At 64.2% G+C, this 45,552-nt stretch carries 40 protein-coding genes and 1 pseudogene; 14 read left to right on the top strand and 27 right to left on the bottom strand.

What is annotated here, in order from left to right:
- Positions 1-220 precede the first annotated feature (220 nt).
- Positions 221-1,219, bottom strand: a complete 999-nt coding sequence (locus CLV47_RS17745) for a tyrosine-type recombinase/integrase (RefSeq protein WP_106350453.1) — start codon at positions 1,217-1,219, stop codon at positions 221-223.
- A 139-nt stretch (positions 1,220-1,358) separates the two neighbouring features.
- Between CLV47_RS17745 and CLV47_RS17740 the strand changes: the two genes are divergently transcribed.
- From CLV47_RS17740 to CLV47_RS17725, 4 genes are all read left to right on the top strand, one after another.
- Positions 1,359-1,658, top strand: coding sequence for a hypothetical protein (locus CLV47_RS17740; RefSeq protein ID WP_202862673.1), 300 nt, complete (start codon positions 1,359-1,361; stop codon positions 1,656-1,658).
- On the top strand, positions 1,658-1,960 hold the full coding sequence (locus CLV47_RS17735; RefSeq protein ID WP_106350452.1) for a hypothetical protein: 303 nt from the start codon (positions 1,658-1,660) through the stop codon (positions 1,958-1,960). The genes CLV47_RS17740 and CLV47_RS17735 overlap by 1 nt, the downstream gene beginning before the upstream one ends.
- Before the next feature lie 560 nt (positions 1,961-2,520).
- Complete coding sequence (locus CLV47_RS17730) at positions 2,521-2,796, top strand: hypothetical protein (RefSeq protein ID WP_106350461.1); 276 nt, start codon at positions 2,521-2,523, stop codon at positions 2,794-2,796.
- A complete protein-coding gene (locus tag CLV47_RS17725) occupies positions 2,793-3,107 on the top strand; it encodes a hypothetical protein (RefSeq protein ID WP_106350451.1) in 315 nt (104 codons plus the stop codon). Before CLV47_RS17730 ends, CLV47_RS17725 begins: the two co-directional genes overlap by 4 nt.
- A gap of 339 nt (positions 3,108-3,446) precedes the next feature.
- On the opposite strand, the gene CLV47_RS17720 is transcribed toward CLV47_RS17725, so the two are convergent.
- The 6 genes and pseudogenes from CLV47_RS17720 to CLV47_RS17700 form a co-directional block, all read right to left on the bottom strand.
- A complete protein-coding gene (locus CLV47_RS17720; protein ID WP_106350450.1) occupies positions 3,447-4,256 on the bottom strand; it encodes a hotdog family protein in 810 nt (269 codons plus the stop codon).
- A 60-nt stretch (positions 4,257-4,316) separates the two neighbouring features.
- Complete coding sequence (locus CLV47_RS17715; RefSeq protein ID WP_170111144.1) at positions 4,317-5,603, bottom strand: CaiB/BaiF CoA transferase family protein; 1,287 nt, start codon at positions 5,601-5,603, stop codon at positions 4,317-4,319.
- Between the two features lie 17 nt (positions 5,604-5,620).
- A complete protein-coding gene (locus tag CLV47_RS17710) occupies positions 5,621-6,775 on the bottom strand; it encodes a CaiB/BaiF CoA transferase family protein (RefSeq protein ID WP_170111143.1) in 1,155 nt (384 codons plus the stop codon).
- Between the two features lie 7 nt (positions 6,776-6,782).
- A complete protein-coding gene (locus CLV47_RS17705; protein WP_238145492.1) occupies positions 6,783-7,418 on the bottom strand; it encodes an IclR family transcriptional regulator domain-containing protein in 636 nt (211 codons plus the stop codon).
- 63 nt (positions 7,419-7,481) lie between these two features.
- A pseudogene (locus CLV47_RS22800) lies at positions 7,482-7,613 on the bottom strand (helix-turn-helix domain-containing protein); the annotation flags it as partial.
- A 135-nt stretch (positions 7,614-7,748) separates the two neighbouring features.
- On the bottom strand, positions 7,749-8,465 hold the full coding sequence (locus CLV47_RS17700; RefSeq protein ID WP_146135430.1) for a nitroreductase family protein: 717 nt from the start codon (positions 8,463-8,465) through the stop codon (positions 7,749-7,751).
- A 322-nt stretch (positions 8,466-8,787) separates the two neighbouring features.
- Here CLV47_RS17700 and CLV47_RS17695 point away from each other — a divergent pair, with 322 nt between their 5' ends.
- From CLV47_RS17695 to CLV47_RS22625, 5 genes are all read left to right on the top strand, one after another.
- The gene (locus CLV47_RS17695) at positions 8,788-9,864 is read left to right on the top strand and encodes an ABC transporter ATP-binding protein (RefSeq protein ID WP_202862672.1); all 1,077 of its coding nucleotides are present in this window, start codon (positions 8,788-8,790) and stop codon (positions 9,862-9,864) included.
- Positions 9,861-10,889 (top strand): ABC transporter ATP-binding protein, encoded by a 1,029-nt coding sequence (locus CLV47_RS17690; RefSeq protein ID WP_106350445.1) that lies wholly within the window; start codon positions 9,861-9,863, stop codon positions 10,887-10,889. Before CLV47_RS17695 ends, CLV47_RS17690 begins: the two co-directional genes overlap by 4 nt.
- 88 nt (positions 10,890-10,977) lie before the next feature.
- Positions 10,978-12,555 carry an ABC transporter substrate-binding protein gene (locus CLV47_RS17685; protein WP_170111141.1) on the top strand — a complete coding sequence of 526 codons (1,578 nt, stop codon included), beginning with the start codon at positions 10,978-10,980 and terminating at the stop codon, positions 12,553-12,555.
- A 51-nt stretch (positions 12,556-12,606) separates the two neighbouring features.
- A complete protein-coding gene (locus tag CLV47_RS17680; protein ID WP_106350443.1) occupies positions 12,607-13,566 on the top strand; it encodes an ABC transporter permease in 960 nt (319 codons plus the stop codon).
- Positions 13,556-14,521, top strand: coding sequence for an ABC transporter permease (locus tag CLV47_RS22625; RefSeq protein ID WP_106350442.1), 966 nt, complete (start codon positions 13,556-13,558; stop codon positions 14,519-14,521). The genes CLV47_RS17680 and CLV47_RS22625 overlap by 11 nt, the downstream gene beginning before the upstream one ends.
- Positions 14,522-15,484: 963 nt before the next feature.
- Here the strand turns inward: CLV47_RS22625 and CLV47_RS17670 are convergent.
- The gene (locus CLV47_RS17670; protein WP_146135429.1) at positions 15,485-16,000 is read right to left on the bottom strand and encodes a hypothetical protein; all 516 of its coding nucleotides are present in this window, start codon (positions 15,998-16,000) and stop codon (positions 15,485-15,487) included.
- A gap of 34 nt (positions 16,001-16,034) precedes the next feature.
- Positions 16,035-16,406: a hypothetical protein gene (locus CLV47_RS17665; RefSeq protein WP_106350440.1), complete on the bottom strand. Its 372-nt coding sequence runs from the start codon at positions 16,404-16,406 to the stop codon at positions 16,035-16,037.
- A gap of 202 nt (positions 16,407-16,608) precedes the next feature.
- Between CLV47_RS17665 and mobF the strand changes: the two genes are divergently transcribed.
- Positions 16,609-20,790 carry a MobF family relaxase gene (gene mobF / locus CLV47_RS17660; RefSeq protein ID WP_106350439.1) on the top strand — a complete coding sequence of 1,394 codons (4,182 nt, stop codon included), beginning with the start codon at positions 16,609-16,611 and terminating at the stop codon, positions 20,788-20,790.
- A gap of 119 nt (positions 20,791-20,909) precedes the next feature.
- Here the strand turns inward: mobF and CLV47_RS17655 are convergent, their stop codons facing one another.
- The 4 genes from CLV47_RS17655 to CLV47_RS17640 form a co-directional block, all read right to left on the bottom strand.
- Positions 20,910-21,449, bottom strand: coding sequence for an ATP-binding cassette domain-containing protein (locus tag CLV47_RS17655; protein WP_106350438.1), 540 nt, complete (start codon positions 21,447-21,449; stop codon positions 20,910-20,912).
- 483 nt (positions 21,450-21,932) lie between these two features.
- Positions 21,933-23,078 carry an NDMA-dependent alcohol dehydrogenase gene (locus CLV47_RS17650; RefSeq protein ID WP_106350437.1) on the bottom strand — a complete coding sequence of 382 codons (1,146 nt, stop codon included), beginning with the start codon at positions 23,076-23,078 and terminating at the stop codon, positions 21,933-21,935.
- 41 nt (positions 23,079-23,119) lie between these two features.
- Complete coding sequence (locus CLV47_RS17645) at positions 23,120-24,613, bottom strand: aldehyde dehydrogenase (RefSeq protein WP_106350436.1); 1,494 nt, start codon at positions 24,611-24,613, stop codon at positions 23,120-23,122.
- A gap of 127 nt (positions 24,614-24,740) precedes the next feature.
- Positions 24,741-25,523 (bottom strand): enoyl-CoA hydratase/isomerase family protein, encoded by a 783-nt coding sequence (locus CLV47_RS17640; RefSeq protein WP_202862671.1) that lies wholly within the window; start codon positions 25,521-25,523, stop codon positions 24,741-24,743.
- A 152-nt stretch (positions 25,524-25,675) separates the two neighbouring features.
- Between CLV47_RS17640 and CLV47_RS17635 the strand changes: the two genes are divergently transcribed.
- The 4 genes from CLV47_RS17635 to CLV47_RS17620 are packed head-to-tail and all read left to right on the top strand — an operon-like array spanning position 25,676 to position 30,595.
- Positions 25,676-26,806: a sugar ABC transporter substrate-binding protein gene (locus CLV47_RS17635; RefSeq protein WP_106350435.1), complete on the top strand. Its 1,131-nt coding sequence runs from the start codon at positions 25,676-25,678 to the stop codon at positions 26,804-26,806.
- Positions 26,806-28,314 carry a sugar ABC transporter ATP-binding protein gene (locus tag CLV47_RS17630; protein WP_106350434.1) on the top strand — a complete coding sequence of 503 codons (1,509 nt, stop codon included), beginning with the start codon at positions 26,806-26,808 and terminating at the stop codon, positions 28,312-28,314. Before CLV47_RS17635 ends, CLV47_RS17630 begins: the two co-directional genes overlap by 1 nt.
- Positions 28,311-29,405 carry an ABC transporter permease gene (locus tag CLV47_RS17625; protein ID WP_106350433.1) on the top strand — a complete coding sequence of 365 codons (1,095 nt, stop codon included), beginning with the start codon at positions 28,311-28,313 and terminating at the stop codon, positions 29,403-29,405. Before CLV47_RS17630 ends, CLV47_RS17625 begins: the two co-directional genes overlap by 4 nt.
- A complete protein-coding gene (locus CLV47_RS17620; RefSeq protein ID WP_106350432.1) occupies positions 29,402-30,595 on the top strand; it encodes a CaiB/BaiF CoA transferase family protein in 1,194 nt (397 codons plus the stop codon). The genes CLV47_RS17625 and CLV47_RS17620 overlap by 4 nt, the downstream gene beginning before the upstream one ends.
- A gap of 478 nt (positions 30,596-31,073) precedes the next feature.
- Here CLV47_RS17620 and CLV47_RS22620 read toward each other — a convergent pair whose 3' ends face one another.
- The 14 genes from CLV47_RS22620 to CLV47_RS17555 all read right to left on the bottom strand — a co-directional run bounded on the left by CLV47_RS22620 (position 31,074) and on the right by CLV47_RS17555 (position 44,396).
- The gene (locus tag CLV47_RS22620; protein ID WP_272946811.1) at positions 31,074-31,202 is read right to left on the bottom strand and encodes a hypothetical protein; all 129 of its coding nucleotides are present in this window, start codon (positions 31,200-31,202) and stop codon (positions 31,074-31,076) included.
- 26 nt (positions 31,203-31,228) lie between these two features.
- Positions 31,229-32,758 (bottom strand): AMP-binding protein, encoded by a 1,530-nt coding sequence (locus tag CLV47_RS17615; protein ID WP_202862670.1) that lies wholly within the window; start codon positions 32,756-32,758, stop codon positions 31,229-31,231.
- A 79-nt stretch (positions 32,759-32,837) separates the two neighbouring features.
- Positions 32,838-33,368 carry an MBL fold metallo-hydrolase gene (locus tag CLV47_RS17610; RefSeq protein WP_106350431.1) on the bottom strand — a complete coding sequence of 177 codons (531 nt, stop codon included), beginning with the start codon at positions 33,366-33,368 and terminating at the stop codon, positions 32,838-32,840.
- Between the two features lie 4 nt (positions 33,369-33,372).
- Positions 33,373-34,131, bottom strand: coding sequence for an SDR family NAD(P)-dependent oxidoreductase (locus CLV47_RS17605; protein ID WP_106350430.1), 759 nt, complete (start codon positions 34,129-34,131; stop codon positions 33,373-33,375).
- A gap of 30 nt (positions 34,132-34,161) precedes the next feature.
- Complete coding sequence (locus tag CLV47_RS17600; RefSeq protein WP_106350429.1) at positions 34,162-35,340, bottom strand: thiolase family protein; 1,179 nt, start codon at positions 35,338-35,340, stop codon at positions 34,162-34,164.
- Between the two features lie 10 nt (positions 35,341-35,350).
- Positions 35,351-36,148 (bottom strand): enoyl-CoA hydratase/isomerase family protein, encoded by a 798-nt coding sequence (locus tag CLV47_RS17595; RefSeq protein WP_170111139.1) that lies wholly within the window; start codon positions 36,146-36,148, stop codon positions 35,351-35,353.
- The gene (locus tag CLV47_RS17590) at positions 36,145-37,014 is read right to left on the bottom strand and encodes an enoyl-CoA hydratase (RefSeq protein ID WP_106350427.1); all 870 of its coding nucleotides are present in this window, start codon (positions 37,012-37,014) and stop codon (positions 36,145-36,147) included. Before CLV47_RS17590 ends, CLV47_RS17595 begins: the two co-directional genes overlap by 4 nt.
- A complete protein-coding gene (locus tag CLV47_RS17585; protein ID WP_106350426.1) occupies positions 37,011-37,907 on the bottom strand; it encodes an enoyl-CoA hydratase in 897 nt (298 codons plus the stop codon). Before CLV47_RS17585 ends, CLV47_RS17590 begins: the two co-directional genes overlap by 4 nt.
- Entirely contained in the window at positions 37,904-38,752 is an 849-nt protein-coding gene (locus CLV47_RS17580; RefSeq protein WP_106350425.1) for an SDR family oxidoreductase, read from the bottom strand. Before CLV47_RS17580 ends, CLV47_RS17585 begins: the two co-directional genes overlap by 4 nt.
- 119 nt (positions 38,753-38,871) lie before the next feature.
- Positions 38,872-40,377, bottom strand: a complete 1,506-nt coding sequence (locus CLV47_RS17575; RefSeq protein WP_170111138.1) for an ABC transporter substrate-binding protein — start codon at positions 40,375-40,377, stop codon at positions 38,872-38,874.
- A 167-nt stretch (positions 40,378-40,544) separates the two neighbouring features.
- The gene (locus tag CLV47_RS17570; RefSeq protein ID WP_106350423.1) at positions 40,545-41,555 is read right to left on the bottom strand and encodes an oligopeptide/dipeptide ABC transporter ATP-binding protein; all 1,011 of its coding nucleotides are present in this window, start codon (positions 41,553-41,555) and stop codon (positions 40,545-40,547) included.
- Positions 41,552-42,574 carry an ABC transporter ATP-binding protein gene (locus CLV47_RS17565; RefSeq protein WP_106350422.1) on the bottom strand — a complete coding sequence of 341 codons (1,023 nt, stop codon included), beginning with the start codon at positions 42,572-42,574 and terminating at the stop codon, positions 41,552-41,554. Before CLV47_RS17565 ends, CLV47_RS17570 begins: the two co-directional genes overlap by 4 nt.
- Positions 42,571-43,395, bottom strand: coding sequence for an ABC transporter permease (locus CLV47_RS17560; protein ID WP_170111137.1), 825 nt, complete (start codon positions 43,393-43,395; stop codon positions 42,571-42,573). Before CLV47_RS17560 ends, CLV47_RS17565 begins: the two co-directional genes overlap by 4 nt.
- 50 nt (positions 43,396-43,445) lie before the next feature.
- The gene (locus CLV47_RS17555) at positions 43,446-44,396 is read right to left on the bottom strand and encodes an ABC transporter permease (RefSeq protein WP_202862669.1); all 951 of its coding nucleotides are present in this window, start codon (positions 44,394-44,396) and stop codon (positions 43,446-43,448) included.
- Positions 44,397-45,552: the final 1,156 nt, after the last annotated feature.

Genomic DNA, 45,552 nt, shown 5'->3' with positions numbered 1-45,552 from the left:
ACCGCTAGCAGTGCTACTCGGCAACGGTGGAGGCATACGTACTCGGGCCTCAGGTACGTCCCGCGGCTCAGTGATCACGAGTGTTGGGCAGTATTCGAGGAACTCGTCTCACGCAGCGCCGCGGTCACACTATCGACACCGACGACGCGGACCTGATTGCGGTGGCAGCAGACTTCGGGCTGCGCGTGTTCTAACTTCATGCCCGCGAGGCGCGGGGCGGTTATTCCACTGCTAAATCTCGGACGACTTGGTGGAGGGGGAGCGCGTTGGCGGCGGCGCGGACGTGCCGACCGGCGGCCTTGGTGTAGATCTGCGTAGAGCTCAGTGAGGCGTGTCCGAGTAGGTCCTGGACGACGGTGGCGCTTTCGCCGATACCGATCAGCTGCATCGCGACCGTGTGACGAAAAGCGTGCGCGGCCGCACCGCCGGGTAGCGGAACGCCGGCGCGAGTGAACCACCTACGGACGTGGTGGTCGAGGGCGGCGGTGGTCAGCGGATCCAGCCGACCGTTAAGGAAGAGCGGGTCCTTCTTGCGGGCTCGTTTGCCGGTCCGGGTCTCGCGGGTGACGAGATAGGCGTGCAGGATGGTCACCAGGTCGTCGCTGAGTGGGCAGTCGCGGGTGACGCTACCTTTGCCGAGAACCCGGATATAGGGCTCCTCGCCGTCGAGGACGAGATCACCGACCGTGAGGGCACAGATTTCACCGGCGCGGGCCGCGGTGCCGGCGAGGACCGCCGCCAGGGCAAACTCGCGTTCGGGCCAGGGATCGCGGGCGTTCGGGTCAGACTCGGCCGCGGCGGCAATGACTTTCGCGAACTCGCTGGGCTTGTCGATGTAGCGGGGCAGCCGTCGACCGACCTTGGGGCGCTCGAGTCCGGCTGCAGTGAGGGGATCAGCCGCAAGGATGCCTTGCTGGATGAGGTAACCGAACAGACCGGATAGCGTGCCGTGCATGCGGGCGCGGGTCTTGTCCGCCGCGCCCGCACGCTGCAGCGACGACAAGGCCCGAGTTACCGTGTGCGAGCTTAGGTCCTGGATATGGACGAGGTGCGCGGCGTCGCGGTCGCGTGGGTCGGCGCCAGCCAGGTGTGCAGCGAAGGTGGCGATATCGGCGCGGTACGCACGCAGGGTGTGGGGGCTCAGGCCGCGGCCAGCGGTCTTTACTTTCAGCCACTCATCGACCGCCTGGGCCAGGGTCATCGCGGGTTGGTCGGTCACGATCCCAAGCGTAGCGAATCGGAGGATAGTGTGCGCTATCCAAAATAGGTAGCGAGACGGATCGTGCGCGTGGAGGTGAGTAGTAAGGGGGCGTGGCGGGTAGACCAGCTATCTGCGCGATACTGTCAACCGTAGTGCGGTGTACTACACTAAGGGGGTGTTCATGGACGTCGACTGGTCGTATCGGGGTGGCTACGTCGCTCTAAAACACGGGGTGCGGCCCCAGGAAGCGAATGAGGCATTACGTGATCCCGAGCGGCTCGTCATTGCGCCGGACCCGGCGAGTAGGTCCGGTCGTAGCGTCCGGGTCATCGGATGGTCACACACCCACGGGGGCGTGCTGACGGTGATCGTAGTAAAGGACGAGGGTGTGGAGTACGGGGTCAATGCCTGGCTGTCGAGCCCGACCGATCAGCGCCGTTATTTTGAGGAGGAATGATGAGCGATACGAAGGCTCTGCTTGATGCTGAAGGTGCGGCCAGCGAGGCCGGAAAAGATGCTCCGCTGCGGCCCGGAACCAGCCTGACGCGTGGGCACGGCCGGACGAAGACGTTGCAGGTGCGGCTCAATGATGATGAGTACGCGGCCCTGAGCGCACTTGCCGAGACGCGCAACGTCCCGGTCTCCACGCTGGTACGTAGCCTGATTTTGCCGGTGATTACCCCAGGGCGCGACACGCCGGCGGCACGGATTGAGCGTCTGCGCCGCGAGCTGGATTTGTTGTCACAGCAGATCGCGTAACTCCGACTGTAACTGGCGTGAGAGAGCGCCTAATAGTTATTTGGATAGTACATGCTATCCAAATATGAGCAGTTTGCAGCGCAGGAGAGTGTCCGGACAACCTCGAGATGCGTCGAGACCGAGTTAACCGACGGCCAGCATCTTGGTGTTCGGCGGCAGCGTCTGGTCGAATCGACCGACGATATAACTGTCGGGACGCCGATTATCGGCGAATCAATCGGACCAGTTACTTTGCTGACATATAGGTGAAATGGCCGGCCTGCGTAGTGTTCTGATCAGTCGTCGACCAGCCGGTAAAGACTATCGTGGGGGTCGGCGAGGGCTGCGGCGAACCACCCGCGCGCTATCAATAGCTCGGCTGTCGGTCTAACTATCAACGCTTCCGCCACCGCAAGACTGCAGGAGCGTCAATGCGGCACGGGCGGTCAATCCGTCACCGTGACGAATGCAGAAGGCGACACAACTGCCGCCCTCCTGATGACCGCGCGGCACCCAACGAAAACGGTAGCTCTTGCCGCCTTCGGGTTGCAGAGTGCGGGGTTGTGTACTACATTACCGGTGTGGCGATTACGTGGGCCGGCAGCGCCGACAAACATGGAATCCCACACGAAGACGCTCTGCATGCGATCGGCAACGCGCATTATGTAGAAGAAGAGTTCGATGAGCCACGCGTGCCAGGCCATCTACGACCGACGCTGTTCATCGGCCCTCCACGCCAGCTCGGCGGGCCCTTGCTGGAAGTGATGGTCGAACTAGTCCCGCCGCGGGACCTACACATCTTCCACGTGATGCAAGCCCGTCAGAAGCACCTGAACAGAATGAAGGACCCCTCATGACAACGAAAGACTACGACGCCGCAGCCGAGTGGGCCGAGACCGAAATGACTCTACCGAAGAACTCGGCCACCGCACGGCGCGGCGATCAGGCGGCGGCCTACGGGAAAACGGTGCTCGAACGTGCGCTCGGTGGGCGACCCTCAATCGACCCGGACGCCGCACCTGGGCAACATTCCAAGGTCCGCCAGGTCAGACTTTCCCAGGCTGTCAACGACCAGCTTGAGGCGATCGCCCACCATCAGCACCGTCGCACAAGCGACGTCATGCGCGACGCCCTAGCTGAATACCTCAGCACCCACAGCGGGCGCTAGGTCATTCACGAAGACGACGCCGCCACGGCCGACCACTCCCCTGGCGCTACGCAGAATTGCGAAGTATTTATTATCGGCGAATCAGGCCTGGGGCAAAAGCACATCTGACGGAGTAACCGGTTCACGAGCAACTGTGGATGCGTCTGCCCGTCCGGCGAAGATTCCAGTAGTTGGGCTCGCGGTCGCCAACATGAACTAACACTCCACGTGAAGGTGCCGCAACATAACAGCTAGCAGATCCCGTTCGCGTCACGCGAAAACTCAAAGCGACTGGACGTCGGGATGCCTGGATTCATAACTCTGACCGATCTGGAGCGTCTCGGAGGGGTGAGCAGGCAATTACTTCTTCGGTGGCCGCAACCGATAGATCGCCGTGTGCTCGGCATGCATCACGAGGTCCTCAGCCGTGTCGTACCAGGCCAGCTCAAGGATCCAGTAACGATGTCCGTTGCGGCCATAAAGCCGCTCTATACGGCCACGAAGCGACAGCGGTTCGCCCACAGGCGCCGGCTTATGGCTGTTGAGCAGAGTGGAGACGTGCACCGATGGGCCCTTACGGGCAAAATTAGGATGCATCATGGCCGTATAGCTGCTCGCCAGATAGCCAGGGTGGACCACTCCGAGTTGCTGAGCCAAGCCACCAGGTAACAGAATCTTCGCTCGGTATTCCTCGAGAAGCGACTCGTCGGTTGCGAGCTCGGCCGATCCGAGCCACGGGTTGTCGAGTATGTCCGGTTCGCTGATGTGCACCGGTTCTGGCGGCGCTTCTACAAGAGGAAACGTCTTGGGAGCCTTGGCATGTGAGACAGCGGCCGCGTATCCACTCGCACGAACCTCGCCGGCGACACTACTGGTCAGCGTGCTTTCGCCGGCTCCCGTTCCGGCAATCTCCACGACGACTTTGTCGCCGGTATAGATTGGAGATGGAAACCGGAGAAAGGCACTACCCCCGGTGAACCATTGTTCCCCGAACGCGGCCATGACAGTCGTCAACGCATGCGAGTATGTAGCGCTACCAGGCACCAGCGCGCCCTTGAAGCCATATTCCTTCGCCATTCCATCGCTGTGGATGGCGTTGGCGGACAACTCTGCCGTATTCACAGCCTCATACTCGTGCTTGTTCACAGATGTCGTGTCTGTTGTAGTCATCCTCTGGGCTCCTTCGGGTCTGGTCGGATGGGCGTAGTGGAACGGGTGTGGTCGATGCGTTTAAGCCTCAGGTGTCGACGCGACAACTCGCGCGTCGACCAGGTCGTCATAGCACGAGTCAGAGACTCCCAGCAGATCTTTGATGACTTCTTCGTTGTGCTGCCCGAATACGGGGGCAGGTCGGTCCGCCTTCAACAGCGAATCCCCTATCCGAAAGGGCAGACCTTGGTATAGGTGCTTGCCGGCGTCTGGGTGCTCGAACTCCTGGAAGAACCCCGCATCCTGTAGGTCCTCCCTGTTCGCTACGTCTTCGCCTGAGCAGACCGGTGCCGCTGGTATCCCGGTCTCCTGGAGAATTGCCGCGACTTGGTGCTTATCCAGGCGCCGGGTCCACGCAGAGATGATCTCGGTGACCTCGGCTCTTTTGCGCCGTCGGGTTATTGCGTTGTGGAATTTGCCAGCGGCGTCAGAATTCCCCATGGCCTGGCAAAGGCGATCCCACTGCAGATCGCTCTCGATCGAGATGGTGACCCACTGATCATCGCCCGCGCACTGATAAGCCCCGTGTGGTTCAGCGTGCTGACTAGCGTTTGGCGTGTCTGGGGTATGTGATTGTCCGGCAATCCCGGCGAGCAGTAGTTCGCCGATCCAGTGCATAGCAGCTTCGCATTGCGGGAGTTCGGCGCGTTCGATCGCGTGATCGCGTCGTTGTGCCATGAGCGTTGTCACGACCGTCGCCGCGCCATTGAAGGCGCCGATGGGATCCAGATATGCGGGTCCTGTGACGTAGGGGCGCCCGTCGCCGTATCCGACGAAGTAGGCCATACCTGAAGCGCCTTCCATCGTTGGCCCCAGTGCAACCTGAGCGGACATCGGTCCTTCGCTGCCGAACCCGGGCATTTCGATGACTACGATGTTGGGGTTTTCTAGCCTGAGTACGTCGGTGCCCAGTCCCATTCGCGCCAATGCGCCCGGTGTGAAGTTGACCAGTACGGCGTCGGACACTCGGATGAGCTTCTTTAGTAGGGCAACCCCGCCGGGCTGTTTCAGATCAATCCCGACCGCGCGTTTGCCTTGGTTCTGGGTGTTGAACATGCAACTGCGGTTATAGGGCCGTGCACCGTACTCACCGTCAGGATATCGCCGGTGATCGCCGCCATTTAGCGGTCCTCGCCACGAATCGATGCGTTGCGGGGCCTCGACGTGGACGACGTCCGCCCCTAGATACGAGAGCACGCGACCTGCCATCGGTCCGGCCCAGGCCGTCGTGATGTCGACGATGCGTAGGCCTGTGAGTGGCTTTCGGGGGCTCGGAGCGTGTCCGGCGGATACGAATTGCTTGGGCATGGATCGATTGGATGCAGTCATGCGACACCGATATTTCGTAGAAGTTCTAGCTCGTCAATCGAGATGCCGACACCCTCAAGGATCTCCTTGGTGGAATCGCCAAGCCTCGGTGGCCGGCTGATGTTCCGCGAGGCATGGGGGGTGAACCGATACAGCGGTCCGAGCATTGGTCTGCTGATTCCGTTGTCGTCGAGTTCTTGCCAATAATGGCGATGTCTCAGGTGAGGATCGGTCCAGAGGTCATCCGGTGATGCGACTTTCGCGGCGACGACGCGCACCCGCAAGGCATCGGCGACGATCTCGTCGCGGGGAACATTTTCGACTCCCGCTTGAAAGATCGCCTCGATGCTGCGCCATGCTTGGTGTCGATCAACGTCGTTGCTGAACCGTGGATCGTCAGCGACTTCGGGCGCACGGAACACGCGGCAAGTTTCTAGCCAGCGTCTCGGGGTAGGAAAAGCAACGATCCATCCGTCCTTGCAACGCAAGGTCATCCGCGGGGTGTGGGGGTCCCCTCGTGGGTCCACTCCTCCGCTATACCAATGCTGAGTAACTCTGTTGTAGTTCATGGAGGGCGCGGTCTCTGCGACGCTTATCCGGGCAGAACTTGCGGTCGGTTCTGTCGCGAGCAGCTGTGCAACGATGCTGATGTATGCGACGGTCCCAGCGGCATAGTAGGCGCGATGACCGACACCGAATAGTGGTTCTCGTTCGGCAGCGCCATTCTCGAACATCGTTCCCGACATTGCTTGGTGGATTAGCTCCGAGCCTCTCCAGGATTGATACGACGCGTCCGCAGCAAATTCCTCGACGCGGCATAGAAACCGCGAATCGTTCCCGGGCAACAGTGATTCGACGTCGGCGGATTCCGCAGAGGTGACAACTACCTGCGCGGAACTTGCAACGTCCTTGAGTAAGTCCGCGCCGGTGGGAGTTGTCCAGTCCAGCGTGAGAGATCTCTTCGAACTGTTGATATGCCAGAAGAGAATTGAATCATCGGGCCTGGAACCATCGCGCCAGAAGGGGCCCATACGCCTGACCGGCGTGCCTGATGGCGGCTCGACGAGGACAACGTCGGCGCCAGCATCAGCCAGGAGCCTGCCGCAGTACTGCCCGGCGATCGAGTTGGAGATGTCCAATACCGCTAACCCATCTAATGGAGCAGAACCCATTCGAGACTCACTTTCCGGTGGAGAAGATCGCCGCATTTCGATTGTCTGCGTTGGCCACGCCAGGTCCCTCCAGCGGCACGAACGCGTCCTTAACAACTGCTTGTATGTCTCGGGCCGAGGAATGACCGTTGATCGCCCGCGTTAGCCGTGTCGAGACTGATTTCGTCTGCTCCACGCAGATGCCCGCGATTCGCTCGATCGCCTTCTTGCCGCCTCGTTCAGCTGGGGCCGTTAGCGCGAGCGAGCCAATCAGCGCACCGTCCACATAGACGGGCGTCGCGATGCCCCATGTCTCCGGCAGTACATCGGAGAAGGCGTAACCGTTCTTCCGGGTGAGGACGATGTCGTCGCGTAGCGCTTTGAGAGTTCCTTTGGTCATCGCCACGTCGGCGGCTTGGAAGCCGTGGAGCAGCTCTTCTGTATTGGAAAACGCCATAAAGACCTTGCCGGATGCGCCTACCTGAACAGAGCGACGTGCGTACAGCGGGAACGACCGGCACAGGTCGTGGTATGACTTGGCCGTCTCGACGCAGTAGCGTTCGAACCCATGCTGCACGAAAAATCCCACAGACTCGCCGGTCTCGTCACGTAGGTCTCGTACCTGCTGGGCGATGGTGTCTCGAAGCAGGGTCCGCGAGTCCACTTCAAACGCCAACCGGTATATCGCGGGACCTGGGACGAACTTCCCGTCCTCTCGACGTGAGATATACCCGTGACGCGTCATGGTCGCTAGCAATCGATACGCGGTAGGCACGGGTATTCCAACAGCTTCGGCCAACTCTGTTTGGCCGACTCCGTCGGTGGTTACGTAATCGAGTAGCGATAATGCGCGGCTCACCGATCGAACGGCCCCGCTGGCGCCATCTTGATTGCTCACTCGCTCACCGATTTCATACAACGAAAGGCGTTTTTCACTTCTGAATGCTAGGCAACCACGAACGATTAGTCAAGCAACTAATGAGGTTGCAAGACTTCATGAGTGAGCCGATTCAGCAGTTGCATTGGTCAAGTCGCCGTCCGGCTCTACTGCCCAGTCCGCGACGTTGCCCCAGATCCCATCGAATACCACGTTCTTTAGCGGACGTCGTCGCTGCGGCCCGAAGTGTCCAACCGGTCGCCCCATCGGGATAGTCGCCGCAATGATCGCGCTGTCCGGAACGTTCAGCAGGGCTCGGAGTTGTTGCTCCACGCGCCTATGCCATGTGGTGAGCACGCCACCGTAACCGTATGCTCGTGCCGCCAAAAGGAGGTTCTCGATTGCCGGGTAAATTGCCGGGGCGCCCCCCATATACGACTTAGGTGTCACATTGTCCACGCACGCGAGGATTAGCAGTGGCGATTCCTCCAAGCGGTCGACGAAGGTTTGCATCGTGCGTGCCACCCTCGCCTTCGGCGACTCGTCCGTGGGTGAGAGTTTGTCGTACCCGTAGTGAATGCGCATTTCCGCCCAACCTTCGCGATAGGTTTCACCTAGTAGGGCGCGCACTGCGGTGGCCTCTCGTCCTAGCACGAGAAAACGCCAGTTCTGCGCGTTTCCAGGGTTGGGCGCACGGGTGGCGTAGAAGAGAATCTTGGCCAGAATTTCCCGCGGGATGTCCTCGTCTGTGCGATATCGCCGTACGGACCTCATCGTCGCCAGCCCGTCGAGAAGTGAGATGTCCGGTATGGAAAGTGGCGCGTCAATGGTCATTGTGTAGTCCTCCGTACTGAGCGATCTTTCGATGATGGTTTCGAGATGGCGCCGCGCGGACAGCGGCGCGGACTTCCACAGAATGAAGTCGGAATTCCTGCGAATGCGGTGACAGTACCCCTGCAACCGTGCATAGGCAAAATTCCAATTAGCGTACAAATCGAATGGTCGAGCTGCTTCTTACGGCGTTTGTGCGTGACTATCTTGACAGCGAATTACTGCGCGTCTAATCTGACACATCAACGAAAGCAATATTTCATGTAGCGAAAGAGTCGTGCTGGTGAGTGTTGCTATTGGCTGCGTAGCGGTGGGAGTCGTTCGTATGGTGGACATCAGCGTTGCCCGATGTCCGGAGGGGCACGAGATGTATTTCGGTTCTGATGACCTGCTTCGAGTGCGCGACCTCAGTATTTACATGTCGACGCCGACCGGTGAGGTGCAGATTGTCGACGGTGTCAACTTGCAGGTGGCGAGCGGTGCCGCATTAGGGCTGATTGGTGAGAGCGGTAGCGGTAAGTCCCTGACTGCGATGGCGATACTGAGGTTGCTACCTGCGGCTGCGCGAGTCGAAGGTGAGATCCTCTTCCGTGGCGTCGACATCCTCAAGCTTCGAAGCGAGGAACTCAAAGCTATCCGCGGAAGCCAGATATCTATGATCTTCCAGGAGCCAATGACCGCTTTGGACCCGGTGTTCACTGTGGGTTATCAGCTCAGTGCCACGCTCCGCGCTCATCATGATGTCTCGCGTCGCGTGGCCCGAACGCGGAGCATCGAGATGCTGCAGTCGGTCGGGATCCCTGATCCGACACGGCGATTCGATGCGTACGCGCATGAACTGTCCGGTGGGATGCGCCAGCGCGTCATGATCGCGATGGCGCTTATCGCTGAGCCGGAGCTTCTGATCGCGGACGAGCCCACTACCGCTGTCGACATTACGATCCAGGCTCAGCTACTCGCGTTGCTGGCACAACTGTCGGCCGAGAGGGGCACCGCGATCATTCTGATTAGTCACGACATCGCCGTGGTCGCCGAACTTTGCTCGGAAGTATCTGTGATGTACGCGGGCCAGATAGTCGAGAGCACCACCACCGACACGATCCTTGTATCCCCGGCCCACCCCTACACATCCGGACTTGTTCGCGCCGCACCACGCATGGAAAACTCCGGCACGCGTCTCGAAGGCATACCCGGGCGGGTCCCGATGCCCGCCGAATATCCGGCCGGTTGCCGATTCCAGGCCCGATGCGCACACGCGATGACACACTGCGGCGAGCCGCAGCCGTTGGTCGGGCACATCGCTTTCCAACCGCAACGACATAGCGTGCGCTGCTGCAGGCACGGTGAACTGGACCTGCCAGGAGTCGTCGTCGCCGACCCAGAGGCTGTGAGGTCGCCGTGAACGCGCCCTCGGTCGCATCCAACGCGCCGCTTCTGCAAGTCAAGGACCTGCAAGTTCGCTTCGGCGGCTCGCGCAAGGCCGGAGCCGTCCGCGCGGTTGACGGGCTGTCCCTCACCATCGACCAGGGTAAAACGGTCGGCCTCATCGGCGAGTCAGGCTCCGGCAAGACAACAGTTGGTCGAACCATCGTAGGCCTGGAGAAACCGAACGACGGGGCCATCGTCTACATGGGCAGCGACATCTCTGAACTGCGACGATCCGACAAACGTCAGTGGCGCTCAGACGTGCAGATCATCTTCCAAGACCCATCTGAGGCGCTGGACCCGCGTATGCGGATCGGCGCCTCCGTGGCCGAACCGTTACGGATCACCACCGGCAACTGGTCCAGACGATTTCAGAAGAAAGTAGTGGAAGTACTTGAACGCGTCGGGCTCGACTCAGGCTACGTAAATCGGTATCCACATGAATTGTCCGGAGGACAACGCCAGCGCGTGAGCATCGCGAGGGCTCTCGTCCTCGATCCCAAACTCATCGTTTGCGATGAGGTCGTCTCCGCACTCGATGTATCAATTCAGGCGGATATCCTGAACTTGCTGGCCGATATCCAGGCTGAACGCAAGATCTCGTATCTGTTCATATCGCACGACCTCAGCGTTGTCGCGCACGTAGCCGACCAGGTGTGCGTCATGTACCTCGGTGTGATCATCGAGTCCGGACCAGTCAACGGCGTACTGCGGTCTCCGGCACATCCTTATACGCAGGGCCTTCTGGACGCGCAACCGGTAGCCGAGCCAGGCAGCGCTGGGCCCCTGGAACGGAAACTAATCCAGGGTGACATGCCGAGTCCCTCGAACCCGCCAGCCGGATGCCGATTTAACACCCGATGTCCGCACGCGCAGGAACGATGCAGGGTTGAAATCCCGGTCTTGCGCGAACTGCAGCCTGGACATTACGGCGCGTGCCATTTCGCCGAAGAACTCCAACGCACCAAAGAACCGCCGAAACTGCTACCCACCAGCGACTAGACATCCGCGCACTACAGCGACAACCGCCTGCGATCGGTCGTGCGCAATCAACTACTGGAAGGCACCGATGACAAACTCATACTTTGACGTGACAACAACGGATCGTCGTCAATTCTTACGCATGGTTGGGATTGGCGGCGCGACACTGGCTTCCATCCCGCTGCTCGGTGCCTGCGGCCCTGGCTCATCGGGAGATGCATCCGGCGCGTCGGCAAGTGGCAAACCAGTCAAGGGCGGCACGCTCAGAGTCGTCCACCTGTCCAACTTCAGTACGTTAGACCCCCATGCCGGCATCAGCGGAAACGACCACGTCTACTTGTATCCGATGTTCGACACTCTGGTGGATTTCGACCCGAAGACGCTCGAACCCAAACCAGGGCTACTTTCATCGTGGGAATACACATCGCCGACGACACTTGTTCTGAAGCTCCAGAAAGGCGTGAAGTTTCACGATGGAGTATCGCTGGATGCCGATGCGGTCAAGTACAACCTCGATAGGGCACTCACCCTTCCGAAGTCCTCGGTCGCCGTCGATCTGGCCAGCATCGATAACGTACAGGTCGTTGCCGACGATCAGGTGCAGCTGAATTTAAAGCAACCCGATACGGCTCTCCCGCTGATCCTGAGCGACCGCGCCGGAATGATGGTCTCGCCGAAAGCAGCGGCAGCAGGTAGCGCGCAGTTCTCGTTGGCTCCCGTGGGTACAGGTCCCTACAAGTTCAAAAGCGCCGTCTCGGGTGAAACCGTGGAGGTCGAGCGATTCGACGGCTATTGGCAACCGGACACAGCGCACCTCGACGGCATCAAATTCTCAATCATCACGGACCCGCAGGCCGCGGCCAATGCCATGCAATCCGGGCAGGTCGACTTTATGATTGACGTCGACTTCCCCGATGTACAAAAAATGAAGAACGTCGACGGAGTCCAGGTCATCAAAAGCCCGTCCTTGGCGTTCCAGAGAACGCCATTACGCATGGGTCGTGAACCGTTTAGCGACGTAAGGCTGCGCAAGGCGATGAACTACGCGATCGACCGGGACGGGATCAACGCCGCCGTGCTCCAAGGACTCGGCTCGGCCTCTTACGCCGAGGTGCCACCCGAGCATTGGGCCTTTCCCAAGTCGATCACGCCTACGTTCAAACATAACGTGAAGAAGGCCAAATCGCTCCTCAAGGAAGCCGGCTACTCCAGTGGGCTGTCGATCGAAGGGATCGTATCGACCGGGGTGCCTCAGCAAATTGCGGTAGCTATGCAGAGTCAGGTCGCTGAGGCTGGCATTGACATGAAGGTCACGGTGGTCGACCACACCCAAGCAAATGAGATGTTCCGCGAGAAAGATATCGGTGAGGCATTCTTCAGTGGCTGGAGCGGACGTCCCGATCCCTACCAGACTTACGCCGCACACTATCTATCCGCCTCTGCCTACGTGACTACTTATGAGGAGCCACCCGAGCTCCAAGCAGCGTTCGCGAAGACCCTCAGTTCTTCAAAAATTGCGGACCGGAAAAAGGCGTTCTTGGATCTGGCGACCATCGGTCGAGACAACGCGCTTGACCTCACGACGGTCTACGTGCCACAGATAGCGGCGAAGTCCGCGAAAGTAGGTGGATACGTGCCCAATCTCTATGGCAAACCTAAACTCAGCCAGATGTGGCTCTCATCGTAGCGTTCGGCGTCGCGATAGCCGCGCCCCGAGTTCCCAGGAGTTAACCAGCGGATGTTAGCCGTACTTGGTCGCCGAGTAGTCCAACTCGTTGCCACACTATTGTTCGCATCAATCGTCATCTTTCTACTGATGCAACTGATCCCTGGAGACCCGGCTCAGGCTATCGCCGGCGAGCAAGCGTCTATTGCACGAGTGGAAGAGGTACGTCAACAACTCGGTCTTAACGACCCTCTTTATCAACAGTACGGGCACTGGATTTGGGGGGTCATCCACGGTGACCTAGGCAACTCAGTTATCACTAATGAGAGTATCTGGGCCACCATCGTCCGCACCGTTCCAAGGACCGCGTTGATAGTCGCCGGTGGTCTCCTTATTGGCGTACTCGCAGGAATTCCTCTTGGGATTCTGGCCGCCACTAAAGCACGGACCGCAGTTGACTCTGTCGTCCGCGTGATAGCGACCTCTGGGATTGCGATCCCCAACTTCTGGCTCGGACTTCTTCTAATCTCGTTCTTTGCACTCACGCTTGGACTATTACCTGCAGGCGGATACGTCAGTCCTTCGGAGAACTTAGGCAAGAGTCTGGAACACCTCATTCTCCCCTCAGTGGCCTTGGGCCTGCACGCGATGTCGCAAATCGCCCGCCAGACCCGTAGCGCGATGCTCGAAGCGCTTCAATCAGACAGCATCCGCACGCTCACGGCGATGGGCGTCAGCCGCCGACAGGTCGTATGGCGCCACGCCCTCAAGAACTCGTCGATCCCGATCGCCACAACCATCGGACTGGATATCAGCCATGCTGTTGGCGCGGCGGTCGTCATCGAAGCGGTCTTCGGAATCCCCGGGCTGGGAAGCCGACTCGTGGACGCGACACACCTACGTGATTTTCCAGTCGTTCAAGGGATTTTGTTGGTTGCTGTTCTCTGGATTGTCGTGGTGAATCTGATCGTGGACGTTGCGTACAACATCCTGGACCCGCGCACACGGAAGGTCTCATCGAATGCAAACTGACACCGTGGCGCGCCCTACCGGCCCTGATATCTCTCGCGACTCACGTAAAGCGCAGAAGAAACGCAGCAAACTGATTCGGTCGAACCGAACCTCGGCATCGATCGCACTAGTATTCCTCTGCTTGCTGGTTCTTATCGCGATATTCGCTCCGCTGGTTGCAACACATGACTATGCCAAGCAGGACTACAGCCATATACTCGCCGGACCGTCCTCCTCGCATTTCTTGGGAACAGACGACTTCGGTCGGGATGTTTTCAGTCGACTTGTCTATGGCGCACGCCTGTCGCTGGGGTCGAGCGTGATCGCCGTCAGTGTCGGGTTGATCATTGGACTACCGATCGGACTGGCCTCCGGATACATCGGCCGCTGGTTCGACGTCGTCGCAATGCGTGTCGTCGACACCTTTATGGCTTTTCCCTCGATCATTCTCGCGATTGCAGTCACCGCCATTCTTGGCACCGGCGTCGTTACCGCAATGATCGCGGTCGGGGTCGTTCTCATTCCCTCGTTCGCACGGTTGATTCGTGGCCAAGTGCTGTCGGTTCGTAGCAGACTTTATGTTGATGCTGCGAGGACGTTCGGCGGCCGGAGCTGGTGGATCATAATGCGGCACATCTTCCCGAACTCGGTGCAGCCGGTGGTCATCCTCGCGGCACACCTGCTCGGTGTGGCGATTCTTATCGAAGCCTCACTCAGTTTTCTCGGACTCGGTGCGCCACCGCCACAACCGGGGTGGGGGGCCATGCTACGGGAGGCGGCACGATCGGCTGATGGTCTCACTGTGCAGGTCATTGCGCCCGGCGCGGCGATCGCGCTCACGTTGTTGGCCCTCAATTTGCTCGGTGACCGCATCCGGGACATGTTCGATCCCAGGATCGGACGCAATCAATCACGGCGGTCGCGGCGCAGGGCTGCCGCTCGTCGGGCAGAACCGACGAGCGAGCAGATAGCATGAGTTTCGATTTCGGAAGCAAGCAGAACCCGGAACTACGGATCCCGGATGCTGTCACCGGCGCGGTCGAACGTCCAGCGCTACGGGCACGACGATCGCCTCGCGGTGAGGGTAGGCGGCAGCATTACCCAGTGGCCACGAGGTGTGATGACGAACCGGGTTCGTCATCGCTGTTCCTTCGAATCTGACCCACCGCAGGTATAGCCGCAAGGGCGGCAAGAATTCTCCGGGCGCGCGACCCACGATGCTCCTCGGGCCCGCCAAGTCTCCACCGCCGAAGTCGGCCGCACCGGAAGGGGTCACTTATGTCGCCCCGAAATTTCGTGCCTTGGCCTCCTTGCGGCCGCACCTGCGGCGGGCCCAATCCTGCGTATTCAGAACGACAAGCCGGCCACCTCACTCCGAGGTGACCACAACGCAGGAAGGCACGCCATGAACACCAGCATCGTCAAAGTCACCGGCAAGCTGACCAACGATCCAGAGCCTAGGTTCACCACCGGTGACAGTAAAGCAGTCACCGACGTGAAGGGCGCGGTCAATCTCCGACCATGGCGGATGGCTCGATGCAGGTTACCCAGTCCTACACCGCGCTGTTCTGGGGACGCGAGGCCGAGAAACTCCGCCGCGAGTCTCCGCAAGGGACACCGGGTCGACATTATCGGCGAACTGGCGCACCGCGCCTGGATCGACACCGACGGCGCTCAGCCGCTCGAGAGAATCATCCGCAACGCCACCATCGCGCCGCCGCTCGAGTGCGCAACCGTACAGATCACCCGTCACCCCGAGAGCGCGGATCCGGAGTTCGCATTGAGCGCGCGGTATGCGCCGCCTCACACGGGGCGGCGCGTACCACAGTTGCAGTTCCCGTCGCTGGTGGGCGGTCAGGAACTACCGAATGCATTCGGCGCCAGAGGAACTGCATCGCGCAGCGGTGGATGCTGCCGTCGTGACTTGGCATTTTCGCCACTACAGCGCAAACAGTGCCGGATGCCCGGTCAGCGACTCGTCTCGGAATGACGGGATTGTTCCGGAGCGCAGTTGTGCGCGGTGTGCTCGGGCGGTGATCGCGGCGGGGTGGGCTGCGACGGGCCGGTTGCCGCGTCGGCGGCCGAGCCGGTCGGCGTACCGCACGTTCTGTAGTTGGGTGCCGAGTACGACGTGCCCGGGCCCGACGTACACGCAGAGGGTGTTGTTGCATTCGTGCATCAACACGTGGGTCTCGTTGATCAGTTCGCCGGGCGGGCGGGTCGCCTCCCACGCGAATCGGTGCGCCGATACGGTCCGCTGCCGGCCCGTCTCGTCGAGGTAGGTGTATCTGCCGTAGCCGTCGTCACCGATGGCCGCGGTGTACCAGTGACATGAGGCGGTGGGCACGATCTTCGCGGCGAACCGCGCCACCGCGACTGCGGGGTGCGTGGGCACGGTGCGCACCACGATGTCTGGTAGCCCGGGAAGCGGTAACGGTTCCTGCCACCATGTCACTGAGGTAGCCGCCGCTCTTCCCTACGGGTACAGCTCACCCTGCGGCCGATGCTTCGGGCGGTTCGGCCCCTGTCGTGCCCGGCGCGTTCTTCGTCGCCGCGGGCTTCTTTTTCTTGGTCGGGAGAGTGATCCCGGCGGCCGTGAGGCCGAGCAGCTCGCTGATCTCGGCGCGGGTCTTCTTCAGTCCCTGCAGCTGCGCGGCGGCGTCGGCGAGTGTGCCTCGAGCGTCCTGCTCCCGCGCGTCGAGGTCGGCCAGTACGCGGGCGCGTTCGGCCTGCAGGTCGCCAAGTCGTTCGACGGCGCCGATCCCGGTCTCGACGGCGGTGGTGAGCGCGTCGATCTGCGCTTGGAGGTGGTCGTGGACGCGTTGCCGGGCGGCGACGGCGGCGCTTTTGTGAGAGGCCATCACGCGGTACTCCTGATTCTGGTCTCGTCGTCGTATTGGATTCGACGATATGCGTTCTGTGTCTTCGCTTTTTCTTGATCCTGACACATGCTTCCGACAGTTTCCTGCATCCTGTCCAAATTCAGCCCAACTCTCTCACTTCCTGCTATGAGCTCGTCACACCTTAGGCATTCCAATATGGGATATCGTGTGGAGCGTGACGATGACGGTGCACCGGATCGGCGCGGGCGATGGTTATCGCTACTACACGAAGATGACCGCGGCCGCGGACGGCGCCCGCCTGCCCGGCGAGAAACTGACCGACTACTACGCCCGCAGTGGGAACCCGCCGGGTATGTGGATGGGCCGCGGAGCCGAGGCGATGAGCGTGGCCGGTGACGTTTCCGAGGCGCAACTGGGGAACCTGCTCGGGCTCGGACTGCACCCGGATACCGGCGCACAGCTCGGCAGCCGGTACCGCGTCTACGCCACCGTCGCCGACCGAATCGCGTCACGAGTCGCAGACCTGGCCTCCCCCACCGAGGCGCAGATCGCCGCGATCACCGCCGATGAGGAACGCAAAGGCGAGCGGCAGGCCGTCGCCGGTTTCGACACCACCTTCTCCCCCGTCAAGAGCATCAGCGTCGCGTGGGGACTCGCCGAACCGGAGACCGCCGCCGAACTGCTCGAGGCGCATCGGCACGCTGTCGCGACCACGATCGCACATCTAGAGGACCACGTCCTGACCGCACGGACCGGGACCGACGGCATCGGCCACGTCGACGTCGCCGGCGTGACTGTCGCGGCGTTCGAGCACCGCACCAGTCGCGCCGCAGATCCCGACTTGCACACGCACGCGGTCATCAGTAACAAGGTCCAAGCGAGGCTGCCGGATGGGACGCGTAAGTGGTTGACGCTGGACTCGCGGAGCCTGTACAAGGCGAACGTGGCCCTGTCCGAGCGGTACAACCGTGTCCTGGAGGACGAGGTTTCGCGCCGGCTCGGGTGGGAGTTCCGGGTCCGTTCGGACCAGGAACCCGGCGCGGTCTCCCCCATCCGCGAGCTTGCACATATCCCGGAGCCGCTGATCGCGGCGTTCAGCAGGCGGCGCCAGCAGATCGAGGCCGACTACACGCAGCGGGTCCGCGACTACCGCCAGAAGCACGGTCACGAACCACCCAAAGCAGTGCAGTACGAGCTCGCGCAGGCGGCGTGCCTCGCGCAGCGGCCGGAGAAAGTAGAGGGCTCTGAGCAGTCCGAACGTGGGACGTGGGCGTCCCTCGCCGCCGACATCCTCACCGACACTGAGCACACCGCACTACAGGCCGCGTTGACGCGGCAGACCCCCGCGCCGGTGGTCGACCAGCTCGCCGGGCCACGGGTCGACGAGATCGCCGCGAAGGCATTGGCGGCGCTCGAGGAACGACGCGCGGACTGGACGGTGCGGCACGTCTCGGCAATGGTGCAGCGGCTCACCGCCGACGTCCATTTCTCCTCCGACATCGCGCGGGACCGAGAGGTCGCGCGGATCGTCACCGCGGTCACCGAGACCGCGCAGAGCAGCGTGCAAGTCAGCGTGCCGGAGATTGTCGAGACCCCGCCCGAGCTGCGCCGCGCAGACGGCACCCCGATTTGGGACGCGCCAGGCTCGGCGCGGTGGACCACCACCCGGCTGCTGGACGCGGAAGAGCGACTCGTCGCGGCGGCCCGCGAAGACGTTCAGGCTGGTGTCGACGCCGGCCAGATGCGCACCGTCCTAGCCAGCCACGACCTGGCGGCGGATCAACGCGCCGCGGTCGAGCAGACCGCCCTCGCGGACCGTCGCGTGCAGCTACTCGTCGGCCCGGCCGGCACCGGGAAGACGACCACGATGCGCGCCCTGGTCGAGGTGTGGCAGCAGGCAGCGGGCCGGCCGGTGCGGGGCCTGGCACCGACCGCGGCCGCGGCCAGCGTGCTGCGTACGGAGACCGGTATGGACGGCACGGCCACGATTGACCTGTGGGCCACCCAACGCGACCACGGCATCGACGACTCCCACTTCTCCCCTGGCGAGCTGGTGATCGTGGACGAGGCCGGCATGGCCGGCACCCTGAACCTGGACCGCGTCATCACCGCCGCCCGCGCGGACGGCGCGCACGTACTGCTGGTCGGTGACCCGCGCCAACTCGCCGCGGTGGCGGCCGGCGGCGGGCTACGGCTGATTCAGAACGATGTCGGCGCCACGATGCTCAGCACCGTGTGGCGGTTCTCAGGCCGTGACCCGCAGACCGGTGAACGAGTGATTCGGCAGTGGGAAGCCGAGGCCAGCCTCGCGCTGCGCGAGGGTCACGTCGACGCGGTCGAGGCCTACCTCGAGCACGACCGAGTGCACGCCGGCAGCCGGGACGCGGTCACCGAGAGCGTGTACGCGGCGTGGCTTCGCGATGAAGAGGCCGGACTGGATTCGGTGATGATCGCGCCGGACAATGCCACGGTGCAGGCCCTGTCCGACCGTGCCCGCGCGGACCGGGTCACGGCCGGAGTGGTGCATGGCGAGAGCGTGCGGCTGCGCAACGATAGTGCGGCATCGGTCGGGGACATCATCGTTACCCGCGAGAACGAGCGGCGGATCCGGGTCGGCGGTGATTTCGTGAAGAACGGCGACTTCTGGACCATCACCGGCATCCGCGGGGACGGTTCCCTCGCCGTGAGCGGCACGCACGGAGTGACCGTGCTGCCGGCGGACTACGTTGCGCGGCGCGTGCAGCTCGGGTACGCGATGACGGTGCACCGCGCGCAAGGCTCAACCGTGGACAGTGTGCACGCGATCGTGGACGAGACGATGAGCCGAGAAACGCTGTACGTCGCTGCTACCCGCGGCCGCGCCGCGAACCACTTGTACGCGGTGACTGAGCACATCCTCGATGTGGAGGCCGAACGGGCGGCGGATCCGAATCAGCCCGCCCGCGCGGTCCTTACGGCAGTCCTTGAGCGCAGTGAGGCGGACCCGTCGGCGACCGAGGCCATCCGGGCCGAACAGACCGCCGCGGACAGCATCGCCTCACACTTGCAGCGGTGGGAGTACATCGCCGACCACGCGAAGACCGACCACGTCGATGCGACGCTGCGCCGCGTGCTCCCGGCCGGCGCCACCGAGCAGCTACAGAAGGACGCGGCGTGGCCGTACCTGCGCCGGTACGTGCGGTGGCTCGGGTCCGAAGCGCCACGGACAGTGTCTGAGGCGTGGGAGCGGTCCGCGATGACGGGCACGAAGTCGCACGCTCAGGTGCTGATCTCGCGGATGAACGACGCCGCGCCGACTGGTGTGCAGTCCCGCGCGGGTGACGGGCGTGGCGGGTGGTTGCCCGCCCCGGTCGGTGACGGCTCCTACAGCGATCAGCTACTCGAGGCGGCGCGGGCGAAGGCGGCACGGCTCGGCGAGATGGTCGCGGTCGATCCGCCCGGGTGGGCCGCTGCACTCGGACCGGTACCGGACGATCCGGATGGCCGCTCGGACTGGACGCAGCGCGCCGGGAACATTGCCGCCTACCGGGAGGCGTTCGACGTGCACACCGAGGGCCCGCTCGGTGTGGAACCGGACGAGCCGATGCAGCGCCGCGCGTGGCAACACGCGGCCGCTGCCATGCCAGCACAGACCGCGCCGACGCGTGACGACGGCGAACGGCGAGTCGCTGGCAGGGAGCACGAGTCGGCTAAGTACGCGGCGCTGTCCGATACCGAACTTGCCGAGCAGTCACGTGCGATCGAACGCGACCTGCACCGCGCGCAGCGTCAGCGGCGGCAGCTGGCGCATCTGCAGGAACACTACGAGCAGCATCAGGACGGACCCCGGGAACGGGAACTAACCAAGGACGTCGAGCAATGGCGCAGCGTCCTGGCGAAGCTCGACGCTGCGGAACACGCGGCCGCGGGTGAGGTCAGTGCGCGGGACGTCGCGGCGGACCTGCGGCAGCAGGTCATCGCGCACGCCGCCGAGACACCGACACGCAAACGCGCTCGCGCTGCGTGGGAGCAGCAGACCGACGCGCTGGAAGAACGCGCTCTTGCGGCGAACGCTGAGGCCTCCGACGCTTCGGACACTGCGTATCGGGCCCGCGCCGGGCTGCCAGCCGATCGCGGGGAATGGGCGCAGATGCGCCAACGGGCGGAAGCCTCACTGCACGATATCGATTGGCGGCGGGACGACGCGCGACGAGAAGACGCGGCGGAGCGCGACCAAATGCCCGCGCGGCTGGCCCGCATCGATGAGCATGAGGCGACCGCACGCGGCGAACTGACTCAGCTGACCGCTGAACGTGACGAGCGACGAGCCGACATCCCACAGCCGGATAATGATCGCCACGCAGGCGACGATCGGGGCCACGGCAAGAACGAAGCAGAGCACGGCCGAACTCAAGAGCCGTGACAACATAGTGATGCCAGTTTTGAGTCCGGCTCCCGACAGGATTACGTGCCCGTCCCGCGAACGGATCCATTTGTCAGGCTTGTACGCCCTGGATCGACGGCACGGCGGTCTTACGTAACTTAAGCCGTTCCAGATCCGGAGACTGCGGCCGCGCGTGCGCGGCGTGCTTTCGCGGAGACTTCTGGTACCGCCGACAACAACGACTGCGTGTACTCCTGAGCGGGCGCGTCGAAGACCTGATCCGCGTCGCCCTGCTCCACGATCTCACCCAAATTCATCACCGCGATCCGGTCCGCGACCTGCCGCACCACACCAAGATCATGCGTAATGAACAAGAACGCCAAACCCCGCTCGGCCTGAATATCCTTCAACAGGTTCAGGATCTGCGCCTGCGTCGAGACATCCAGCGCCGACACCGCCTCATCAGCCACAATCACCTGCGGATCGGCCGCTAACGCCGCGATCAACACGCTAGGTTCGCAGCTGATCGCCATCGCGATCAACACCCGCTGCAACATCCCGCCACTCATCTCAAACGGGTACGCGCCGTACCGCCGCGCCGGCTCCGGGATACCGACCCGGTCCAACAGCTCGATCGCCCGCGCTTTCGCCTTCGCCTTGCCCAACCCCGGCTGGCCCGGGCTTGAGCGGTTGGCCATGGACGCCCTCAATCAACTGCAACAGGTCGGTGGCATCGTCGGTCGGGCCAAGAGACATCAGTAGCAGTTGGCCACCCGCCTTCTCGGCGAGCCCTGCAGCCGTCTTGGAGAACGAGGGATGGACACCACCAAGTCAATGGAGGCGTCGGCACAGACGGATAGGTGGTCGTCTACAGAGCCCAGCGGATGTAGCCCTGTGTAGCTGGCACCCAACAGGTAGGCGGCAGCCTGCACCAGCCAGATTTCCGCCGAGTTCGGTGCCAACGCAGCAACTGCGCTTCCAGCCCCAATGCCGTGTGTTGCGCGAACACCTGCTGGATACGGCTGAGCTGATTTCCGGCTTGCGCGTAGGTCACACACGCCGTCGGTCTCCGAGCACGAATGCTTCGTAGGGTGCGAACCCGTCGAACGCCTCGACGATCAGCTCGCCGGAGGTCTTGTTCGCGGAGTAGAGAGGACTCGTCTCTACTCCAGTGTGCGCCATCAGTAGCGCAGGAACCCGCGGATGTTGGTGCCGTTGTACATGTCGTCGTAGCCCCGGTTGATGTCGTCGAGTTTGTACTCGTTGGTGACGAGCTCGTCGAGCTTGAGCTTGCCCGCCTTGTACAGCGCCAGGAGCCGGGGGATGTCGTAGCGCGGGTTCGCGGAGCCGAAGACGGTGCCAACGAGCTCACGCTGCCAGAAAGTCAGCTCGGTGAGGTCGAGCTTGACCTCGGTCTGCGCGAGCGGGGCCACCGCCGTATGCACGACCCGGCCGCCCTTGGCGGTCATCGACATCGCCGGCGCGATCAGGTCGGCATCGGCGACTCCGACCGAGATCACGACCTTGTCCGCGAGGCGGCCCCGGGTGATCTCGCCGACCAGCTGCACCGCCTCCTCGATCGACGCGGCCGTGTGAGTCGCGCCGAACTCGCGGGCCTTCTCGCGCTTCCAGTCCACGGTCTCCACGGCGATGACGTTCTCCGCCCCCATCATCGCGGCGCCCTGCACCGCGTTCATGCCGATGCCGCCGGTGCCGACGATCACAGCGGTGTCGCCGGCCTTGACGCCGGCGGCGTACACGGCGGAGCCCCAGCCGGTGGTGACGCCGCACCCCACGACGGCGGCCTTCTCGAGCGGGATGTCGTCGTCGATCTTGATGACGCTCATCTCGGAGGCGACGGTGTACTCGCCGAAGGTGCCCAGGAAGCAGCTGATCTGCAGGTCCTGGCCCGCGCCGGAGTGGTGGCGCGCGGTGAAGTCGGTCGGCTGCATACCCAGGCCGAGGAAGGCGCCGACGTCGCAGAGGTTGGTCCGGCCGCTGTTGCACGACGGGCACTTGCCGCAGGCCGGCATGAAGCTGAGCGCGACATGGTCACCAGGCTTCACCGAGGTGACGCCCGGACCAACCTCGACCACCTCGCCGGCGCCCTCATGACCGCCGATCACCGGGTACTGGTGGATGCTCAGCGCCTGCGCGACGTCGGCGGGCACTGTGAGGTCGCCGGTGCGGAGGTGTTCGTCGGAGTGGCACAGGCCGCTGCCAACGAGCTTGATGAGCACCTCGCCGGTCTTGGGGGGATCGAGCTCGATCTCCTCGACGCTCCAGTCCTGCCCCTGGCCCCAGAGGATGGCGGCACGAGTCTTCATGTGGATGTCCTTTTCGCTGTGTGGGTCGATGATCGGCAGGTTCAGCTGCCGGGAAGCGGGGGGATGCCGGCGGGCTCGCTGTCGAGCACCACGGTCTTGGTCTCCAGGTAGGGCAGCAGGCCCTCCCGACCGCCCTCGCGCCCGACACCCGACTGTTTGAAACCACCGAAGGCGATGCCGAAGTCAGAGCGGTTTCCGTTGTGCCCGACCGTGCCCGAGCGAATCTGCCGGGCGACGTGCAAGGCGCGTTCGGCATCAGGGGTGTAGACGGCCGAGTTGAGACCGAAGATGCTGTCGTTCGCGATTCGGATGGCGTCGGCCTCGTCGTCGGCGGGAATGACCGACAGAACCGGACCAAAGATCTCCTCGCGTGCGATCGTCGAGGAGTTCGACACGTTCGCAAAGAGGGTCGGTTCAACGAAGAAGCCTCGGTCGAGTGTCTCGGGGCGGCCACCGCCGGAGGCGAGCCGCGCGCCTTCGGCTTTGCCCGACGCGATGTAGTCCTTGACGCGCGCAAGCTGGCGTTCCATCGCGAGCGGCCCCATGTGCGTGCTGGCGTCGAACGGGTCGCCGACCTGGATGGCGGAGAATATCGCGGCGAGCGCGTCCACGAGGTCATCGTGACGGGACCTGCTGATAACAACGCGGGTAAGCGCGGCGCACGCCTGGCCGCTCATGACGACGACCCCGCCAGCCAGGGACGTGGCAACGCTGCCGAGATCGGCGTCGTCGAGCACGATCGCGGCGGACTTTCCCCCGAGTTCGAGCGTGTACCGGCCGATCCGCTCGCCCAGGATCGAGGCGATGCGGCGTCCAGCGACCGTGGAGCCGGTGAAGCTGATCTTGTCGACCCGCGGGTCGCGCACGAGCAGCTCCGATTTTTCGCGGTCCGCCGTCACGACATTGAGAACGCCGGCGGGCAAACCGACCTGCTCGGCGACCTCGGCCAGGACGTTGCCGGCGCCCGGCGCCTCCGGAGATGACTTCACGACGACCGTGCAGCCTGCGAGTAGGGCCGGGGCAACCTTGAGAGCGGTGAGTGCGACCGGGCCGTTCCACGGAATGATCGCGCCCACCACGCCGACCGGCTCGCGCACGAGCAGGCCGACCTTCCCCCCACTGGTCGGCGTGTGCCTCTCGATGAACTGGAATTCGCTCGCCATGTCGGCGTACATGTTGTAGGTGCCTGCCGCACTCATGGAGAGGTACTGCGCGACCGGGTGCAGAATGCCCATCTCGCTCGACCAGATGCTCGCGATCGCCGGGACACGCTGGGCGAGACCTGCGGCCAAAGCACGGATGTACTCGCCACGCTCGACCGGCGTCATCCGCGGCCACGGGCCCTCGTCGAAGGCGGTGCGGGCGGCAGTGACCGCACGGTCGATATCGGCCGCCTGCGCCTGCGCGACCTGGTACAGCGGCTCCTCGGTCGTGGGATTTACGACGTCGAACGTGGTCGACCCGGATGCCGCGACCCATTCACCTCCAATGAAGAACCGGTCGGGAGTCGACGGTCCGGGGCTCAAGGTGCTCAAGAGGACTCCTGTTTCGCGAGTTTGGACGCTTGGATCGGCTCGGCCGCGGGCAGGCACGTACTATGCCGCCGCTCACATCGAGTCGATATTGTCACGCTACCTTAGTCTATGTCAATCAGCATGTAGCTTAACGGCCGAGGAAGACTGGGGCCCGGCGCTCGCGGTCTGCGCGGATCCCTTCAGCCGCGTCGCCGGTTGCGAAGTGGATGGCCTGCTCGGTCTTTTCGCGCTCGGTCGCAGCCCGGACGGCATTGGCAAGGTGGCCCCGCATCGTGACCCGCATCGACTGGACCGCCAGCGGGGCGGAGGCGGCGATCTCGCGGGCAAGCGCATGCGCGCCGGCAAGCGAAGTTCCCTCATTGGCAAGGATGTCGACCAATCCGATCGCTGCCGCTTCTGTAGCCTTGACGCGACGGCCGGTATAGAGCAGCTCGATGGCCTTCTGATGCCCGACGGCCAGCGGCAACGTCACCGACGTGCCGAAGCCGTTGTGGACCCCGAGCCGCGCAAAGGGTGCGGAGAAGCGCGCATCCGGTGAGGCGATCCGGAAGTCGCAGGCCAGCGCTAGCCCGAGCCCGCCGCCGATGGCTGCACCTTGAACAGCCGCCACCAAAGGCAGCGGCTGCTCGAAAAGGCGCACCGCTGCGTCGTACAGATGCGGGCCTTCGGACCCGCCGACTGTGTCTTCGACGTCGCCCGGCCCCCTGGCCAGGTCAGCACCTGCACAGAAGTGCTGACCCATCCCGGTCAGCACGACCGCACGGGCACTGCCATCTGCAGCAAGCCCATCAAGCGCATCAGCGATCGCAGAGATCAGCCGCACATCGAAGAAGTTGTTGGCACCGCGGCCGAACGCGATCGTCGCCACATGGTCAGAACGGAGGTCGATATCAAGGGTGAAGTCAGTCACAATCAGAGTGTAACACGCAGCCAATTATATGTCAGCCAGCATAGGTTAGGTTTGCTAGTTGACAATGCCTATGATGTCAGGCACATTCTGCCGCAATCATTTACACCGCGCGCGCTGAGTGCGTGCGCGATAGACGGGAGCCAACGGAGAAAATGAGACTCTTCAAACCAGCAGTCGTGGTCGCCGTGTTCGGCCTCGGCATGCTGTCCGCGTGCGGCAACTCCGACGGTGCCAGCGACGGGGCGACCGGGTCCTCCACAGCGCCGAGCACGGGCTCGTCCGGCCCCGCCGCCACGGCGCTCGCCGCGCTCAAGCCGTACCTCGACGACAACCCGTCCCTCGACCTGACGCCACTGACGGCCAAGCCGGCCTCAGGCAAGAAGATCACCTACGTGTCCTGCGCACTCGCAGCCTGCAACGACTGGGCCGACACGCTCAAGGAGGGCGCGGCCAAGCTGGGGTGGACCGTCAAGATCGTCAATGGCGGCAACACCCCTGACGTCATCACTTCGACCTGGACTTCGATCGCACAGAATCCGGGTGACGCCGTGATCGCGAACTCCCTCCTTCCGGACTCGGCCATCGCCGACCAGCTCGACACCCTCAAGTCGAAGAAAATTCCGGTCATCGAGCTCAACGGCCCCAACATCCCTGGTGGCGCCGTGATCGCCAAGCTCGGGTCGGACGAGCAGAACCGTCTCGAGGGCAAGATCCTCGCCGACTGGGTGATCTCGGACTCCGACGGCAAGGGCAAGGCCGCGTACTTCAACGAGCCGTCGTACCCGGACCTGAAGGCACCGCAGGAGGGTTTCACCGGCGAACTCAAGAAGGTCTGCCCGGACTGCTCCTCCGAGACCCAGACCTTCTCAGCCGCCGACATCGGCAAGGCTGTGCCGTCGCAGGTTGTCAGCTATGTGCAGAGTCACCCGGACGTGACCTACATCGTGTTCCCGGTCGGCGATGCGACCGCTGGTGTCCCGCAGGCGCTGGCCGCGGCCGGCCTGACCGACAAGGTCAAGCTGCTCACAGGACGTTCTGGCAGCCTCAGCATCACCGCGATCGGAAGCGGCGGTCAGGCGGCCGCGACCGTAGGCGCCAGCGGCATCCCGCAGTACATGTCGCTCGACCTGCTCGCGCACTACTGGCAGGACGGCAAGGTCGCTGAGTCGCAGCCGCTGGGCATCCTGCACCTCGTTACCAAGGACAATGCCCCCGCCAACGGCAAAGTGTTCAGCATTCCGGACTACCAGAACCAGTACTACAAGGCCTGGCTGATCAGCTGATGTCGCAGTCCTCCGTCGGCCTGAGCCTGCGGGGCATGTCGAAGTCGTTCCCCGGCCAGCGCGCGCTGGCCGGGGTCGACCTCGACATCCTGCCGGGGACGGTCCACGCCTTGCTCGGAGCCAACGGCTCCGGCAAGTCCACCCTGATCAAGATCCTGGCCGGCTACCACTCCCCCGACCCAGGCAGTACGGCATACCTCAACGGCGAACCACTCACACTCGGTTCAGCAACAGCGGCGCACCGCGCCGGTCTGCGATTCGTCCACCAAGACCTCGGACTCATCCCGGATCTGAACGTCATTGACAACCTTGCACTGGGCAGCGAATACGCCGGCAAGTGGTGGCTGAGCGGACGTCGTGAGGCAGCCGCTGCCCGCGAACTGGTCCAGATGCTGATGGATGGCGTCGACGTTCGCCGCCCCGTCCGTGAGCTGTCCCCGGCGCAGAAGACGATCCTCGCGATCGCCCGTACGCTGCGCGGCACCTCATCGGCGGCTGGACTGCTCGTCCTCGATGAGCCGACCGCGACGCTGCCGGCCCACGAAGTCGACGTGCTCTTCGAGGTGGTGCGGCGGGTGCAAGCCACCGGCACGCCGGTTCTCTACGTCACGCACCGCCTGGACGAAGTCTTCCAGATCGCCGACACGGTTTCGGTGCTCCGTGACGGCCGCCATGTCTTCAGCAGCGCGGTCAACCAGACGACGCAGCGTGAGCTGGTCACCCATATCGCCGGCCGGCCGCTCGATGAGCTGTACCCGGCGCCCCCGACGAGCGCGGGCGCTGTGCTGCTGACGGCGCGAGGTGTGTCGGGTCGAGGGGTGCGTGACCTCGACTTGGATCTGCACGCCGGTGAGATCCTCGGTGTCGCGGGCCTGGACGGCTCAGGTCGTGACGAGCTCAACCGGCTGCTCTTCGGCCAGCAATTGCCGTTCGCAGGACAGATCACTATCGCCGGCACACCGGTCACGCTGGGCCAGCCTCCCGCGTCGATCTCCGCAGGCGTCGGGTATCTGCCGGCGGACCGACGGCTGCACAGCGCCACGCCCTACATGACCCTGACAGAGAACGTCACTTTGCCAGACCTCCCCTCCCCTTCACTTCGGTGGATAAGTCTCCGGGCCGAACAGCGCGACGTCCGGACGTGGCTTAAGCGCCTCGAAGTCTCGCCCGCGGCACCCGAGCGACAGTTCTCCACCCTTAGCGGCGGTAACCAGCAGAAGACCGTGCTGGCGCGTTGGTTGCGGCGCGGATCGCGCGTACTGCTTCTCGACGAGCCGACACAAGGCGTCGACGTCGGCGGCAAGCAGGCGATCTACAACGCACTCGGCCAGGCTGCCCGCGGGGGAGCGGCGCTGCTGATCACGTCCAGTGACGCCGAGGAGCTTGCCGAGATCTGCGCCACGGTCCTCGTCATGCGAGATGGCCGCATCACCGCCCGCTTGTCAGGGCCAACCCTGACCACCGATGCCATCGTCTCCGCCAGCCTGACCGAAGGAACCCCAGCATGAGCTTCAATATGACCACTGCTCCCGCCGAGGTCACCACAGACGACGCGGAGTCCCCCCAGCGTCGCCAGAGCAGCGCCGGCGGCCGGCACTTCGCTCGCTTCAGCGGCGTCTACGTCCTCATCGGCTTCATCGTCGTCTACGCGTTGTGGGTCCCCGAAACGTTCCTCACCCGTATCACGCTGCAGAGCATTCTCGGCGACCAGGCGATCACCGGCATCATTACCATTGGTGTCGTCATCGGTCTCGCCGCAGGAGTCTTCGATCTGTCCTTCGCTAGCAACATCAGTTTGAGCGGCATCATCTGCGGCGTCCTGATCATCAACCACGGCTGGCCCATCCCGGCAGCGATCGCGGTCGCCATCTTCTCGGGTGTCGTGGTCGGGCTGGTGAATGCCTTCTTCGTCGTCAAGATCGGCATCAACAGCATCGTGGTCACACTCGGCACCAGCTCGCTGTTGGCAGCAGTGACCTCGTGGCTGACCAACGGTACCTATCTGACAGGGTTCCCGAAGGGCTTCACCAACATCGCGATCCCGAAGCCGCTGGGCATCCCGATCCTCGCCGTGATGCTCGCCGTGATCGCGCTCATCGGGTGGTATGTGCTGGAACACTCGCCGCTCGGCCGCCGACTGCAGGCCACGGGCCTCGGCCCCGAGGCCGCTCGCCTCGCAGGCGTGAACACTGCCCGCATGACTGTCTTCGCACTGCTCGCTATCGCCGTAACGTCGTCGATCGCGGGTGTCCTGATCGCCGCTAAGATCAACTCTGCAACTCCAGATGTCGGGGCCGCCTACCTGCTGCCCGTGATCGCCGGCGCCATGCTCGGCACCACCCAGATCAAGCCGGGACGATTCAGCATTGCCGGCACCGTGCTCGCCATCTTCCTCCTCGCTACGGGCGTCAAGGGTCTTCAGCTTGCGGGTGGCGGACAGGCCTGGATCACCAGCGCCTTCAACGGGGCGGCGCTGCTGCTTGCTGTCACTTTCGCCGCACTGGGCGAGCGGAACGTGGGTGGCTTCTGGCGTCGGTTCAGGCTTCGCAGGCGGGTGTCTGAGACCGCGTCCTCCGAAACTGCGGAGTCCACCCGATGACAGAGCCGGCTCCCACATCGAGTCGACTTGGTCCTGAGGAGCTCGTGCAGACCGGCGCTCTGACCGGCCTTCGCGTCGTCGAGCTCGGATCCACGCTGATGGGTCCGTACTGCACGATGCTGCTGGCTCAGTGGGGTGCCGACGTCGTGAAGGTCGAGCCACCGGCCGGTGACCCGGCTCGCTATATCGGTGACCTGCAGCGCACCGGAATGGGGCCGTTCTTCCTCAACGCCAACCGGGGAAAGCGGAGCGTCGTCCTGGACCTCAAGATGCCGGACGGCGCGAGAGGGCTGGAGGAGCTGCTGTCCACGTGCGACATCGTGGTCCACACGCTGCGACCCGATGCGGCGACCGCGCTCGGCCTCGACGCCGCGAGCATCGTCGTACGGCATCCGCAGTGCATTGCGGTCGCGCTGCGAGGGTTCGGGCGCGGCGGCCCGGCGGCCGAGGAGCCCGCCTACGACGACATCATCCAGGCGCGTAGCGGCGTGGCTGCACTGCAGGGCGGCCACGGCGAACCGACGTACGTCCGCAGCACGCTCGTGGACAAGGTCGTGGCGCTCCATGGTCTCGCCGCCCTGCTCGCGGCGCTGCGGCAGCGGGACCTGACCGGGCGCGGGATGGCGCTCGAGATCCCGATGTTCGAGACGATGGCTGCCTTCAATCTCGTCGAGCAGCAAGGTGGCCTCGTCTTCGACCCTCCGACGGGGCCGCCCGGCTACCGAAGGACCGCGTCGAGTCATCGCCGCCCCTACGCCACCAAGGACGGATCGGTCGCCGTCATGCTCTACACGGACCGCCATTGGCGAGTGTTCTTCGATCTCATCGGCCGACCCGAGTTGGCGAAGTCACCGCGCTACCGGACGATCCGCGAGCGTACCGAGCACATCGACGAGCTCTATCGTCTTCTCGCCGAGACGCTGCTCGAGCGCACGAGCCAGGAGTGGATCGACCTGCTCGGCCCTCACAAGATCCCGATCGGCTCCGTCAACGGGCTGAGCGACCTGGTCGACGATCCCCAGCTCATCGCCACCGACTTCTTCACTGCAGTCGAGCACCCGGCGGCCGGATCTTTGCGCCTCCCGCGATTGGCCGGGCCCACCGGCGCGAACCCGCCTCCCGCACGCGATTGGGCACCACTCCTCGGCGCCGACACTGAAGCCGTCGTCGGAGGTTCCGCGGCTGGCTGAATGCCGCCTACCGAGACCGCTGCAGATCGGCGAGGAGCGGGCTTGCGCCTGCTCTTCGCCTCCGGCTTGGAGACCAGTGCGCCCTCGGCCAGCTTTACGAGCGTCTCCGCGCAGGCGTCGAGGTCCGGGGTCGGGTCCAGCCGATACTGAACACCGGTCCCGAACAGAGCACCGTTGACGACGGTGGCGAGCTGGTCGAGGGCTTCCCGATCCGCCTTCGACCGGTGTGGTGCGCCAGCGGCGACGCTGAGAGATATAGCACGCGGCCTTGCGTCGGTCGCGGAAGAACTCCACGTAGCGGTCGTGCAATGGCCCGTCCGCTGACATCGCCTCGGTGAGCAGCATGAAGAGCGCCCCCGCGGTCGGACCGCGCAGCTAATCTGTCAGCCGGTCGAAGACTTCGCGCAAGCCCTCATCGCCCGAGGCCGTGATCGAGCCCGGGGCATGAGCCGATCGATCGCGCCAACGCCGGTTGCGCCTACCTGCACTCGACGATGACCTCGCCTGCCATCGTCATTGTCCACGCGTTCAGGCGCTCCGGCCGGTCCAGCGTGATAGTGGCGATCGGGTCGTCGACCTCGTAGATGACGGTGCTGTACTCAGACACTGGTGGGTTCTCTCTTCCCGAATCGTTCAGATGGTGCGCCCAGCGGCGGCCCAGTAGGGCTCACGCAGCTGACGCTTGAGGATCTTCCCGGAGTCCAGTCGGGGGATCTCGTCGAGGAACTCGACGACCTTGGGCACCTTGTAACCGGCCAACCGGGCGCGTACGAAGGCTCGCACGTCCTGTGCTGTCACCGCGGCAGTGCCGTCCAGCTCCGCAGCCGCCGCCAGTGCCTCGCCGTACTCGTCGTCCGGGATGCCGAAGACGGCCGCATCGCGGACGCCTGGCATGGTGAGCAGGCACTCCTCAATCTCGGGCGGGAAGATGTTCACGCCGCCGGAGATCACCATGTCCTTCTTGCGGTCGCTGAGGTAGAGGAAGCCGTCCTCATCGAGGTAGCCGATGTCGCCGGCGGTGAGGAATCCGTTCCGCTCGATCTCTGCTCGCGCGTCGGGACGGCCTTCGTAGACGAAGTCTGGCTGGCCTTCGATCCGGGTGAAGATCTCGCCGGACTCCCCGACCGGCAGCTCGTTGCCCATCGAATCAAGGATCTTGATCCGAACGTCGACCAGCGCCTTGCCCACGGTTCCTGGGTGCGCCAGCCACTCCTCGCTCGTCGCGCCGGTGACCACGCCGATCTCAAGGCTGCCGTACTGCTCCATGAGCACGGGTCCCCACCATTCGATGATCGCCTGCTTCACGTGGCGTGGGCACGGGGCTGCTCCCATCGTGACATGGCGTAGCGAGGACACGTTGTGCCGCTCACGCACCTCGAGCGGCAGCTGGAGCAGCCTGTTCAACATGATCGGAACCAGCATCAAGTTCGTGATCTGCTGTTCGTCAATCAGCCGAAGAAGGTCCTCGGCCTCGAACCGGTCCTGCAGGACGATGAAGCCTTTGCTGCGCACCCAACCCATCGCCCACGCCAACGGAGCGCCGTGATACATCGGCCCGGTTATGACCGCGCGGACGCCGGGCACGAATCCGCTGATTCGCGCCAGATCGGCCAGGTACGGCGTCGGGCCGGCCATCGCGTTGCGGCGCACGCCCTTGGGTTTGCCGGTTGTGCCCGAGGTGTAGAGCATGGCCGAAGGCGGTGCGACCGGGGCTTCGGCGCGCGGCTCGAAGCTGTCGATCCAGCTGCTCCATTCGACCATGCCATCCGGGACGTCCCACGCCTCTTTGGGGATCTTGTAGCTCTCGCCGATGTCGTACGGCGTGGGGACGACCCGCACCTCAAGACCCTCGGGCAGGAGCACGATCACCGGGCGCAGCAGGTCGGCGTGTGCCACCAGTACCTTGGCTTTGCAGTCGAGCAGGATGCCGAGCACGTCCTCTGGCTTACCGTGCCAGTTCTGCGGCACGGGGGCTGCCCCGACCATCCCCGCGGCCAGCGCTGCTTCGAAGAAGGCGATGTCGTTGCGCAGCAGCAGCGCCACGCGATCGCCAGCGCCCACGCCGATCGAACTCAGCGCGCTCGCGGCTCGCTTGGCTCGCTGATCGAGCGCTTCCAGGGTGACGAACTCCTCGCCACGCAGGATCCCCGGCTCTTCAATCACTTCATGCCCTCCGCGCTACTGGGTCAAAGCCTCGCTCCGACCACGTTCTTGCTGCTTTTCACGTGTCTCGACGATTGATCTACTTCAAGCTGATCGTGCCCGCGGTCAGCCATCGGTCGGGTAGTTCCCAGGGCCCGAGTGGCTCCGTGGCAGCCGCTTCACGTCGCCACGCAAGCGTTTCGGCGATGATCTCGTCCGCGCCTGCCTTCTTCAGGTTCTCCTCGACTTTGGCGAACGGTTGGAATCCCGGATCGGCCATCACCTCGATCGATCGGCGTTCGCCGGCTCCGATGCTGACGGTGCTGCCGAACACTCGCCGCACCGTGGCGGCCTGGGCGTAGTGGTCGCCGTGGGCGTGCGTCACGAGGAATTGCTCGACGTGGGACAGCGCGTGCCCGACTTCGGCAAGGCCTCGCTCGAGAGCCGCGAGGCTTTCCTCCAGCACCCAGCCGGCATCGATCAGGGTAACGCCGGAGTCCTCGGAGATCGCGTAGACGTTGACTGCATGCAATCCGTCGTTGGGCAGCGGGAGTGGGATCCGGAAGACCCCATCTAGGACTTGCTCGACGCCTGGCTCGTCCCAGGGTCTTTCGCTGGTGTTCTCGGTCACCGGTTCAGCTCATCCGTACGCCAGCGTCGAGGCTGATCGTCGTCGCGTTGAAGTACTGGTTCTCGACGATGTGCAGCACCAGGGCAGCAAACTCCTCAGGGTGGCCCAGGCGGGACGGCTGCAGGATCATCTTCTCCAACCTGGCCCGCACCTTGTCTGGCAGGAAGCTGGCCATGCTCGTGTCGAACAGGCCGGGGGCGATGGCAACGACACGCACGCCGAACTTCGCGACATCGCGGGCGACCGGAAGAGTCAGTCCGACTACGCCCGCCTTGCTCGAGGCGTAGGCCGCCTGGCCGCGCTGTCCCTGGTCCCATGCACCTGACGACACGTTGATGATGACTCCACGCTCGCCGTCGACGGGCTCGTTCGACGCCATCGCAGTAACGCACTGCCGCATCACATCGAACAGCCCGATTAGGTTGATTTCGATGACCTTGCGGAAGGTCTCCAATGGCAGCGATTCCTGCCCGTTCGTGATCGCACCAGGGGTGGCGACGCCTGCTGCGTTGAGGCACACGTCGATCTGACCGAACCGTCCAAGCACCGCCTCGATCGCGGCGGCGACTGAGTCGGGGTCCGCGACATTGGTCTGTACGGCGAGGGCGTCCTCACCGAGTTCGTCGGCGAGGGCGGTCAGGCGCGACTCGTCCATGTCGAGTAGCGCCACCTGTGCACCTTGCTTGGCCAGACGGATGGCGGCTGCACGACCGAGCCCTGAGCCTGCACCCGTGATGACGGCGACACGTCCTAACAGCTCCACGTGGATCTCCTTCTGTTGCTGGTTTGGTGCTCAGCGCGCCAGGACGGTGACCGCAGCCGCGGCCGGCTCGGGGCCGAGGTATCCTCCGGCGTTCTCTGCGACGGCGATCCGTGCGCACTCGACTTGTCGTGCCCCTGCCTCGCCGCGCAGCTGCTCCACCAGTTCGAACAGTTGCGCCAGGCCGGTCGCCCCGAGCGGGTGGCCCTTGCTGACCAGTCCACCACTGGGGTTGACGGGAAGCCGCCCGCCGAGCGAGGTCTCCCCTGCCCGGACCATGGCAATCGCCTTGTCCGATGAGGCGATCCCCAGCTCCTCGAGCACGATGAGCTCAGCTGGCGACGCCGCGTCATGCACCTCGAGAACGTCGATGTCCTCAGGCGAGATGCCGGCCTTGTCGAATGCGCGTCGCGCAGTCTCGGCTACGACCTGTTCCGGACGGCCGCGCACACCCGCGCCCACCACCGATGACAGCAGCCGCACTGAGCGCGCCAGGCCATCTCCTGTGGTGGCGCCGGTGAGTACCGCCGCGGCCGCGCCATCGCCGATCGGCGCGCACATCGGAACCGTGAGCGGTCCCGCAACCGGCCGGGCCGCGAGGATCTCCTCGACGCTGAACTGCTGGCGGAACTGGGCTCGCGGGTTCAGTGCGCCATGCGCATGGTTCTTGGAGGCCGCGCGCGCGAAGTCCTCCTGTGTGGCGCCACTGCGCTCGGAGTAGGCGCGGGCGTACTCGGCGTACACCTGCATGAACGGCGACCCCTGGCCTTCTTCGAGGCCGAGGGCGCGGCGCAGTTCAGGCAGGCGCTCCTGGTCCATCGCACCTTCCATGGCGCGCAACGCGCGGCCCTTCTCTGGGTGGGTCATCTTCTCCACGCCGAGCACAAGCACGTTCTCGGCCTCGCCGGCGGCAATCGCGATGCGGCCGAGCGAAATGGCCGTGCTGCCGCTTGCGCAAGCGTTCTCCACGTTGAAGACCGGCACGCCTGCCAGCGCGGTGTCGTCGAGCCACACTTGCCCACGCACGGACTCCTGGCCGGTGAGGCTGGCGGCGAACACGTTGCTGACGTAGACAGCCGCGATCGCCTCCGGCGCCAGTCCGGCGTCGGTGAGGGCGGCGTCGACCACCTCGGCGACCATCGCCTTCGGCGAGAGGTCGGGGAACTTGCCGAAGTGGGTCATGCCCACTCCAACGACTCGTACGTTGGTCACGATCTGCCTTTCAGTCCTCGAACTCGGGACGCTTGCCTTCACGGAACGCGGCTAGGCCGACGTGCACGTCAGGGGTCTTCAAATAGGCGCGCAGCGCGACCGACTCGGCCTCGCGCGCCTCCGCGAGGGTCGCGTCCAGCGAGTTGTTCGCCAGTTCCTTCATCGCTGCCAACACCCGCGGGCTGCGCACGGCAAGGGACCTGCTCAACTCCTCCAGCCGGGCATCGAGTCGCTCGGCCGGGACGACGGCGGTGACGAAGCCGGTGGCAACCAACTGCTCGGCGAGGACGAACTCGCCGGTGAACATGAGTCGCTTGGCCATCGCCGTCCCGACGGCACGCGGCAGCCGAGCCGACCCGCCTGCTCCGGGTAGCAGGCCGTAGTTGCTGTGCGCGTCGGCGAACCGGGCGTCCTCGACCGCGACCACGAGGTCGCAGGCCAGGGCGATCTCCAGGCCGCCAGCCGCAGTGATCCCGTTGATCCCGGCGATGACTGGCTTGGGGAACGCGGCGATCCGGTCAACCACGGCGGCCACCCGGTTCACGGTTGTCACCATCTTGCCGGTGTCGACCTGCTCGCCTGGCACCTGTACGAGGTCGGCGCCGGCGCAGAACGCGCGACCGGTGCCCCGGATCACGACGCCGCGCACGTCCTTCTCCGAGGCGCGATCGAGAGCGGCGGCTAGCCCGTAGATCATTTCCTCGTTGATCGCGTTGAGCACTTCGGGGCGCTGCAGGTGGACCCATAGCACCTTGCCCTTGAGCTCGGTGCGTATCGCGGGGAGGACCCCTACCCCGGCGGCGCTCACTGCTTGCTCTCCGCCGGGACGCGCCCCCACGCCTTCATGAAGGTCGGGTCGGCGGGGATGCCGAAGATCTCCTGGTTATGGGAGTGGCTGAGCTGGTGGTAGGCGAAGCCGATCTGCAGCGAGTCCTTACGGCCCATGCGATCCTGTGCGGCGTTGACGGCACTCTTGGCGAGCTTGAGCGCGAATAGTTGCATCTGGGCGATCCGCTCGGCAAGCGCGAGGGTGTAGTCCTGCAGCTCGCCGGCCGGGACGACCCGGTTGACCATGCCCACCTGTCGCGCTTCTTCTGCCGAGAAGAAGTCGGCGGTGAAGAGCAGCTCCTTGGCCTTGCGGATGCCCAGCTCGAACGGCTCGTGGAAGAACTCCGCGCAGGCCACGCCCATCTCCACAGGGTTCACCCGGAAGCTTGCGTCATCAGCCGCGATGATCAGGTCGCAGGGCCAGACGATCTGCATGCCGCCGCCGATGCAGCGGCCCTGCACCGCGGCGATGGTGGGCTTGGCGATGTTGCGCCAGCGCTCGGACAGACCGAGGTAGACCTCCTCCTCGATGGCCATGCGGCCCTCGGCCCCCTCGCAGCCGAAGCCACACCAGGTGCCGACGGTGTCGAAGTCGACGAACGCCTGCAGCCGCTCGGTGTCGCGCAGGTCGTGGCCCGACGAGAAGTCCCGCCCGGCGGCAGCCAGCACGATCACGCTGATGCTGTCGTCCTGGGCCGCCTTGTCGAACGCCTCGTTGAGCTCGTAGAGCATCTTGTAGCTCTGCGCGTTGCGCTTCTCGGGACGGTTGACGATGATCCGCGCGACCTTGGGCGCGGGCACCTCGTAGAGGATCGTCTCCCACTGCGTGGACCGGGTCTCGGTCATGCCTGTGCTCCTTCGGTTGCTGCCTGCTCGGACCCGTCGCCGGGCTGGACCGATGCGCGCGCATAGCCGAGCTTGTCCATGAAGGACGGGTCGATGCCGTAGCCGAACAGTTCACGGTTGTGCGCGTGGGTGAGTTGGTGGTGGGCGAACCCGATCGCCAGCGAGTCTTTACGGCCCATCCGGTCCTGTGCGGCGTTGACGGCCCCCTTGGCCAGCTTGAGCGCGAACAGCTGCATCCGGGCGATCCGCTCCGCCAGCGCCAGGGTGTACTCCATGAGTTCGGCGTCGGGGACGACCCGGTTGACCATGCCGTGCTGGGCCGCCTCAGCGGCGGACAGCTCCATGGCCGTGAACATGAACTCCTTGGCCTTGCGGGTGCCCAGCTCCCACGGCTCGTGGAAGAACTCGGTGCCCGAGACGCCCATCTCGATGGTGTTGTTGCGGAAGATGGCGCTCTCCCCAGCGACGATGAGGTCCATCGGCCAGGCCAGCATCAGGCCGCCGGCGATACACTTTCCTTGCACCTCGGCGATCGTCGGCTTGGCGATGTTGCGCCACCGCTCGGAGAGGCCGAGGTAGACTTCCTGCTCGACGGCCACCGGGCCTTCGGCGCCGGCGCAGCCGAAGCCGCACCAGGTGCCGACAGTGTCGAAGTCCACGAACGCCTGCATCCGGCGGGTGTCCTTGAGGTCGTGACCTGACGAGAAGTCGGAGCCGTCGGCCGCCAGGATGATGACGCTGATCGCGTCGTCCTGAGCCGCTTTGTCGAAGGCCGCGTTGAGCTCGTACAGCAGGTGGTAGCTCTGGGCGTTGCGCTTCTCGGGCCGGGCGAGCACGATGCGGGCGACCTTGGGCGCCGGCACCTCGTAGCGGATGAACTCGAAGTCGCTCATGTCTGTGCCGCCTGCTCCAGGGCCAGGCGGGCGTTGAGTGGCTCGAACGCGCTCATCAGGACCTTGTGCCGGTCGAGCAACGGCTGCTCGATCATGTGGTCGGTGTAGATGTAGAGGTGTTCGCCCTTGATCGCGTCGATCACGAGGTCCCCCACGAAGTCGGGCGAGGCACCGCCGGACAGCTGGTGCCGGGAACGTTCGCGGCGCTCATCGGTCTTGTTGATCGGGTCGCCTTTGCCCTCGGCGCGGATCGCGACCGAGTTGTCGACGATGCCCGTGGCGACGTAGCCGGGACAGAGAACGCTGACCCCGATGTTGAACTTCTTCAGCCCGTGCCAAAGGGCTTCGGACATGCCGACCACAGCGAACTTGGTGGCGCTGTACATGACGCCCGCGCCGATCACGACGAGCCCCGCGCCGGAGGAGGTGTTGACGATGTGGCCGCCGTCCCCGCGCTCGATCATGCGCGGCATGAAGGTCTGGACTCCGTTGACGACGCCGTTGAGGTTGATGTCGATCATCCAGTCCCACGTCTCGTAGGTCATCTTGGACGTCGACTCACCGCCGGCGACGCCGGCGTTGTTGAACACCAGCGAGACAGGCCCGAGTTTGCTCTCCACCTCATCGGCGAGCTCCGCAAACCGCTGCCGGTCGCGAACGTCGAGAATGAAGACCTCTGTCGGCACCAGCGCCGACAGTTCCTCTCTGGCCGCGTCCAGCGCGGCAGCGTCGAGATCGACAAGAGCGAGCTTCACGCCCTCTTTGGCCAAGGCTCGAGCTATGCCGAGTCCGATACCGCGCGCCCCACCCGTGATGAAGGCCGTGCGGCCGTTGAGCTGTTCCACTTACACCCACTCCTGTTTTTAGTGTTTGGCAGAATGCACTATCCGCGCCATCTGGCCAAGTCTATGGCAGTTAGCACAGACTTGGGAAGACTTACCGACTGCTCAGTCGTCGACCTCGATCACTTCACCAGCACGTGGCGGGGATCGTTGGACGCGAACCCCGTCAGACCAGCTGCACCCAGCCAGGTGTTCGGCGGCACACAGATGGTGATCTGGTTGGTGCCCGCCTCCAGCGCCGCGTTCGTGGCTTTGCCGATGGCCGTCGCGCGTAGCTTTGGGTCCGCGCTGAGATAAGACTCCGCGAGGTATTCCGGGATCTTTGGGTCGAGGTACACGTCCGACACCGGGCTGAGTTTGAAGTACTTCGACTCCCACGAGGCAGGGTCTGGGGAACCTGGTGTGGTGAGCGTGACGACCATCTGGTAGTCCCCCTTGAGTGAACGAGTAGTCAGGTCCACGTAGTCGATGGCATTCACCTTGGCACTGATACCGATCTTGGACAGGTCACCCTGCACCACCTCGGCCAGATGCTGGTACACGGTGATGTTCGGAGCCAGGATCGTCAGCGACAGATCCGGGGCGTTCTTAGCCACAAGTGCCTTCGCTGCAGCGACGTCGTGCTTGAGGTAGGGCTTCTCATCGATGGTCTTGTCGTGGGCCCAGTACTTGTCGTTGTACGGCTGCGCAGTGATCGAGCAGATGCCGTTGCCCAGCGTCTTGTTGATGCCCTCACGGTCAATCGCCATCGAGATGGCTCGGCGCACATCCGGATTGTCCAGTCCCGGCTGGGTCGCGTTGAGCTGGACGGCGTATGCCGTGGCCGCGGGGATCTCGAAGTGCTCCAGGCCGGCGGCCTCTGCCTCGGGGATCTGGCTTGCACGCGAGATCGCGATGTCGAGCTGGCCGGACTTCAACGCATTCAAGCGAGCAGCGTCGTCGGCGATGAAGCTCACCTCGACAGACCGCGGGACGATGTCCTTGGCGTTCCAGTAGCCGTCCCAGTAGGTGAAGGTCACCTTGGCGTTGCTAATGGTGCCGATCTTGAACGGGCCCGCGCCGACGGGCTTCGTGGCGTTGGTGCCGGCGGCCAAGCTGGCGGGGCTCGACATCATCCCGGCCAGGCCTGCCAGCAAGCCTGGCAGGTCACCGCCGGGTCGGCTCATCATGAACTTGAGCGCCAGCGGACCTGTCGCCTCGACCGACTTCACCATTGCGAGCGAGTTGGCGACCAGACTCTTGTCGCTCCTCATGTAGTCAAAGTTTGACACCGCGGCCTTGGCGTCGAAGGTTGATCCGTCCTGGAACTTCACCCCGTCACGCAGCGTCATGTCCAGAGACATTCCGTCGGACGAGAGCTTCCAGTCGGTCGCCAGCATCGGCGTCAGGACGCCGTTGGTATCCGTGTGGATAAGCGTGTCGTAGATCAGACCGAAGTACACGATGTGTGTCGCGGAGCCCACCGTGGCCGGGTCGAAGGTCGTCGGGAGGGTCGAGGTGCCCCAGCGCACGGTCTTGCCGGTGCCGGGCGCCACCGAAGAGGTGCCGTCTTTCTTGTCGTCGCTGCCACACGCGGTGAGGGATCCGACTAGGGCAGCGACCAGCAGACACAAAATTACTCGTCTCAATGGATTTCCTATCACTTGGTGCTTCATTTGAGGAGGTCTTATGCGCAAGGGGCAGCGTCCGATCCGGACGACCGCCTGATCAGTGGAATAGGGGAATAGGGTGGGCGCTGGATCAGCGCTCGATCGAGCGTCGTGACTTACCGACGTGGCTTCCTGAATGCGGGTCGCTATGGAATGCCTCCCGTCTGCACGCCGGTGTGCAGTAGGCAGGCGACCTGGTGGCCGCCGCCGATCTGCAGCAGAGGTGGGTCCACAGTGGCGCACTCGGCCATAGCTTTCGGGCACCGCAGCCGGAACCGGCAGCCCTCAGGGATGGCGTCCGGGCTCGGGATCTCCCCCCGCAGCACGATGCGCTGCCGGGTGCGCTGCACAGCCGGGTCCGCGACCGGAACGGCTGACAGCAGCGCCTCGGTGTAGGGGTGCAGGCATGACGACGCAATCCGATCAGCCGGGCCCTGCTCCACGATTCGGCCGAGGTACATCACGGCAATGTAATGGGAGAGGTGGCTCACCGTGGCGAAGTCGTGCGAGATCAGCACAATCGCCAACCCCTCCTCTAGCTGTAGCTTGAGCAGCAAGTTGAGAATCTCCGACCGCGTGCTCAGGTCGAGTGCGGAGGTCGGCTCGTCCGCCAGCAGTACAGCCGGGCCCAGCGAGAGGGAGCGTGCGATCGCGACCCGCTGCCGCTGGCCGCCGGACAATTGGTCGGGGCGCCGCTGCACCAGGCGCGGGTCGAGCGCGACCCGCTCGGCGAGTTCCTCAGCACGTCCTACCAGACCGGACTTCTTGGCGATGTTGTGCACCAGCAACGGCTCCGTCATTGCGTGTGCGGCGGTCTTGGTAGGATCCAATGAGCCGTAGGGGTTTTGGTGGATCATCTGCACGCTGCGGCGGAATGATCGCAGCTGAGCGCGCTTGAGATCGGACACGTCCGCTCCCTCGAAGAGCAGGGACCCACTGTCGATCGGCAACAGTCGCGTCAGCAGTCGGCCGAGCGTGGACTTACCCGACCCGGACTCGCCGACAATGCCGATCGTCTCGCCTTTGCCCACCTCCAGCGACACGGAGTCGACGGCTCGCACATAACGGCGTGCAGTGCCCCGCGAATTGCGCCCGGCCCGGAAAGATTTGGTCAGCGCCGCGGCCGTGAGCAGCGGACTTTCCACAACCTCGTTCACAGTGAAGGCTCCGATCCAAACTGGGCGCTCGCGTGGACGCAGCGGCTTTCGTGTTCCACAGCGACGTGGCGGATTTCGATGGGCCCCACCGTGCACACGCCGGGGACGACGTGGGCGCAGCGGTCTTGGAATCGACACCCATCCGGGAAGACGCCCGCAGGAGGCACCCGGCCCCCGATCACAGGGAGCGGCTGGCGGGTTCGGCCGACCTGCGGCACCGACGACAGCAGGGCGCGCGTGTAGGGATGCGCCGGCGATGCGAACAGTTCGTCGGTGGGCGCTTGCTCGGCGGCCTGTCCGGCGTACATGACGACGACACGGTCGGCCACACCGGCTACGACACCCAGGTCATGGGTCACCAACAGCAACGCCATTTTGGTGCGTCCTAGCAGGTCTTCCAGCAGTTCCAGGATCTCGGCCTGCACGGTGACGTCGAGAGCCGTAGTCGGTTCGTCGGCGATCAGCAGCCGGGGCTCGCAGGCGACCGCAGCGGCGATCAACGCCCGCTGCTGCATACCACCGCTGAATTGGAACGGGAAGGACGCGGCACGAGCGCGCGGGTTTGAGATTCCCACCAGGTCCAGCAACTCGACCGCCCGCTCGCCGGCGGTTTTGCGCGACTCGCCTAGGTGCAGGCGGCGCGATTCCGCGATCTGGTCGCCGACCGTCATGGTCGGGTCCAGGCTCGACATCGGGTCCTGAAAGACCGCTCCCACGACTGAGCCGCGCAGTGCCGACAGCCGCGTCGACGATGCCCTGGTGATGTCCTCGCCTGCCAGTACGACTGAGCCGCCCGCGATGCGCACCGCCTGGGGCAGGAGACCGAGGATCGCCAAAGCCGTTAGTGACTTCCCGCACCCGGACTCGCCGATCAGAGCGACCGTCTCCCCCGCCCTCACCTCGAAGCTGACGTCCTGGACAAGTTCCAGCTGCTCGGAGGGGCCGGAGAGGTCGAGGCGTAGTTGGTCGACGGCTAGGACCGTGTCGGTCTGTATTAGCGCTGGGCTCTTCACGGTCATGCCTCCTTCCGATCTGCTGTCACGTCACGTATCACGTCACCGAAGGTGTTCAGCACAAGGATGGTCACCGTCAGGCATAGGCCCGTAGGCAAAACGGCGAAAGGAGCCTGGAACTGGCTTTCCGCAGCAGTCTTGAGCATGGATCCCCAACTCGCCTGCGGCAGCTGTACGCCCAAGCCGAGAAAGCTCAGGCTCGCCTCCGCTAACAGGGCGAAGCCCATCATCAAACTGATTTGCACCAGCAGTGGGGCGAGCACGTTGGGCAAGCAGTGCACCCAGACGACACGGGCGGTCGAGGAGCCGATGGATTCCGCCGCGTCGACATACCCCTCCTCGGCCACGTTCAGTGTGGCGCCGCGCACGATCCGAAACAAGCGCGGCGCAAATACCAAGCCAATCGCGAGCATTGTGGTCGTCAGCCCGGATCCCACCGCTGCGACGATCGCGATCGCTGCGACGATCGGCGGGATGCTCAAGAGTGCATCAGCGACGCGGCCCATCAGATCGGCGACTCGTCCACGCCGATAGCCGGCGTACAGACCGGATGGCAGCCCCAGCACCACGGCGAGCCCAACCGCGACGATCGGAGCGTTCACTGCGATCCGAGTGGCATAGACGAGCCTGCTCAGCACGTCTCGCCCGAGGTAGTCGGTGCCGAGCCAGTGCTTCGAGGACGGACCTTGCATCGCGGAGACCAGATCTTGGGCGTACGGGTCCTGAGGCGCCACCATAGGTGCGAAGATCGCCACCAACACGAGCAGAGTCAGGAAGACGAAGCAGAATCTGCCCGCACGATGATGCAGGATCCTGCGCAGGGTCACGGGCATCCTGATCCAATGGCCTGGCCGCCTCAACGGTGCCGAGATCGCGGTCATCGCCGCACCTTCGGGTTGATCCAGCCGTAGGACGTGTCGACAATTAGGTTGATCACGACCACCACTACGGCGACCATGAGGACGTATGCCTGGACCACTGGGTAGTCGTGGCGCAGGACGGCCGCGATGGCGACCGAGCCGAGGCCGGGGATGGCGAACACCTGCTCGACGACCACGACACCGCCGAGCAAGGTCGCGGCCTGCAGGCCGAAGACCGTGACTACCGGAATCGCCGCATTGCGCAACACGTGGCGACGCACCAGCCAGCCCCCGTTCGCACCGCGTGCACGCGCCGCGAGCATGTACGGCTTCGCCATAACGTCAACTACACCGCCGCGCGCCTGGCGTGCGACCTCGGCGCTCAGCGCGAGCGCCAAGGCCACGCAGGGCAGCACGATATGGCTGAGCCAGGGCCCGATACCGTCTGAGATCGGAGCGTAGCCGGTGGCAGGGAACCACTTCAACTTGAAGGCAAACAGGGAGACGAGCACGAGCCCAACCCAGAAGCTCGGCATTGCGATGCCCAAGGTCGCCAAGAGTGAGACGACCCGATCCACCCACGTCTCGCGACCGAGTCCGGCGGCCGCCCCTGCCGCGACGCCGAATACGGCAGCGAGAAGCAGGGCGAGCAGCGTTATGGAGAGAGTAGCCGGCGCGGCCTCCCAGAGGCCCGTGGCGACCGAGCGGCGCGTGAAGAGCGAGTCGCCGAAGTCGCCATGGACGACGCCTCCGAGCCAGTTCAGATACTGCACGATCAGAGGCCGATCCAGTCCCAGCTGCGCCCGCGCGATGTCAAGCTGCTGCGGCGTTGCATCCTCGCCGACGACGATGTCGGCGGCGTTGCCAGGTGCCAACTGAAGCAAGAAGAAGACCACGACCGACACCAGTAGCACGGTGCCGACGGCTCCGGCCAGCCTTCGGCCGACGTGGCTCAACCTACTGCGCACTTGCTCAACTCCAAAGAACTCAATGACCTGTCAGTGAAGGGCATCACTCTCGCTCAAAGGCTGAACCTACACACGGTTAGAGACTATGTCAATCATCATAGGACCGGGCTCGGGCGCATCGCGACCCGTCCCGCGCAGCTCTCGTCCGGGCTTGGCCGCCAAAACCGCGGCCCACTACGGGTGGCAAACTCACTCGGATGCGGCGAGCAAACGAATGCTCGAATGGAATGAACATGGGTCGGTGACGGCATCGCCGTGCGGATCGCGCATACACCCGTCGACATGGCCGGCGAGGCCACGTTCGTGCGCGCTCTGCCGCGGGAGATCGGAACCCAGTGGTCCTCGGGGAGGGCGCCAGCCGGGTACCGCTGGACCGCGACTGCGGAGGTTCGCGGCCACAACCTGCACTAGACATGGCCGACGCTGACGTCTGCGGAGCAACGACAGCCGAACCGTCAGTTGTGGGCTTCGGCCCGAATCGTGCACGACGCGAGCCCGTCCCTCAGAACGCATATCGCCTCGCAACGGGGTTTCATACGGGCAACGCTCGGCGATGCTACGGCGGCGGCTAGACGCGTCGGCGTCGCAGTAGGGACCGTCCATCAGTCGCGGCTTCACGAAGTCACCGAGGGCTACTTCCGGGCAGCACTCGAGGCCGCGCAGACCGTCAACCACGGCGACCTCGCCCTGATGAACGCCCTACGGGACGGCGAGGCCGTTGTCTTGCTGGGTTTTGGAGCTCGTCGTGCTCGGCCAGGTCGAGGACGACCTACGTCGACAGGTATCAGAGACCCGAGTATGAAGAGGGCCAGTGCGTTGCTTCGGAAGCAGGCGCCGCCGCGACCGAAATCGCCGCTCGTCACATGGATCCGGTTCATGGTCGGCGCCTTATCCGCGGCGCCGCGGTTCTCGACCAACTCCGCGCCTTGGCATCTGGCTCGCCCGGGATGGTATCGAGGACTGGCAGCCGAGCCGGCCCCTCACTTACCTACTCGACGCCGAGGGCGGTTATCCCGCGACCCCGTTCAGATAACCGGCTCTTGCGCGCTGGCGCATTCAGACCCCGACTACACCCTCGATCGCGAAGAGTCTGATGTTCATCAGTCTCGTCGCTTCTTCGCTTGTCCGACTGGCAGCGCCGGCCGCGGCGAAGGAC

Source organism: Antricoccus suffuscus, from assembly GCF_003003235.1.
GTDB lineage: Bacteria > Actinomycetota > Actinomycetes > Mycobacteriales > Antricoccaceae > Antricoccus > Antricoccus suffuscus.
The sequence above is the reverse complement of the archived record's forward strand: the minus strand, read 5'-3'. Positions and strand labels throughout refer to the sequence as shown.

Excerpts from the sequence above, each read along its gene's own strand:
- CLV47_RS17720 (WP_106350450.1), bottom strand. The coding sequence starts at position 4,256 with ATGACTACAACAGACACGACATCTGTGAACAAGCACGAGTATGAGGCT.
- CLV47_RS17620 (WP_106350432.1), top strand. The coding sequence starts at position 29,402 with ATGACAGAGCCGGCTCCCACATCGAGTCGACTTGGTCCTGAGGAGCTC.
- mobF (WP_106350439.1), top strand. The coding sequence starts at position 16,609 with ATGACGGTGCACCGGATCGGCGCGGGCGATGGTTATCGCTACTACACG.
- CLV47_RS17665 (WP_106350440.1), bottom strand. The coding sequence starts at position 16,406 with ATGGCCTCTCACAAAAGCGCCGCCGTCGCCGCCCGGCAACGCGTCCAC.
- CLV47_RS17725 (WP_106350451.1), top strand. The coding sequence starts at position 2,793 with ATGACAACGAAAGACTACGACGCCGCAGCCGAGTGGGCCGAGACCGAA.
- CLV47_RS17650 (WP_106350437.1), bottom strand. The coding sequence starts at position 23,078 with ATGAAGACTCGTGCCGCCATCCTCTGGGGCCAGGGGCAGGACTGGAGC.
- CLV47_RS17630 (WP_106350434.1), top strand. The coding sequence starts at position 26,806 with ATGTCGCAGTCCTCCGTCGGCCTGAGCCTGCGGGGCATGTCGAAGTCG.
- CLV47_RS17635 (WP_106350435.1), top strand. The coding sequence starts at position 25,676 with ATGAGACTCTTCAAACCAGCAGTCGTGGTCGCCGTGTTCGGCCTCGGC.
- CLV47_RS17700 (WP_146135430.1), bottom strand. The coding sequence starts at position 8,465 with ATGACCATTGACGCGCCACTTTCCATACCGGACATCTCACTTCTCGAC.
- CLV47_RS17735 (WP_106350452.1), top strand. The coding sequence starts at position 1,658 with ATGAGCGATACGAAGGCTCTGCTTGATGCTGAAGGTGCGGCCAGCGAG.
- CLV47_RS17590 (WP_106350427.1), bottom strand. The coding sequence starts at position 37,014 with ATGACCGAGACCCGGTCCACGCAGTGGGAGACGATCCTCTACGAGGTG.
- CLV47_RS17680 (WP_106350443.1), top strand. The coding sequence starts at position 12,607 with ATGTTAGCCGTACTTGGTCGCCGAGTAGTCCAACTCGTTGCCACACTA.
- CLV47_RS17710 (WP_170111143.1), bottom strand. The coding sequence starts at position 6,775 with ATGGGTTCTGCTCCATTAGATGGGTTAGCGGTATTGGACATCTCCAAC.
- CLV47_RS17625 (WP_106350433.1), top strand. The coding sequence starts at position 28,311 with ATGAGCTTCAATATGACCACTGCTCCCGCCGAGGTCACCACAGACGAC.
- CLV47_RS17585 (WP_106350426.1), bottom strand. The coding sequence starts at position 37,907 with ATGAGCGACTTCGAGTTCATCCGCTACGAGGTGCCGGCGCCCAAGGTC.
- CLV47_RS22625 (WP_106350442.1), top strand. The coding sequence starts at position 13,556 with ATGCAAACTGACACCGTGGCGCGCCCTACCGGCCCTGATATCTCTCGC.
- CLV47_RS17695 (WP_202862672.1), top strand. The coding sequence starts at position 8,788 with ATGGTGGACATCAGCGTTGCCCGATGTCCGGAGGGGCACGAGATGTAT.
- CLV47_RS17655 (WP_106350438.1), bottom strand. The coding sequence starts at position 21,449 with ATGGCCAACCGCTCAAGCCCGGGCCAGCCGGGGTTGGGCAAGGCGAAG.
- CLV47_RS17565 (WP_106350422.1), bottom strand. The coding sequence starts at position 42,574 with ATGACCGTGAAGAGCCCAGCGCTAATACAGACCGACACGGTCCTAGCC.
- CLV47_RS17715 (WP_170111144.1), bottom strand. The coding sequence starts at position 5,603 with ATGCCCAAGCAATTCGTATCCGCCGGACACGCTCCGAGCCCCCGAAAG.